Source organism: Methylomonas koyamae (assembly GCF_019669905.1).
GTDB lineage: Bacteria > Pseudomonadota > Gammaproteobacteria > Methylococcales > Methylomonadaceae > Methylomonas > Methylomonas koyamae.
Map to the genome: position 1 here is coordinate 4,758,745 of NZ_AP019777.1, position 57,074 is coordinate 4,815,818.

The 57,074-nt window shown below is 56.2% G+C and carries 53 protein-coding genes (1 of these 53 running past the window's edge); 18 read left to right on the top strand and 35 right to left on the bottom strand.

The features are described from left to right. From MKFW12EY_RS21420 to MKFW12EY_RS21430, 3 genes are all read right to left on the bottom strand, one after another. Positions 1–615, bottom strand: the 5' portion of a protein-coding gene (locus MKFW12EY_RS21420) for an efflux RND transporter periplasmic adaptor subunit (RefSeq protein ID WP_245006385.1). 477 nt of this gene lie to the left of the window's left edge; 615 of the gene's 1,092 nt are visible here — the first part of the coding sequence; the start codon lies at positions 613–615; its stop codon lies beyond the left edge, outside the window. Next, positions 612–1,919 carry a TolC family protein gene (locus MKFW12EY_RS21425; protein WP_054760739.1) on the bottom strand — a complete coding sequence of 436 codons (1,308 nt, stop codon included), beginning with the start codon at positions 1,917–1,919 and terminating at the stop codon, positions 612–614. The genes MKFW12EY_RS21420 and MKFW12EY_RS21425 overlap by 4 nt, the downstream gene beginning before the upstream one ends. 102 nt (positions 1,920–2,021) lie before the next feature. After that, positions 2,022–2,414: a hypothetical protein gene (locus tag MKFW12EY_RS21430; RefSeq protein WP_054760693.1), complete on the bottom strand. Its 393-nt coding sequence runs from the start codon at positions 2,412–2,414 to the stop codon at positions 2,022–2,024. A gap of 140 nt (positions 2,415–2,554) precedes the next feature. Here MKFW12EY_RS21430 and MKFW12EY_RS21435 point away from each other — a divergent pair, with 140 nt between their 5' ends. The 5 genes from MKFW12EY_RS21435 (at position 2,555) to MKFW12EY_RS21455 (ending at position 8,831) form a co-directional block, all read left to right on the top strand. Next, positions 2,555–3,508 carry a Tim44 domain-containing protein gene (locus tag MKFW12EY_RS21435; RefSeq protein WP_221053737.1) on the top strand — a complete coding sequence of 318 codons (954 nt, stop codon included), beginning with the start codon at positions 2,555–2,557 and terminating at the stop codon, positions 3,506–3,508. Between the two features lie 2 nt (positions 3,509–3,510). Continuing rightward, positions 3,511–4,131: a class I SAM-dependent methyltransferase gene (locus tag MKFW12EY_RS21440; RefSeq protein ID WP_064023198.1), complete on the top strand. Its 621-nt coding sequence runs from the start codon at positions 3,511–3,513 to the stop codon at positions 4,129–4,131. Positions 4,132–4,788: 657 nt separating this feature from the next. After that, the gene (locus tag MKFW12EY_RS21445; RefSeq protein WP_221053738.1) at positions 4,789–6,720 is read left to right on the top strand and encodes a TOL_0244 family TonB-dependent receptor; all 1,932 of its coding nucleotides are present in this window, start codon (positions 4,789–4,791) and stop codon (positions 6,718–6,720) included. Between the two features lie 42 nt (positions 6,721–6,762). Further along, positions 6,763–7,296: a YfiR family protein gene (locus MKFW12EY_RS21450; protein ID WP_172680280.1), complete on the top strand. Its 534-nt coding sequence runs from the start codon at positions 6,763–6,765 to the stop codon at positions 7,294–7,296. 2 nt (positions 7,297–7,298) lie between these two features. Beyond that, positions 7,299–8,831: an ATP-binding protein gene (locus MKFW12EY_RS21455; RefSeq protein WP_054761321.1), complete on the top strand. Its 1,533-nt coding sequence runs from the start codon at positions 7,299–7,301 to the stop codon at positions 8,829–8,831. 91 nt (positions 8,832–8,922) lie between these two features. On the opposite strand, the gene phoU is transcribed toward MKFW12EY_RS21455, so the two are convergent. The 6 genes from phoU to MKFW12EY_RS21485 form a co-directional block, all read right to left on the bottom strand. Further along, the gene (phoU, locus tag MKFW12EY_RS21460) at positions 8,923–9,642 is read right to left on the bottom strand and encodes a phosphate signaling complex protein PhoU (RefSeq protein ID WP_064041086.1); all 720 of its coding nucleotides are present in this window, start codon (positions 9,640–9,642) and stop codon (positions 8,923–8,925) included. Positions 9,643–9,652: 10 nt separating this feature from the next. Next, entirely contained in the window at positions 9,653–10,486 is an 834-nt protein-coding gene (pstB, locus tag MKFW12EY_RS21465; protein WP_054761323.1) for a phosphate ABC transporter ATP-binding protein PstB, read from the bottom strand. Between the two features lie 26 nt (positions 10,487–10,512). Then, positions 10,513–12,165 (bottom strand): phosphate ABC transporter permease PstA, encoded by a 1,653-nt coding sequence (pstA, locus tag MKFW12EY_RS21470; RefSeq protein ID WP_221053739.1) that lies wholly within the window; start codon positions 12,163–12,165, stop codon positions 10,513–10,515. Further along, positions 12,162–14,444 (bottom strand): ABC transporter permease subunit, encoded by a 2,283-nt coding sequence (locus MKFW12EY_RS21475; RefSeq protein ID WP_221053740.1) that lies wholly within the window; start codon positions 14,442–14,444, stop codon positions 12,162–12,164. The genes pstA and MKFW12EY_RS21475 overlap by 4 nt, the downstream gene beginning before the upstream one ends. A 214-nt stretch (positions 14,445–14,658) precedes the next feature. Then, positions 14,659–15,648, bottom strand: coding sequence for a PstS family phosphate ABC transporter substrate-binding protein (locus MKFW12EY_RS21480; RefSeq protein ID WP_064023206.1), 990 nt, complete (start codon positions 15,646–15,648; stop codon positions 14,659–14,661). 119 nt (positions 15,649–15,767) lie between these two features. Beyond that, positions 15,768–16,283: a dihydrofolate reductase gene (locus MKFW12EY_RS21485; RefSeq protein ID WP_221053741.1), complete on the bottom strand. Its 516-nt coding sequence runs from the start codon at positions 16,281–16,283 to the stop codon at positions 15,768–15,770. Positions 16,284–16,343: 60 nt separating this feature from the next. Between MKFW12EY_RS21485 and MKFW12EY_RS21490 the strand changes: the two genes are divergently transcribed. Then, entirely contained in the window at positions 16,344–17,396 is a 1,053-nt protein-coding gene (locus tag MKFW12EY_RS21490; RefSeq protein WP_221053742.1) for an asparaginase domain-containing protein, read from the top strand. A 19-nt stretch (positions 17,397–17,415) separates the two neighbouring features. On the opposite strand, the gene MKFW12EY_RS21495 is transcribed toward MKFW12EY_RS21490, so the two are convergent. The 9 genes from MKFW12EY_RS21495 to MKFW12EY_RS21535 form a co-directional block, all read right to left on the bottom strand. Then, positions 17,416–17,967 carry a FlgO family outer membrane protein gene (locus MKFW12EY_RS21495; protein WP_054761326.1) on the bottom strand — a complete coding sequence of 184 codons (552 nt, stop codon included), beginning with the start codon at positions 17,965–17,967 and terminating at the stop codon, positions 17,416–17,418. A gap of 119 nt (positions 17,968–18,086) precedes the next feature. After that, the gene (locus tag MKFW12EY_RS21500) at positions 18,087–18,716 is read right to left on the bottom strand and encodes an SPOR domain-containing protein (protein ID WP_054761327.1); all 630 of its coding nucleotides are present in this window, start codon (positions 18,714–18,716) and stop codon (positions 18,087–18,089) included. Next, entirely contained in the window at positions 18,717–20,477 is a 1,761-nt protein-coding gene (gene argS / locus MKFW12EY_RS21505) for an arginine--tRNA ligase (protein ID WP_054761329.1), read from the bottom strand. A 57-nt stretch (positions 20,478–20,534) separates the two neighbouring features. Then, entirely contained in the window at positions 20,535–21,218 is a 684-nt protein-coding gene (locus MKFW12EY_RS21510) for a YggS family pyridoxal phosphate-dependent enzyme (protein ID WP_054761331.1), read from the bottom strand. Further along, positions 21,211–21,966, bottom strand: a complete 756-nt coding sequence (gene tatC / locus MKFW12EY_RS21515) for a twin-arginine translocase subunit TatC (RefSeq protein ID WP_221053743.1) — start codon at positions 21,964–21,966, stop codon at positions 21,211–21,213. The genes MKFW12EY_RS21510 and tatC overlap by 8 nt, the downstream gene beginning before the upstream one ends. Further along, positions 21,941–22,261: a Sec-independent protein translocase protein TatB gene (gene tatB / locus MKFW12EY_RS21520; protein ID WP_054761332.1), complete on the bottom strand. Its 321-nt coding sequence runs from the start codon at positions 22,259–22,261 to the stop codon at positions 21,941–21,943. The genes tatC and tatB overlap by 26 nt, the downstream gene beginning before the upstream one ends. 7 nt (positions 22,262–22,268) lie before the next feature. Next, complete coding sequence (gene tatA, locus MKFW12EY_RS21525; RefSeq protein ID WP_054761334.1) at positions 22,269–22,490, bottom strand: Sec-independent protein translocase subunit TatA; 222 nt, start codon at positions 22,488–22,490, stop codon at positions 22,269–22,271. Positions 22,491–22,510: 20 nt separating this feature from the next. Continuing rightward, positions 22,511–22,831, bottom strand: coding sequence for a phosphoribosyl-ATP diphosphatase (locus MKFW12EY_RS21530; RefSeq protein ID WP_054761335.1), 321 nt, complete (start codon positions 22,829–22,831; stop codon positions 22,511–22,513). A gap of 184 nt (positions 22,832–23,015) precedes the next feature. Next, the gene (locus MKFW12EY_RS21535; protein WP_197485008.1) at positions 23,016–23,168 is read right to left on the bottom strand and encodes a hypothetical protein; all 153 of its coding nucleotides are present in this window, start codon (positions 23,166–23,168) and stop codon (positions 23,016–23,018) included. A 187-nt stretch (positions 23,169–23,355) separates the two neighbouring features. On the opposite strand from MKFW12EY_RS21535, the gene MKFW12EY_RS21540 reads away from it, so the two are divergent. The 4 genes from MKFW12EY_RS21540 to typA all read left to right on the top strand — a co-directional run bounded on the left by MKFW12EY_RS21540 (position 23,356) and on the right by typA (position 27,144). Continuing rightward, entirely contained in the window at positions 23,356–24,258 is a 903-nt protein-coding gene (locus MKFW12EY_RS21540; RefSeq protein WP_054761337.1) for a LysR family transcriptional regulator, read from the top strand. Next, positions 24,255–24,833, top strand: a complete 579-nt coding sequence (locus MKFW12EY_RS21545; protein ID WP_054761340.1) for a class I SAM-dependent methyltransferase — start codon at positions 24,255–24,257, stop codon at positions 24,831–24,833. Before MKFW12EY_RS21540 ends, MKFW12EY_RS21545 begins: the two co-directional genes overlap by 4 nt. A gap of 3 nt (positions 24,834–24,836) precedes the next feature. Beyond that, positions 24,837–25,229 (top strand): rhodanese-like domain-containing protein, encoded by a 393-nt coding sequence (locus MKFW12EY_RS21550; protein WP_054761342.1) that lies wholly within the window; start codon positions 24,837–24,839, stop codon positions 25,227–25,229. 97 nt (positions 25,230–25,326) lie between these two features. After that, complete coding sequence (gene typA / locus MKFW12EY_RS21555) at positions 25,327–27,144, top strand: translational GTPase TypA (RefSeq protein ID WP_064027242.1); 1,818 nt, start codon at positions 25,327–25,329, stop codon at positions 27,142–27,144. Between the two features lie 23 nt (positions 27,145–27,167). Here typA and MKFW12EY_RS21560 read toward each other — a convergent pair whose 3' ends face one another. From MKFW12EY_RS21560 to MKFW12EY_RS21570, 3 genes are read right to left on the bottom strand one after another with little or no spacing between them, the layout of a single operon-like run. Then, complete coding sequence (locus tag MKFW12EY_RS21560) at positions 27,168–28,859, bottom strand: NAD+ synthase (RefSeq protein WP_054761344.1); 1,692 nt, start codon at positions 28,857–28,859, stop codon at positions 27,168–27,170. A gap of 14 nt (positions 28,860–28,873) precedes the next feature. Beyond that, positions 28,874–30,061, bottom strand: coding sequence for a nicotinate phosphoribosyltransferase (pncB, locus tag MKFW12EY_RS21565; protein WP_054761346.1), 1,188 nt, complete (start codon positions 30,059–30,061; stop codon positions 28,874–28,876). A gap of 12 nt (positions 30,062–30,073) precedes the next feature. Continuing rightward, positions 30,074–30,904 (bottom strand): cysteine hydrolase family protein, encoded by an 831-nt coding sequence (locus MKFW12EY_RS21570; protein ID WP_221053744.1) that lies wholly within the window; start codon positions 30,902–30,904, stop codon positions 30,074–30,076. A 153-nt stretch (positions 30,905–31,057) separates the two neighbouring features. Between MKFW12EY_RS21570 and MKFW12EY_RS21575 the strand changes: the two genes are divergently transcribed. After that, positions 31,058–31,726, top strand: coding sequence for an NUDIX hydrolase (locus tag MKFW12EY_RS21575; RefSeq protein ID WP_054761354.1), 669 nt, complete (start codon positions 31,058–31,060; stop codon positions 31,724–31,726). 57 nt (positions 31,727–31,783) lie between these two features. Here the strand turns inward: MKFW12EY_RS21575 and MKFW12EY_RS21580 are convergent, their stop codons facing one another. From MKFW12EY_RS21580 to MKFW12EY_RS21610, 7 genes are all read right to left on the bottom strand, one after another. Beyond that, positions 31,784–32,593, bottom strand: coding sequence for a sulfite exporter TauE/SafE family protein (locus MKFW12EY_RS21580; protein WP_054761356.1), 810 nt, complete (start codon positions 32,591–32,593; stop codon positions 31,784–31,786). Positions 32,594–32,768: 175 nt separating this feature from the next. Beyond that, on the bottom strand, positions 32,769–35,897 hold the full coding sequence (locus MKFW12EY_RS21585) for an efflux RND transporter permease subunit (RefSeq protein WP_221053745.1): 3,129 nt from the start codon (positions 35,895–35,897) through the stop codon (positions 32,769–32,771). Continuing rightward, positions 35,894–36,958 (bottom strand): efflux RND transporter periplasmic adaptor subunit, encoded by a 1,065-nt coding sequence (locus MKFW12EY_RS21590; protein ID WP_245006386.1) that lies wholly within the window; start codon positions 36,956–36,958, stop codon positions 35,894–35,896. The genes MKFW12EY_RS21585 and MKFW12EY_RS21590 overlap by 4 nt, the downstream gene beginning before the upstream one ends. A gap of 39 nt (positions 36,959–36,997) precedes the next feature. After that, positions 36,998–37,927 (bottom strand): hypothetical protein, encoded by a 930-nt coding sequence (locus MKFW12EY_RS21595; protein ID WP_054759682.1) that lies wholly within the window; start codon positions 37,925–37,927, stop codon positions 36,998–37,000. Between the two features lie 104 nt (positions 37,928–38,031). After that, a complete protein-coding gene (locus MKFW12EY_RS21600; protein WP_054759684.1) occupies positions 38,032–39,225 on the bottom strand; it encodes a Wadjet anti-phage system protein JetD domain-containing protein in 1,194 nt (397 codons plus the stop codon). Further along, positions 39,222–42,599 carry an ATP-binding protein gene (locus MKFW12EY_RS21605; RefSeq protein WP_221053746.1) on the bottom strand — a complete coding sequence of 1,126 codons (3,378 nt, stop codon included), beginning with the start codon at positions 42,597–42,599 and terminating at the stop codon, positions 39,222–39,224. Before MKFW12EY_RS21605 ends, MKFW12EY_RS21600 begins: the two co-directional genes overlap by 4 nt. A gap of 229 nt (positions 42,600–42,828) precedes the next feature. Continuing rightward, positions 42,829–43,461 (bottom strand): DUF4194 domain-containing protein, encoded by a 633-nt coding sequence (locus tag MKFW12EY_RS21610; RefSeq protein WP_054759688.1) that lies wholly within the window; start codon positions 43,459–43,461, stop codon positions 42,829–42,831. Positions 43,462–43,613: 152 nt separating this feature from the next. On the opposite strand from MKFW12EY_RS21610, the gene MKFW12EY_RS21615 reads away from it, so the two are divergent. From MKFW12EY_RS21615 to MKFW12EY_RS23355, 4 genes are all read left to right on the top strand, one after another. Then, positions 43,614–43,844: a nucleotidyltransferase family protein gene (locus tag MKFW12EY_RS21615; protein ID WP_054759690.1), complete on the top strand. Its 231-nt coding sequence runs from the start codon at positions 43,614–43,616 to the stop codon at positions 43,842–43,844. After that, complete coding sequence (locus tag MKFW12EY_RS21620; protein WP_221053747.1) at positions 43,837–44,052, top strand: HepT-like ribonuclease domain-containing protein; 216 nt, start codon at positions 43,837–43,839, stop codon at positions 44,050–44,052. Before MKFW12EY_RS21615 ends, MKFW12EY_RS21620 begins: the two co-directional genes overlap by 8 nt. 214 nt (positions 44,053–44,266) lie before the next feature. After that, positions 44,267–44,527 (top strand): type II toxin-antitoxin system ParD family antitoxin, encoded by a 261-nt coding sequence (locus MKFW12EY_RS21625; RefSeq protein WP_221053748.1) that lies wholly within the window; start codon positions 44,267–44,269, stop codon positions 44,525–44,527. 69 nt (positions 44,528–44,596) lie between these two features. Further along, positions 44,597–44,821, top strand: coding sequence for a type II toxin-antitoxin system RelE/ParE family toxin (locus tag MKFW12EY_RS23355; protein WP_373280567.1), 225 nt, complete (start codon positions 44,597–44,599; stop codon positions 44,819–44,821). 106 nt (positions 44,822–44,927) lie between these two features. On the opposite strand, the gene MKFW12EY_RS21635 is transcribed toward MKFW12EY_RS23355, so the two are convergent. Beyond that, complete coding sequence (locus tag MKFW12EY_RS21635; protein ID WP_221053750.1) at positions 44,928–46,502, bottom strand: DUF262 domain-containing protein; 1,575 nt, start codon at positions 46,500–46,502, stop codon at positions 44,928–44,930. 555 nt (positions 46,503–47,057) lie between these two features. Between MKFW12EY_RS21635 and MKFW12EY_RS21640 the strand changes: the two genes are divergently transcribed. Together MKFW12EY_RS21640 and MKFW12EY_RS21645 are read left to right on the top strand one after the other, a co-directional pair. After that, a complete protein-coding gene (locus tag MKFW12EY_RS21640; protein WP_221053751.1) occupies positions 47,058–47,468 on the top strand; it encodes a nucleotidyltransferase substrate binding protein in 411 nt (136 codons plus the stop codon). Next, positions 47,455–47,784, top strand: a complete 330-nt coding sequence (locus MKFW12EY_RS21645) for a nucleotidyltransferase domain-containing protein (RefSeq protein ID WP_054759694.1) — start codon at positions 47,455–47,457, stop codon at positions 47,782–47,784. The genes MKFW12EY_RS21640 and MKFW12EY_RS21645 overlap by 14 nt, the downstream gene beginning before the upstream one ends. Positions 47,785–47,796: 12 nt before the next feature. Here the strand turns inward: MKFW12EY_RS21645 and MKFW12EY_RS21650 are convergent, their stop codons facing one another. The 4 genes from MKFW12EY_RS21650 to MKFW12EY_RS21665 all read right to left on the bottom strand — a co-directional run bounded on the left by MKFW12EY_RS21650 (position 47,797) and on the right by MKFW12EY_RS21665 (position 53,112). After that, positions 47,797–49,251 (bottom strand): DUF3375 domain-containing protein, encoded by a 1,455-nt coding sequence (locus MKFW12EY_RS21650; RefSeq protein ID WP_221053752.1) that lies wholly within the window; start codon positions 49,249–49,251, stop codon positions 47,797–47,799. Beyond that, positions 49,248–50,597: a DNA recombination protein RmuC gene (locus MKFW12EY_RS21655; RefSeq protein ID WP_245006387.1), complete on the bottom strand. Its 1,350-nt coding sequence runs from the start codon at positions 50,595–50,597 to the stop codon at positions 49,248–49,250. Before MKFW12EY_RS21655 ends, MKFW12EY_RS21650 begins: the two co-directional genes overlap by 4 nt. Before the next feature lie 123 nt (positions 50,598–50,720). Next, positions 50,721–51,245: a hypothetical protein gene (locus MKFW12EY_RS21660; RefSeq protein WP_221053753.1), complete on the bottom strand. Its 525-nt coding sequence runs from the start codon at positions 51,243–51,245 to the stop codon at positions 50,721–50,723. A 619-nt stretch (positions 51,246–51,864) separates the two neighbouring features. Further along, positions 51,865–53,112, bottom strand: coding sequence for a pectin acetylesterase-family hydrolase (locus tag MKFW12EY_RS21665; RefSeq protein ID WP_054759698.1), 1,248 nt, complete (start codon positions 53,110–53,112; stop codon positions 51,865–51,867). A 371-nt stretch (positions 53,113–53,483) separates the two neighbouring features. Between MKFW12EY_RS21665 and MKFW12EY_RS21670 the strand changes: the two genes are divergently transcribed. Continuing rightward, positions 53,484–54,188 carry a phosphatase PAP2 family protein gene (locus tag MKFW12EY_RS21670; protein ID WP_221053754.1) on the top strand — a complete coding sequence of 235 codons (705 nt, stop codon included), beginning with the start codon at positions 53,484–53,486 and terminating at the stop codon, positions 54,186–54,188. 25 nt (positions 54,189–54,213) lie between these two features. Here the strand turns inward: MKFW12EY_RS21670 and MKFW12EY_RS21675 are convergent, their stop codons facing one another. Next, entirely contained in the window at positions 54,214–55,593 is a 1,380-nt protein-coding gene (locus tag MKFW12EY_RS21675; RefSeq protein WP_054759700.1) for an L-serine ammonia-lyase, read from the bottom strand. A 163-nt stretch (positions 55,594–55,756) separates the two neighbouring features. Further along, positions 55,757–56,497 carry a polyphosphate--glucose phosphotransferase gene (gene ppgK, locus MKFW12EY_RS21680; protein ID WP_221053755.1) on the bottom strand — a complete coding sequence of 247 codons (741 nt, stop codon included), beginning with the start codon at positions 56,495–56,497 and terminating at the stop codon, positions 55,757–55,759. Between the last annotated feature and the right edge of the window lie 577 nt (positions 56,498–57,074).

Sequence of the window (57,074 nt, forward strand, 5' to 3'; positions counted from 1 at the left end):
CGCCTGGATATCCAGCCGCGCTCCCAGATTGGCCATCCGCTCCAACACCACACCGTCGATCGGCGCCCGGATCTGCAAGCTATCGCCGAGTTTACGGCTTTGCGCCAGCGTTTGAATCTCGGCGGCGGACATGCCTGCCAACAACAACAATTGCCTGGCCTCGTCGGCTTGCGCCGCCTTGGCGCTATGCTGGGTCTGGGTCTCCTGCCAGCGGCGTTCGGCGATGACGCCTTCCTGCAGCAGCTTTTGATCCCGACTGCGTTCCAGCCCGGATAAGTGCAGTTCGCTGGTGGCGGTAAGAAAAGCTTGTTGCAAACCCACCAATTCCGGACTGCGCAATTGGGCCAGCACCTGACCCTTATGCACCGTATCGCCGACATTGGCCGCCAGCCGCGTCACTAGACCCGGCTGACTACTGCTGACCAAGACTTCACGGTCGGCCGGCGTTACCACTTTGCCCGGCGCGTAGAATAGCGGCACGGTCGAACTGGGGACCAATGCGGCAGTTTTGATGTCCAGATTCTCGATCTGCTGCTGGCTGATTCGAATTTGCGCGTCCTGAGCCGAAACAGCGGCAGCCACAACCATTAACACTAGTGTGGCGGGCGTTCTCACGGCTGCACTCCAAGCGCTTGGTTGTAAAAGGCGATATTGCGTTGCAGTTTCACTTCCTGCAATTTGGCGTTGCGTACGGCTTCCAGACTGCGCGCCTGGATTTTGATCAGATCCAGCAGGTTGATTTCGCCGGCCGAAAAACTGACTTCGGTCATTTTCAAATGGGTCTCGGCGATTTGTTTCAATTCGTTGGCAATCGCCAGTTCGGCCCGGGTTACTTCCAACGCATGTTCCGCCTCGTGCAGGTTTTTTTCCAACTGGCGGTATAAATGTTCGCGTTGCGCCATGGCATTATTCAGTTCCAAATTGGCTTTGGCGATTTCCGGCGCGTTATAGGCATCGCCGCCGAACAACATGACCACGCCGACGCCGGCACTCTCGATATTCTGGCCGTCGCGACCGTCGCGGGTACTTTTGGCGCCGATATTCAATTTCGGCTGGTTGATCGGATCCGTGGTTTTGATCCATTCCACCTCCGCCCGTCTACGTTCGATCACGGCGTTCACGGCTTCCAGTACCGGATGGTTAGTGGTAATGCTTTGCAGCTCGCTCTGCCGTTCCTGATAATTGGCCGGCACCCGCGCCAGCGTAGTCAGGCTGGAATAGGCCTTACGGCTGTGCATGACTTCGGCTTCGGCCTGGGTCACCAACGCCCGGTTTTGCAAATATTCGCCCTTGGCCAGCAACAAATCGGCGCGCGGCAAATCGCCGAGCTCGACTCGCCGCTCGACCTTCTTCATCAACTGCTCCGACACCGACAGCGCATTCTGCGCCTGTTGCAAGCCGATATTGGCGATCTCCATATTCCACAAGGCTTCCCGCACCAACCGCGTCACTTCCAATTTAACTGCCGCCGACTGCTTTTGCGCCGACAAACCGGCCCGCTCCGCCACGGCTTGGCCGGCGTCGCGTTGGCCCCAGCTCCAGGTCGTGACTTCCACCGTCGCCGACATCTCGCGCGCGCCGCGATTATTCGCCACCCGATCGTCGAAATAATCCAAAGCCAAGGCGGTCGATCCTGCCACCCAGGCATCGCTGCGTTCGGCCAGCGCATCGGCTTCTTGGGCCAAGGCTTCGCTAACTAGGCGGTCGGGGTATTTTTCCAAAGTCAGTTCGACCAATCCGGACAGGCTCAGCGCCGGATCGGTTTCGATCGGGTCCAGATGTGCGACGATCAGGTTGTCCGCTACCATAGCGGTCTGCGGCGGCTGCCGGTTTTCGTCCTCGTTGGTTTGCGCCGCGCAAGGCAAGGCGGCTAACAGCAGCGCAGGTAATCCGTATTGAATATGACGGTATCCGGTCATATCTCGCTCCAAAAAATTGATCGATGGCATGGCCCGCGGGCGCTAACGGCCGCGGCTGGGAAGGCGGTAACGGGCGGCGAGGCGCGCACGCCGGCCCCTCTCTCAGTAAATCGGAGGGGCGCGGGAGGCGTTATCGGCGGGAATGGGTGCCGTAGGCGGCGGCGATGTCCGGGAAGGGAGGTACGCGCTGCCGACGGCGGACTGGAGTCGCGGCGCGGCGCTGGCCGGCAACAAGAAGGGAGCCGGATTGAACCGCTCGCGATCCAATGAGAGTTTGATCGCGGAGCCGACATTGACGACCGCCGCTTGATGTTGCATATCGTGCCGGAGGCTTTGCAATTGAGAATGGTCGGGATCGTTCTGCAAGCCTTCCAATCCGTGCAGATGGATGCCGCAGCCGCCGGTATCGCCGCCGACGTGGGCATGCACCAACGGCGCCGCAGCTTGCAGCAGCACCAGCAGCACAACCAGAAATTGACGCAGATATGCAACCATTTACGTTTTAGGAATGTCTGTGAACTCGCGTATCCGGCCAAACCCGCGGTTGTACCGGGCGGTACGAAACGCTATTCTACTTGAAAACCGCGATTCTACCCTGAATATTAGGAATCATTACTCGACTTAGGCGAAAAGCTATGAACAGAAAAATCGGCATTTTGGCAACATTATTCATTGCGCTGGCCTTGACGCTAGGCGGCATGCAGGAAGCCCAAGCCAAACGCATGGGCGGAGGTAAATCCTTCGGTAGCCGGCCCAGTTACAGCGCCCCCTACCAACGCTCGACTACACCTAACGACCTCGGCAACCAAGCCACGCGCTCCGCCAGCCAGCAGCAGGCCGCCGCGCAAAACCAGGCTGCGCGCCAGAATTGGGCCGGCCGCGGCGGCCTGATGGGCATGCTGGGCGGCTTGGCCTTGGGCGGTTTGTTAGGCTCGCTGTTTTTCGGCGGCGCTTTCGAAGGCCTCAATCTGATGGATATGCTGCTATTCGCCGGTATCGCTTATCTGGTATACCGCTTGTTTGCGGCCAAAGCCGGCCAGCAGCCGGCAGCCAACGGCGTTTTCGGCCAAGCTGGCGGCCAGCCCGGGCCGCAGTATTATCGCGACAACCAAGGCGGTAATAACAATCCGACCGGTTTCGACACCGACGTATTGTTCGGCAAGAACAAAGCGGGCGCCGGCAACAGCTTCCAATCGGCGGCGGCGGCCACGGCTGTCCCGGCCGGTTTCGATCGGGCCGCGTTCCTGAACGGCGCCGAAAAAGCCTACCGCTACCTGCAAGCCGCCTGGGACAACCGCGATCTGGCCGAGATTCGCGGCCTGGCCACCGATAAAGTCTTCGCCGAAATCCAACAGCAATTGCAAGCATCCGACGAAACCAACCGTACTGAAATATTATCGTTGAAATCCGAATTGCTCGAAGTGAGCGAAGCCGGTGCCGAGCTGGAAGCAGCCGTGCTGTTCGAGAGCCTGGTCCGCGAAAACGGCGCCCAAGCCGAGATCGTGCGCGAGGTTTGGCATTTTGTTAAACCCAAACACAGCAGCCAAACCCGCTGGTTCCTGGACGGCATCCAACAGATCGAGGAGTAACCATGGCCGCCGCGGACAGCGAGCAGATCAGGCGGCGCTACGACCGGCTAGCGCCGTGGTTCGACAGCCTGGAAGGGATTCTGGAAGGCCTGCTGTTTCGCCGGCTACGCAAAAAACTGTGGTCCCAGGCCAGCGGCGGCCACATCTTGGAAGTGGGCGTCGGCACCGGTAAAAACTTTGCGTTTTATCCGGACGGCGCCCGAATTACCGGCATCGATTTCAGCCCGAAGATGTTGGAACAAGCACAACGCAAACGCCAACGCAAACAAATTGCCGTCGATCTGGCGCAGATGGACGTGCAGGCGCTGGATTACGCGGACAACAGCTTCGATACCGTGATCGCCAGCTTTGTGTTCTGTTCGGTGCCGAAACCGCGCCGGGGTTTGAAAGAACTTTACCGGGTCTGCAAACCCGGCGGCCAGGTCCTGTTGCTGGAACACGTACTCAGTTCCAACCGGTTCATGGCTTTTATGATGAATCTGCTGAATCCGCTGGTCGTCAAAACCCTGGGCGCCAATATCAACCGGGAAACGCTGAAAAACGTACAAGCCTGCCCGTTTCGAAACGTCTACACCGATCCGGCCAGTAGCGACATGATCAAACTGATCCGGGCCATCAAATAGTCTGCCGGATCAGGGCGGTTTCTAAGCCAGCGCTCACATCACGTTGGCTAGCCCCGCGCAGGTCCCGGGTGTTTCGATAAGACTAAGGTTTTCCTGCCTGACCCTGCGCGACGCGGCTGCATCCAATTGATCGACCCTGCCGCGAACCGGGACCGACCCGCGTAGTCCGCCATTCTTCAGCACCGTCAATCGCCGCAGCGGAATTCGATGTCAGCCAAACCTTCAGCGCCGACGCGCCGCTGGCGGAACATGCGCCAGCACCCGCATACCGGACCGCAGTTCCAAACCGGCACCGGCCGCCCGCCCCCCCTCCCAGAACCCGTTGGCGAGATAGTCGAAATGGTCCGCGCCGCATGCGGCAAAGCTGTTCACATCGCCGTTACGCCGTCCCCGTTACCTATAGCCGACGCCCCACGGTGCGGCAGTGCCCGGCTCGACAGCGGCGCAGTTAGTTCTATTAGGCAATAGGTTGCGGCTTACCCGCATGTTAATGTGGACGGTTTTGTATGCGGTCTGGCTGCAACCGGCCGGCTATCGGTTGCGCTTTAACCTCCGCCGTCTAAAATGCTTTTGAGCTTTTCATCACATTTACAGGCTATGCCGCGTCCCGCTAACACATTCGAATACATACGCTCGATACTGCTGTTATGCTCCGCCATGGCCGCACCGCTGCCGGGACAGGCCGACGCCGAATCGCTGGAACGGCTGAAAGCTTTATCCCTACAGGAACTCACGGCCACCACCGTATCGCTCGCGGTGAAAAACCAGCAAAATTTACAAGAAGCCGCGGCGGCGGCCTACGTGATCAGCAACGAGGAAATCCGGCGTTCCGGCATGCAATCGATACCGGAATTGCTGCGCAAGGTGCCGGGTCTGGAAGTGGCAAGGGTAGATGCCAACCAGTGGGCCATCAGTAGCCGCGGTTTCAACGGCGCATTCGCCAACAAGCTATTGGTCATGGTCGACGGCCGCACAGTTTACGATCCGTTCAATTCCGGCGTGTATTGGAACGAGCAGGACTATCCGTTGGAAGACGTCGACCGCATCGAAGTCATCCGCGGCCCCGGCGCGACGATGTGGGGCTCGAATGCGGTGAACGGCGTGATCAATATCGTCACCCGCACCGCGCAGGAATCGCGTGGCGCACTGGCGTCGGCAGGCAGCTCGCAGGAAGAGCCCGGGTTCGGCACGTTGCGTTACGGCGGCCAAATCAATCCGAATCTGCATTACCGGGTTTACGGCAAATACAACCACCGCGACGACTTTCACTTCAGCGACGGCAGCAAGGCCGCGGACAACCTGGATTTGGGCCGCGCCGGTTTCAGGAGCGACTGGACCCCGGACGCGCGCGAAACCCTGACGCTGCAAGGCGACTATTTCAACGGCACCATGCAACAAACCTTGACCGGGGCCGACGCCGCAATGCCGTTAATGTCTGACCGCACCCAGAAGCAGGGCGGCAATTTGCTGTTGCGCTGGCAACGAACATTGGCGGACGGCAGCCGTTTGCAGATTCGCAGTTATTTCGACCACGCCAGCCGGCAGCAAATACGGCTGGACCATCGCCGCAACACCTTCGACTTCGACGTGCAACATAGCTTTCGCTGGGGCAACCATTACCCGACCTGGGGCGGAGGCTACCGCTTCAACAGCGATCAGCTAACGCAGAAGTTGGCATTGCTCAGTTTCGAGCCGGACCGGCGCGACTTGCACCTGTTCAATATGTTCGCCCAAGACGAATGGCGGCTGTTCGGCGACGATGTCCGGCTGATTTACGGCGGCAAACTGGAACATAACGATTTCACCGGCTTCGAACTGCAACCGACCGCGCGCTTGTTATGGAACCTCGATCCGCAACACAGCCTGTGGGCCGCCGTTTCCCGTGCGGTGCGGGTGCCGTCCCGGGTCGAACACGACCTGAATTTGCTCTATAACTTCACCCCCGGCGTGACGGCCAATATTCGCGGCGGCGACAGTTTCAAGTCCGAGACGGCGCTCAGTTACGAACTGGGTTACCGCTTTTTCCCGAACCGCGCTTTCAATCTGGATACCGCGCTGTTTTACAGCGATTACGCCCGCTTGAGCACGACCGAACCGCAACCGGCGATTGCCGGCGGCGGCGGCCTGCTGGTGCCTTTTCAAATCGCCAACATGGCCCAAGGCGAAACCTATGGCTGGGAGACTTCGCTGAATTGGCGGGCCTCGGAATTCTGGCGCCTGCAAGGCAGCTATAGCTTGTTCGGCATGGCCATCCACAAAGATCCGCAAAGTTTGGACAGTGCCGCGGAAATCGCCGAAGGCAACAGCCCCCGCCACCGTTTCAATCTGAGCTCCTACCTCAATCTGCCTTACCGCTTGGAATTCGACAGCCATTGGTATTACACGGATCGGCTGGCCAACGGCGTGCCTGCTTACCATCGGCTGGATTTAAGGCTGGGCTGGCAAGCCAATCTGCACTTGGAATTGGCCGCCGGCGTGCAGAATCTGCTGGACAATCGCCATCTGGAGTTCATTCCGCCGCAGGATAACCCGGTGTTGAGCAGCGAATTCGAACGCAATTACTACCTCAAAGCCACGTTGCGGTTCTGAATGCGAGTGCTACCGATCGATCGGACATTGCCGACCCGCAGCTTGACCGCCCTCATCGGGCGCCGGCTGGCGCCATGGCTACTGAGCGTAATCGTGTCGGCGTTTTCCGCACCGGGTTCGGCACAACAATTCAACGAAACCGAACTAAAAGCGGCATACCTCTACAATTTTGCGTATTTCATCACTTGGCCCGAGCCGACGAGCCGCGACTTTTTGTTTTGCAGCTATGCCAATAGTCCGGTGACCGGCGTCCTGGCCCGCTTAATCGACGGCGAAAAGGTGCATGACCGGCCGATCCGCTTGTTGGTCGATCCGGTGCCGGAACAATTGCACGAATGCCACATCGTCTTCGTTCCGGGCCAACAGGAGCGAGTTCTGACGACGATATTGGAATACATCCGCGCGTTTCCGATATTAACCGTCAGCGATATTCCCGATTTCGAGCATCGGGGCGGTATGGTACGCCTGACGACCGAAGATCGGCGGATTCAGCCGGTGATCCATCTGCAAAATGTGACCCGCGCCAAGCTTGCGGTTAGTTCCAAACTTTTGCGCAGCTCGCGCATCGCCGAATAAACATGGCAATCGGCAGCTTCCCCAATTTCGGATCGATTCGCCGCAAGATCTTCGCCATCGCCGCATTCACCGCATTGTTGACTGCGCTGATTACGTTGCTGTTCTTTTTGAGCACCGATTACCATCACCAAAAGCTTAAGTTGCTGGAACAAAGCCGGGTGTTATCGAAAATGCTGGCCAGCAACGTCTCCGCTGCCATCGTTTACCGCGATCCGAATACCGCCGAGGAAATATTGGCAGCCTTGAAAGAAAAAGCCGACGTACTGGACGCCTATATCTTTACCGAAGAGCAACAATTGTTCGCGGCCTACCACAGCAAAAGCGCCGCCGATAACGGAGAACCCTGGCCGGATGCGAAATTGCAGGACGGCTTCCGCCGCCTGTTCGGCGGCTACTTGCAGCAGGGCAATGACCACGTGTTCAGCACCGATGCGCTGGATTTGGCCGTGCCGATTCAGGTCGACCAACGCCGGATCGGCTTCGTCGCGCTGCACTTGTCGCTTGCCGAATTGAAGCAAAGTTTCCGCTACACCGTATTGGAGGCGCTGGGCGCGATGTTGCTGGCCATCTCGATAGCGGTATTGCAAGCCCGCTGGCTGGGCGCCAAGATCAGCCGGCCTTTACTGCAGTTGACCGCGAACATCGAACAAATCAGCCGCGACAACAATTTCGACGTTCGTTTACAAGTGGACAGCCAGGACGAAACCGGCGTCCTGATCAATACCTTCAATTCGATGCTGGATAAGTTGGAGCAACACGAGCACAACAAAAACGCGTTGATCGTCAACCTGTCGCATGCAAAATGGGAAGCGGAACGCGCCAGCCGCGCCAAAACCGAGTTTCTGTCGCGGATGAGCCACGAATTCCGCACCCCGTTGAACGCGGTGATCGGATTCAGCCAATTGCTGGCGGCGGATACCGAACACCCGTTGAACGCCGAGCAACAAGAATCGGCCCGACATATTCTCGATGCCGGGTTACACCTGTTGGATCTGATCAGCGAGCTGTTGGATTTGTCGGCGGTGGAAAGCGGCAAGTTGACGCTCAATATCGCCAGCGTGGATTGCCGGCCGGTAATTTCCGAGTCTTTGGAATTGATCCGCCGCCAAGCCGAACAGCGCGGGATTCGCATCTCCGGCGATGTGCCGCAATGCGAGGTGTGGGTCGCGGCCGACCGGATGCGTTTGAAGCAATGCCTGTTGAACCTGCTCTCGAACGCGGTGAAATACAATCGGCCGCACGGCGACATCGCCTTGGGCGTGGAAGTTAAAGAACAGTCGGTACGGATTTGGGTGGAGGACAGCGGGGCCGGCATTGCCCCCGAACAATTCGATCTGCTGTTTCAACCGTTCAGCCGTTTCCACCACGACCAGGATTTAATCGAAGGTACCGGCATCGGCCTGCTATTGACCAAGCATATGGCCGAATCGATGGGCGGCGCTCTGGACGTGAAGAGCGAGCTAGGCCTAGGCAGCAAATTCACGCTGGTCTTGAACCGCGTGATAAAGCCGGCCGCCTCCGAGCCGACGCCTTAGCGCAATCTCGCCCCGCCAAAAGCCGGAACCGGAAAACATTAGCCGTCTGGGCGCCGCTATTTTTCGGGACAGCGCTTCCAGCCGGCGAAAATCAGCGCACGGCGTTGACGGTACGCTCCAAATCTTCCCGGCTCATATGCCGCACATCCTTGCCTTTAACCATGTAAATCACTTGTTCGCAAACGTTACAAGCGTGGTCGCCGATGCGTTCCAACGCCCGGGCCGCCCATAACATATCCAAGGCACGGGTGATATTGCGCGGATTTTCCATCATTTGCGTGATCAACTGGCGGGTGATGCTAGTGTATTCGCGGTCGACCTTCGCGTCCTGCTCGGTAATCGCAATCACCTCTTCGACGTCGTTTCTGGCGTAAGCGTCCAGCGCGCCGTTCAACATATCCTTGACCAGATTCAGCAAATGCTCGATTTCGTAGTATTTGTCCTGGTAATAATCGGCGCCTTCCAGTCGCATCGTCATTTTGGCGATCCGGGCCGCTTCGTCGCCGATCCGCTCCAAGTCGGTGATGATCTTGATCGTCGCGATCAACATCCGCAAATCGAAGGCCGCCGGCTGGCGCTTGGCCATGATTTCGGTACATTCGTGGTCGATGTCCTTTTCCATTTCGTTGACTTGGTGGTCCTGCTGCACCACCTTTTCGGCATTTTCCATGTCGTAGCCCATGAAGGCCTTGGTCGCCAAATCGACTTGTTGCTCGACTAATCCGCCCATCGACAAGACTTTGTTGCGGATATCTTCCATCTCCTCGTTGAATTGGCGGGAGATGTGTTGTTTGATTTTGCTGTTGTCCATTGTTTACCTCCTAACCGTACCTACCGGTAATGTAATCTTCAGTTTGTTTTTTCGCCGGGTTGGTAAACAACTCGCTGGTTTCGCCAAATTCGATCAATTCGCCCATGTACATGAATGCGGTGTAATCGGACACCCGCGCCGCCTGTTGCATGTTATGGGTAACGATGACGATGGTGTATTTTTCTTTCAATTCGTTGATCAATTCCTCGATCTTCAGCGTGGATATCGGGTCCAACGCCGATGCCGGCTCGTCGAGCAGAATCACTTCCGGTTCGATCGCGATGGCGCGGGCAATTACCAGCCGCTGCTGCTGGCCGCCGGACATGCCCAAGGCGTTGTCGTTCAAACGGTTTTTCACTTCGTCCCACAACGCCGCGCCGCGCAGCGACTTTTCGACCACTTCGTCGAGGATGTGGCGGTCGTTGATGCCCTGTATCCGTAAACCGTAGGCCACGTTTTCGTATATCGTCTTCGGAAACGGATTCGGCTTTTGAAACACCATGCCGACCCGGCGCCGTAACGCGGCGACGTTGACCGATTTGTCGTAGATATCTTCGCCGTCCAACAGGATTTTGCCCTGGATGCTGACGCCGTCCACCAGGTCGTTCATCCGGTTGATGCAGCGCAACAGCGTCGATTTGCCGCAACCGCTGGGACCGATATAGGCCGTGACCTTTCGCCGCGGCATTTCCATGTTGACGTTGTGCAACGCCTGCTTATGGCCGTAAAACAGATTCAGATCTTCCACCTTGATGCAGGTTTCGATCTTTTCCGCCGGGTTACGGTCGTCTCGATTCAACGCGCTGATATCGATGGCGTGAGTTTTGGTTTGGGCAGTGGTCATGGTCCAAGTCCGGTTAAGAGGCGAGATTAGTTTTCCAGTGCGCGGTATTTTTCGCGCAAATTGTTGCGGATGGTGATGGCGAACATGTTCAGGCCGACGATCACCATCACCAGCAGCAGAGAAGTGGCGTACACCAATGGCCGTGCCGCTTCGACGTTCGGGCTTTGGAAGCCGACGTCGTAGATGTGGAAGCCCAAATGCATGAACTTACGATCCAAGTGCAGATACGGGAAATTGCCGTCCAGCGGCAGCGTCGGCGCCAGTTTGACGACGCCGACCAGCATCAACGGCGCCACTTCGCCGGCGGCACGGGCCACGGCCAAGATCAAGCCGGTCATGATCGCCGGACTCGCCATCGGCAATACGGTGCGCCACAAGGTCTCAGCCTTGGTCGCGCCCAACGCCAGACTGCCTTCGCGGATCGATTTCGGAATCCGCGACAAACCTTCTTCGGTCGCGACGATGACGACCGGTAAAGTCATCAGTGCCAGAGTCAACGAGGCCCACAATAAGCCGGGAGTACCGAATACCGGGGCCGGCGCGGCTTCCGGAAAAAACAGGCGGTCGATATTGCCGCCGATGATATAAACGAAAAAGCCGAGGCCGAAAACGCCGTATACGATGGACGGCACGCCGGCCAAATTGTTGACGGCGATGCGGATAATCTGGGTCACGAAACCCTGTTTGGCATATTCGCGCAAATAAACCGCGGCGATGACGCCGAACGGCGTCACTACCACCGCCATCAACAGCACCATCAATACGGTACCGAAAATCGCCGGAAATATGCCGCCTTCGGTGTTGGCTTCGCGCGGCTCGTCGCTAACGAAGGTGGCGAAATTGCGGACGTACTCGACCATTTTATCCAGGCCGCTCATCGCATTGGGTTGAGTCAGTTTGACGATACGGTGCAGCGGCAGATTGATTTCCCGGCCGCCGGCCTCGACTACGACCAAACTGGCGCGCTTCATTTCCTGGTTCAGCTTGGCCAAGCGTACCTGAATTTCCTGGTACTGTTGTTGGTAAGCCTGTTTCTGGGCGGCGAACTCGCGGGCGTGGCCGTCATTCCATTCGCCTTTCAATTCCAAGGCGCGTTGTTTCAAGCGCAAGCGCTCCAAGCCATAATTGATCGCGCCGACGTCTTTGTTTTGCAGCTCGTCGATTTGTTCGTGCAAATCCAATGCCGCCGCCAACTTTTCCTGGGCGACGGCCAAAGCCGGTTCGCCTTGGGCAACGATGTTACCGTCTGCCTTGACCGCCTTCAGCCGGCCGTAGAAATTGCCCCATTCGCGGCGTTCTACACTAATCAAATCCGCGGGTTCGGCTTTCTGCTTGATGTACTGCTGCTGAATCCAGCGAAAATCGCTCCCCAAAATATCGCGGTTACCGGTTTTTACCAAAAATTGCACCAGATACTCGGCGCCGTTCAGTACCTGATGGCCGGCCGCTTTGGCCTGCGCGGCCGGCAGCAACGAGGTATCGACCTCTTCGCCGATGATGGTCGAGCGGCCGCTTTGGTCCTCGTATTGGTACTCGACGATGTCGGCCGGCCAAAAATGGCCCAGGCCGCGTAGCGCAATCAGTAACAACAGGCCCGCAACCAACACCAGGTTGATCGTCACCGCACCGGCGGTCAACCAAATCCACGGCGAACCGCTTTTAAACCATTCTTTGATCATAGTGAACTGTATTTCTGTCTGAGATTTTGCCGGACCAATTCGGCCAGCGTATTAACGACGAAGGTAAACACGAACAATACCAGCGCCGCTAAAAACAGCACCCGGTAATGGGTACTGTTGACTTCCGACTCCGGCATTTCCACCGCAATATTGGCGGACAAAGTGCGCAATCCCTGAAAAATACTCAAATCCATCACCGGCGTATTGCCGGTCGCCATCAGCACGATCATGGTTTCGCCCACCGCCCGGCCGAAGCCGATCATCACCGCGGAGAAAATACCGGGGCTGGCGGTCAGCAGCACGACTTTGGTCATCGTTTGCCACGGCGTCGCCCCCAAAGCCAGCGAACCGGTGGTCAAATGTTTCGGTACGCTGAAAATAGCGTCTTCGGCAATCGAAAAAATCATCGGGATCACAGCAAAACCCATCGCCAACCCGACCACCAAAGTATTACGCTGGTCGTAACCGATGCCGAATTCCTCGCGCATCCAAACCCGCAAATCGCCGCGGAAAAACCAGGCTTCAAAACTCGGCGCCAGTTGAAACGCCAACCAGGCGCCGAACACCACGACCGGCACCAAAACAATGGCATCCCAACCGTCGGGTATTTTGTGGCGGGTGGTTTCCGGAACCTGTTGCCAGAGGTAGGCAAACACCATGACCGAGAGCGGCACCACCATCAACACCGCGAAAATGCCGGCCAGATGGGATTCGACGAACGGCGCCAGCCATAGGCCGGCCAGAAAACCCAGAATCACGGTCGGTAACGCGCCCATGATCTCGATGCCGGGCTTGACGTACTGCCGCACCCGCGGCGCCATGAAATAACCGGTGTAGATCGCGCCGAACAAGGCCAGCGGTATCCCCATCAGCATGGCGTAAAACGAGGCTTTCAAGGTACCGAACACCAGTGGCGTCAAGCTCATTTTCGGTTCGAAATCGTTGCTGGCAGACGACGATTGCCAGATGTAATCGGGCTTCGGATAACTCTCGTACCAAACTTTGCGCCACAGCGATTTCATCGAAATCTCAGGGTGTTCGTTTTCCAAACGCCAACTTTGTACTTTGCCCGCGGCGTCTTCCACCAGAAAGAAATCGGCTTTCGGCGACAAGGCCAACACGTGGGGTGCGGCCTGCAATAATTTGGTATTGATCAGCTCGCGCTCGGCGGTGGAGTTGTAAACCGCCAACTGCCCGCCGCTGTCGATCGCCAGCATGCCGCGCCGGCGCTGTTCCGCGCTAACCGCTACGATCGGGCTATCGGCCAACTTGAAGCTGCGTAATTTCTGCATGTTGACGTAGTTTTGGTCGTTGCGCACCAGTGACCACTGTGCCAACTCGCCCTTGGCATCGCCGACCAGCAACGAATTTTCGCCGTTCAGAAATTCGACACTGGTGATTTGCTGGCCGTTCTCGACCAGGTTCAACTTGTGTTTGACGGCCGGCGCCGATGCATCGCCGACATCCACAACCGTGATACTTTGCCGGCTGGCCAAATACAGATTGCGTTGCTCCTTATCGAGCAACATGAATTCGACATCGTCGCCGGCCACGTCCAATACGGTATCGGTCGCTTCCCAGGACGCTTCGTCGTCGAACATCGATTCTTTTTTACTAAGCCGGCTCAACAACACGCGATTGTCGGCAGTCTTTGCTACCACCGTGCTGCGGCCGTCGGCGATAGCCAGAGCGATTTTCACCAAGGCCTGGCCGGTGTTATCGACCACTAAAGGCTGATTGCCGAGCGGATAAGCGACCGACGGCGTAATCAGGCGCTTGCCGTCCGGATAACTCAATTTGTATTCGTGCTTGGCGACCACCACCTTACCGTCCGTCAAGCCGAAGGCGACCACGCCTTTATCGATGCTGCCGTGGTTAAAGCTGGCAATTTGGCTGGTCTCCGGCAGGGCGATCGATACGTTGGCGACGATCTCGCCGCCGGCCACATTGAAAAACACCGCTTTGCCGGTATCGGTAAATCTGACCGCAATCTGGTTTTGTTCCTCAATGGCGGCGAACAGGGTTTTGCCCATTTCGGCTGCCGGGACAGCGTAGCCGCCGTTAGCGCTAGCCTCGAGCTTGGCCGGCAACAGCAGCGGGAAAACCACGTACAGCAGATAAAAGAAAATCAGCACCACCGCGACGATGATGCTCAAACCGCCGATTACCACGCCCCGCGCCGCCAATTTGTCTTTAACCAGGCGCCAACGTTGGTAACTGTCGCTGGTAGCCGTTTGAAACAGCGTTGGTTTGCTTTTAATGGTTCGGGATTCAGTCATAACTGGGCATCACAAAATTAGCGGGGAAACTCATCGGAATGCTTACAAAAACAAAAAAGCCGATAATTTTCGTGCAATTATCGGCTTCGTCATTATACAAGATCAACCGCAGTTAATTGGCGGCCGGGAAAAAGGGCGGCGATTTTTCTCGCCAGTCCATTGATGCATCCCTGCATAAATTGTCCCTGCTCAGGCCGGTCCCTGGCTTGATAAATCACTGAATCAGCGTCAGCGCTTTTTCCACCGCTTTGGCCGGCAACGGAATGTAGCCGTCTTTGATCACGACCTGCTGGCCGGTTTTGGATAACACCATTTTGATGAACTCTTTCTCCAGCGGCGCCAACGGCTCGTTCGGTTTTTTGTTGACGTAAACATATAAAAAGCGCGACAGCGGATAAGCGCCGGAAGTCGCATTTTCCGGAGTGGCTTCGATAAAGGCTTCGCCGTCTTTACGCGCCAACGCGACGGCTTTTACGCCGGAAGTGGAGTAGCCGATACCGGAGTAACCGATACCGTTTGCGGACGTGGTAACGGACTGAACCACCGATGCCGAACCGGGTTGTTCGTTGACGTTGTTTTTGAAATCGCCTTTGCACAGCGCTTCGTCTTTGAAGAAACCGTAAGTACCGGAAACCGAGTTACGGCCGTACAACTGAATCGGCCGGCTGGCCCAGGCGCCGGTTAAGCCGGCCTGGCCCCAGTTGGTAATATCGTTGGCGCCGCCGCATTTGCGGGTTGACGACATGATCGCATCGACTTGCGGAATGCTCAGGCCTTTAACCGGGTTGTCCTTGTTAACGAATACGGCCAATGCGTCAATCGCAACCGGAATCGCGGTCGGTTTATAGCCGTATTTGCTTTCGAAATCGTCGATTTCGTTGTCTTTCATTTTCCGGCTCATCGGACCGAGGTTGGAAGTGCCTTCGGTCAGGGCCGGCGGCGCGGTCGAGGACCCGGCGGCTTGAATCTGGATGTTGACGTTGGGGTAAATTTTGCCGAACTCTTCGGCCCACAAAGTCATCAGGTTCGCCAAAGTATCAGAGCCGACGCTGGACAGGTTGCCGGAAATCCCACTCGCAGCCGAGTATTCCGGGAGAGCCGCATCCAAATTTGCGGGAGCCGCGGCGGCTTCGCCGGCCAACAACGCGGCGGATGCGAAACCCAATCCCATAACCAGCGATTTCAGCTTGAATGTTGTATTCATATAATTTCTCGAAAATTTTTAAAACCAAGATCAGTGTGCCAAAGTGACGTGACAATACTATGAAGCAAATATGACAGTTTTGTGACAAAACTTAAGGAATTGTATGCGCAACCGGCGTTTTAACCAAAAATCCGCTCGGCAGTGCCGCTACCGACGCGCTGCAACTTTAGAAATCGATAGCTGAAATCCACGCTGGCGTCGTCTGCGATCTCCTCGCGGCTCAGTTCCTGCCATTGCCGCCGATCGAACTCGGGAAAGAAAGTATCGCCGGTAAAGCTGCGCTCGATCTCGGTTAAGTAAAGGTAATCGGCAACCGGCAACAAGGCTTGGTACAACGTGGCACCGCCGATCACGAACACCTCGTCGCGGTCGGCCACGGCTCGTAGCGCCGTCTCGATATCGGTAAAAACCTTGCATGCGGGCGCGTCGTATTCGGCGGCGCGGCTGATTACGATATTTTCCCGGCCAGGCAAGGCCTTGCCGATGGCTTCGAAGGTCTTCCGCCCCATCAACACCGGCGAACCCATCGTGATTTGTCTGAAGCGTTTCAAGTCGGCGGACAGGTGCCAAGGCATCCGGCCGTTCAGACCAATGGCGTTGTTGCTGGCCATTGCCACAATCAGTGATATTTTCATGCGAAAAATTTAAGATGCGGATTTAATCCGTAACCCGACATGATACAAGAAACGCCGAAAATGAATAAAAACATCCTGCTGGTGTTTACCGGCGGCACCATAGGCTCGCAGTTGGCGGGCGGCACCGTCGACACTTCGGCTAGCGCCGGCTTCAAACTGTTGGCATTGTTTGCAGAGCGCGGCCGCGCTGCCGACTCGGTAACGTTCAAGACCGTGCAACCTTTGCAAATCCTCAGCGAAAATCTGCACACCCGGCATTGGCAACAGATCGTCGCCGCTATCGAAGGAGAGGATTTAAGCCGCTTCGACGGCGTCATCGTTACCCACGGCACCGACAGCCTGGCGTTCAGCGCCGCGGCATTGGGCCTGTATTTCCATAAATTACCGATACCGTTACTGCTGGTCTCGAGCGATTTGCCGCTGGATGATCCGCGCGCCAACGGCGTGGATAATTTTTGCTGCGCGGTGGAGTTCATCCGGCTTTGCGGGCTGGGCGGGGTGTACGTACCCTACCGCAATCCGGGCCGGGATTTGTTGGTCCACTTGGGCACCCGGCTGTGCTCCTGCCTGCCGTTAGGTAGCGATTTTATCAGCGCCCAATCGCGGCCGTTTATGCGCTACCGCGGCGGGCAGTTCGAAACGTTAACGGCCGCCGATGGCTGGAACCGCCAACCGGCCGAGTTGAAACCCGACTTTTCGGCACGGATTTTATTAATCAGACCCTACCCCGGCCTCGATTACAGCGCATTTTGTTTGGACGGATTCGACGCGGTCTTGCACGACCTGTACCATTCCGGCACGGCCTGCGCCTCGGATACGGCCGGCAGCGAATATAGCCTGGCCGCTTTCGCGCGCAAATGTCGGCAACAGGGTCTGAATATTTATCTGGCTCCGGCTCTGCACTCGGACAGCGCATACGCCTCGACCAGGGAATTGATGGTTGCCGGGGCGGAGATGGTTTGGAATATGACGTTGGAAGCGGCTTACGCCAAACTTTTGTTGGCGCTCGGTAATTTTGCCGATGCGCAGCAAATATCGGAGTTTTTACGGCAGGATCTGGCGTACGAGCATGTACAGCCTGGATTGGCTGTTGCGGAAGCGGCTGCCGTCTGAGCGGCCGCTTCCTGAGCGATTATTGTTTAGGCTGGGGTTTGGTCGTCAATACTTTGGTGTCCGGACCCATCGCCACCGAATAGTCGGTAGACGAAATCACGTTTTGGCTGGCGATATCGACCACCCGCAACGAGACGTAAACATTATCGCGGCCTGGGGCATAAGAGCCGATCACGATGGCTTTGGCGCCGACGTTATTCAGCGCTTCCTTGGTTTTTTCCGGCAATTCCAGAATGCCGGTTTCGTTTTTGGCGAAAATCTCGGTCGGCAATTCCATGCCCATCACCCGATAACCGGAACGGTGCAGCGCTGAAGAAATCTGGTCGGAAATGATTCTGCCGAACGGCAGGGTTTGCCCCATGTCGTCGACGTTGACCAGGGAGTTGATCACGACCAGGCTACCTTGCGGCAGGGGCTGGCGTAAATCGGCCAACAACCAACCGACCGCGTCGTAACTGACCTCAACCAAGTCGTCGTCGTCGATGCTGGTGGAGTAGTAGTACAGCCGGCTACAACCGCTCAATACCGTCAAGCCTGCCAACATCAACACCATTATTTTTTTATTGAGCATGTAGCGTCTCCCCTGGAAATTGTGGGCTTTAATCAGAGCTTAAAACTATAGGCCAGTCAATCGATAAATGCCGGATCGGCTGCAAATTTTTGGCGGCTTGCCGGTCCGATTCCGGAAAATCACTGGCCGCTTTCGGTGACGATCACGCCGATACCGTTTTTCTGCAGCAACTCTTTGATCGTGGAAACGCTGGCCGGACTATCGTAGGGCCCCACTTTGACTCGATGCCAAATCACGTTGCCGACCTTGGCTTTTTCGACCCGCGATTCGATACCGAGCAAGGCCAATTTGGCTTTGTGGCGTTCGGCTTCGGCCGCTTCTCTGAACGAACCGGCCTGCATCACGTATTTGACGGCTTTGGTCTTACCGACCAACTGTTCGCGGACGCGGGTTTTGATTTCATAGTCCGGAACCACGACTTCCGCCTGCGGCAAAATCGTGTAAAAGTCGTAGCGCGGCTCTTCCGGTTCAACCGGCTCGGCCGGTTTTTCCGCTTCGGCAGCAGTTTGCGCTGGTAGCGGCAATTCCTGTTTTTTCGGTTCGGCAACCACCGGCTGCGTTTCCGGGTTGGGCTTGCCTGCGACCAATTCCGGCACCAGCTTACCGATCATGTTCAAAAACACCACGAAGGCCGCGATCAACATAATCACCAATAGCCAGCGCCATAACGCTACCGAAGACTGCTTCGGCTTCCGCCGACTAGCGCCGTAATTGGGGCTCTGTACGCGATGTTTGTAGTCTCTGGCCATTTACATCGCTTCGGGCGTATTGATTTTCAGCAGAGACATTGCGTTGGCCAACACCTGTCTGACGGCGCAAACCAAGTTGATGCGGGCATTGCACAGCTTGTCGTCGTCGACCAAAAATTGGTGGGCGTTATAGTAGCTATGAAACTGGTTGGCCAGTTCGCGCAGATATTGAATCAATTGGTGCGGTTCGTAATTCAACGCCGCTCGCTCCAAGGTTTCCGGATATCTGGACAGTGTCGTCAACAGCGCGCTCTCCTGTTCCTCGATCAGCAGATTCAGATGCTGCATACCCAGTAACGGGTCGCGTTGCCGGCCTTTTTCATCCAGTTGGCGCAATACGCTACATACGCGAGCGTGAGCATACTGCACGTAATAAACCGGATTCTCGTTGGTTCTGGAGGTCGCCAGCTTCAAGTCGAAATCCATGTGCTGCTCGGACTTGCGCATCACGTAGAAAAAACGGCAAGCGTCTTTGCCGACTTCGTTACGCAATTGGCGCAACGTGACGAATTCGCCGGAACGGGTAGACATCTGCACTTTTTCGTCGCCGCGGTACAGTACGGCAAATTGCACCAACAATACCTTCAGCTTGGAATCGTCGGCGCCCAGGGCCTGCATGGCGGCTTTGACCCGCGGAATATAACCGTGGTGGTCTGCGCCCCAGATGTTGACGATCTTATCGAAGCCCCGATCCAGCTTATTCATGTGGTAAGCGATATCGGACGCAAAATAGGTGGTTTGGCCGTTGTCGCGCACCACCACCCGGTCTTTCTCGTCGCCCAATCGGCTGGAAGCGAACCAGGTCGCACCTTCCTGCCGGTACAAAAACCCGGCTTCGTCCAACCGTTGCAGCGCCCGGTCGATGGATTGGTCGTCCATCAACGAACGCTCCGAGAACCAGTTCTGGTAGCCGACGCCAAACTCGGCAAGGTCGTCTTTGATATCCAGCAATATCTCGTCCAGGCCGGCTTGAAACACCTGGCCGTAGGCTTCCGGCCCCAACAAAGTTTTGGCACGCTCGATCAGTGCGTCGATATGCTTTTCCTTGTCGCCGCCTTGCGCCTCGTCGGCCGGCAAATCCGCCAAAACCTGCGCTGCAGACTTGCGATATTTGTCCCCTGCGCTTCTATGCAAATTGGCAGAAATATCTCTAACGTACTCGCCTCGGTAGCCATTACTCGGAAAAGGCAATACCTCGCCGCAGGCTTCCAAATAACGCAACCAGACGCTGGCCGCCAGGATGTCCATTTGCCGACCGGCATCGTTGACATAGTATTCGCGTTCTACGCTGAAACCGGCCGCTTCCAGCAGATCGGCCACGGCAGAACCGTAGGCCGCGCCGCGGCCATGGCCGACATGCAGCGGCCCGGTCGGATTGGCGGAAACAAACTCCACTTGCACCCGCTGTCCAGCGCCAACCCTGCTCAAGCCGAAGGCACTGCCTTCTTCCAACACTTGGCGCACGATCTGGAACTGGCTGTCGGGATTGATGAAAAAGTTGATGAAACCTGGACCGGCAATCTCGACTTTAACCACTGCCGGATCGGCCGGCAACGCGGCGACGATTTTTTCGGCGAGTTGCCGCGGGTTTTGTTTGGCCGGTTTGGCCAACATCATGGCCAGATTAGTTGCGAAATCGCCGTGTTGCGGGTCTTTGGTCCGTTCTAATTGAATTTGGGCAATGAAATCGCTTTCGAGAATACCTTGGGTTGTGATACCTGCAACTGCTTGTTGTAAAAGGAATTCCAGCTTTTGTTTCATCGCGTCGAAGAATGGGGATTTGTCGGAAAATTCCCCACATTATCCATGAAAAACAATTTATTGGCTAGGACGCGCGCCGAACAGCGCCGTGCCGATCCTGACCAGCGTGGCACCTTCGGTGACCGCGGCCAGCAGGTCGCCGCTCATGCCGAACGAAAACGTGTCCATCTGCGGCCTATTTAATGCCGTTGCCGCTTGGTAAAGGCGGCGGTACGGTAGGCGTTGCGTTTCGAATTCCGTTGCCGGTTCCGGTATCGCCATCACGCCGCGCAAACGCAGGCGCGGCAATTGGGCAACCTGCTCGACCAGAGCCGGCAACTCGGCCAAGCCGACACCGGACTTGGTCGTTTCGCCGCTGATATTGACTTGCAGACAAATATTCAGCGGCGGCAGATAGTCCGGGCGTTGCTCGTTGAGGCGCTGGGCGATTTTGAAGCGGTCGACGCTGTGCACCCAAGCGAAATGCGCTGCTATCGGCCGAGTTTTGTTGGACTGGATCGGGCCGATGAAATGCCAACTGATATCGAACGCCGCCAACTGTTGCTGTTTCTGCAACGCTTCCTGCAAATAATTTTCGCCGAAATGGCGCTGGCCTAATCGGTAGGCCGCAGCCAAGTCCGCTGCCGGCTTGGTTTTGCTGACGGCAAGCAGTTGCACGCTGCCCGGCGGGCGCCCGGCAGCGATTTCGGCATCGCGCAATTGGCCGCGAACCTCGGCAAAGCGTGCCGCGATACTAACCATCGTCATCTGCAGCGCGCTCGCGCCGGCTTATCAATCGGGAGAACAACAAGCCCGACTCGAACAACAACCACATCGGCACTGCCAGCAAGGTCTGGGACAAAGCGTCGGGCGGCGTCAGAAACATCGCCACGACAAATACGCCGACGATGACATAAGGCCGTTTTTCCGCCAAGGATTCGGGGCTGATGATACCGGTCCAAACCAGCACGATGGTCAGCACCGGAATTTCGAAGGCCAGACCGAACGCGAAAAACATGGCCAATACGAAATCCAAATAGGTGGTGATGTCGGTCATCACGGCGACACCGGCCGGGGCGGCTGCCGTCAGGTAGGAGAACACCAACGGGAACACCAGAAAATAAGCGAACGCCGCACCGCCATAGAACAATAGCGTGCTGGCCAGCAATAGCGGCGCGACCATCAGTCTTTCATGGCGGTACAAACCCGGCGCAACGAAGCCCCAGAACTGGTAAAGAATGAACGGGATACTGGCGAAAACGGCGACGACAAACGCCAGTTTAAACGGCGTAAAAAACGGCGAAGCGACGTCTATCGCGATCATCGAACTGTTTTTCGGCATATGCTGCAACAGCGGATCGGCCAAAAAAGCATAGATCTCGTTAGCGTAACTGGCGGTGCCGACAAACACCAACAGCACGCAAAGCACCATCTTCAGCAGACGGTCGCGCAGTTCGACAAGATGGCTGAAAAATGACTGTTCGTTATCCGGCTGAACTTGGTTTGTCATCGTTTCGATCGGTTTCGGTCGCGGCTTGAATATTGAAATTGATATCGTCTACGGCCGACCGGGTGTCGTCCAAGGCTTTTTGCACTTCGCCGGCGATATTTTGCTGCATCAACTGGCGCATCTCTTCGGCGGCCAATTCTTGCTTGATCTCCGCCTTGGCGACTGCCAGCACGCTACGCGCCTTGCCGACCCACAACCCGGCCAAGCGGGCGGCCCTGGGTAATTTTTCCGGCCCCAACACCAATAAAGCCACCAGGCCAACCATTAGCAATTCGGAAAAACCGACATCGAACATAGCCGCGCTACACCTTGTCTTTTTCTTTGCTGGAAACTTCGCCTTCCAGCACATCGGCTTCTTTGTCGGCCAGCGTTTTGCCTTCGCTTTCGCTGCCTTCCTTGACGGCATTGCGGAAGCCTTTGATAGCCTCGCCGAGGTCGGCGCCGACATTTTTCAAGCGTTTGGTGCCGAATACCAACACGACGATAACCAGCACCACCAATAAATGCGGAATACTAAAACCCATTACCCACTCCTGCTGTTTGATTATGAAGAGCTGCGTTGCGCTTTTTCCTGCAGACCGGACAAGCCGAAACGACGTTGCAGCTCATTGATCACCTGTTCCGGCCCTAGTTCCTGGTGCGCCAACAAGACCATGGAGTGAAACCACAGATCGGCCACTTCGTAAACGATCTTATCCTTGTCGCCGTCTTTCGCCGCCATTACCGTTTCCGTGGCTTCTTCACCGATTTTTTTCAAAATATGGTCCAAACCTTTTGCATACAAGCTGGCCACATAAGATTGATCGGCCGACTGTTGTTTGCGCTGCTCCAGCACCAGTGCCAATTGCTGTAAAACGTCGTTCATGACTATTAATCTCGATTTCGAACGGGCTGAATCATAGCATGACGCCCAAACTGCCGGAAAAACTGCGGGCAAAAAAAACCTCCCAATGCTCGCGCAGAGGGAGGCAAGAAAACCAGCGGAGTGCTTGGAAGGAGGTTACCGCTCGTTAATTACAACACCAGGAGGTAGTTACAAATTCTGGGGATCAGCGGCTCGCTTGGGTATTGAGCGAGATATTGCTGAACATCGAGGTCGCTGCGAACAGGACAGTGGAAATTACGAACAGGCCGGAAAGAAAATTCAAAATGCCGGCAATAAACAAAGTACCGACCAGTACATCTTTTTTAAATTCATTCATTGTGCTGAAATCCTCTGTTTAATCTTGCATTTGGCAAGATTTTCTGTGCTTTCTCGTTAAGTTGCCGCACACTATACCGGAGATAAAAAAGTTTACAATTAGGCGTTTATTAAATAAATTGTATGAGATTAAGAAACAATAAAAATGTCAACGTTTTTTAGCAACTTCCAACGCCACCGGAGGCAGAATGGACAAACTAACCAGCATGAACGTTTTTGTCCGCGTCGCCAAGGCCGGCAGCTTCGCCGGGGCCGCCAAGGATTTGGATATCTCCCGAGCTATGGCCACCAAGCACATCATGCAATTGGAGAGCGAGCTGAATACGCGCCTGTTCAACCGTACGACCCGCAGCTTAAGCCTGACTGAAGCCGGCGAGGCTTATCTGGAACGCTGCCAGCAGGTGTTGCTGGACGTCGCGGAAATGGAATCGGCCATCACCCATCTGCAAACCGAACCGCGCGGCACTTTAAAAATTCTGGCGCCACCGGTAATCGGCGCCAGCCACATCTCGCCCGGCCTGACCGAGTATCTGAAAAACTACCCGGATCTTTCGGTGGAGATGGTGCTGAAAGGCGGCCAGGTGGATTTGATCGACGAAGGCGTCGACTTGGCGATTTATCTCGGTCAGCTCAACGACACCAGCCTGGTCGCCCGCAAACTGGCCAGTTCCTCGCTGGTAGTCTGCGCGTCGCCGGAATACCTGAAAAACCACGGCATCCCGCAAGACCCGGAAGATCTGGAAGACCATAGCTGCCTGATCAACTGGGCCATCCCGCCGCGCAACAAGTGGCGCTTCAAAGGCATCCTCGGCGAGCGCACCGTCACCGTGACCGGGCGCATGCAAGCCAACATGGCCGACCCGATCCGCAATGCCGCCGTTAACGGCCTAGGCTTGATTATGCTGCCGCGCTACATCGTCGGCCGCGACATCGAACAAGGCCGTCTGCAAGTGGTGATGGAACAATACGGCATCGCCCCGTTGGAGATTTACGCGGTTTACCCACACCGCAAGTATTTGTCGGCCAAAGTGCGTTCGTTTCTGGAATTCATCCAAGCCTGGCTACCGCACCGGATCGGCATGAACCCATGAGCGAACTGCAACGCAAGTGGGACGCGATTTACCGCAACGCGGCTGAGGCACCGACCGCATCGGAACTGCTCGCCAACCACTGCTATCTGTTGCCCGAACGCGGCAGCGCTCTGGATTTGGCCTGCGGCCTGGGCGGCAACGCGCTGCTGCTGGCAAAATCCGGCTTGAATGTCGCTGCCTGGGATGTATCGCCGGTAGCCCTGGAAAAACTCCGGCAAAATGCGCAACGGCAAAGCCTGAGCGTCAACACCCGCCACTGCCAAATCGGCGCCGAATCCCTGCCGACATGCGCTTACGATGTGATTGTCATCTGCCGTTTTCTTGACCGCACCCTGTGTAATGCGATAATGGCGGCCTTAAATCCGGGCGGCCTGCTGTTTTATCAAACATTTACCCGCGACAAGCTTGACCAACACGGCCCCAGCAATCCCGATTACCTATTGGCCCACAACGAGCTTCTCGAGCTGTTTAAGCCCCTGAGCGTGGTTTTTTACCAGGAGTACGCCAGGATCGGTGACACGCGGCTCGGCAACCGAAACGAAGCCTGTTTCATTGGGCAAAAACTTGAGCGGTAACCCATGATAGAAAATCTCGACCCCAAACAAGCCTGGGACTTGTTGCAAACCAATCCCAACGCCGTGCTGATCGACGTGCGCACCGCCATCGAACACAGCTTCGTCGGCCATCCGCCGAAGGCCATCCATGTGGCTTGGAAAGAATTTCCGGGGATGCAGTTAAACGCCAATTTCGTTGCCCAGGTCGAGCAGCATGCCTCCGATAAATCGGCACCGGTATTGCTGCTGTGCCGCAGCGGACAACGTTCTGTAGATGCCGCCAAAGCGCTGGAAGCCGCCGGCTACCGGCATTTGGTCAATATTCTGGAAGGCTTCGAAGGTCCGCTCGACGCCGACCGGCACCGCGGCAACCTCGGCGGCTGGCGCTTCCACGGCCTGCCCTGGAGCCAAAGCTAAGCCCGCGCCTTTTTAATACCGTTTCCAGCCCACTTCCGCGCCGGCCAAGAATTTTCAGGACCGGCACATTCATTCTGTAAAAAACCCAATAAATCCCGTGATAGAAAAACTCAGAAACATCGCCATCATCGCCCACGTCGACCATGGCAAAACCACCCTCGTCGATCAATTGTTGCAACAATCCGGCACCTTCGGCGACCACGAAAAAGTCGACGAGCGGGTGATGGACTCCAACGCGCTGGAAAAAGAACGCGGCATTACCATCTTGGCGAAGAATACCGCTATCGACTGGAACGGTTACCACATCAACATCGTCGACACCCCGGGCCACGCCGACTTCGGCGGCGAAGTCGAGCGGGTGTTATCGATGGTGGATTGCGTATTGCTGCTGGTCGATGCGGTCGACGGCCCGATGCCGCAAACCCGCTTCGTTACCCAAAAAGCCTTTGCATTGGGCCTGCACCCCATCGTCGTCATCAACAAAATCGACCGTCCCGGCGCCCGTCCGGATTGGGTCATCGACCAAACCTTCGACTTGTTCGACCGCCTCGGCGCCACCGACGAGCAATTGGATTTCCCCATCGTCTACGCTTCGGCGCTGAAAGGCTATGCCGGCCTGGACAGTAGCGTCGAAGGCGGCGACATGACGCCGTTGTTCGAAACCATCGTCGAAAAAGTGCATCCGCCCAAAGTCGATCTGGACGGCCCGTTCCAGATGCAGGTCATCAGTCTGGATTACAACAGCTATGTCGGCGTAATCGGCATCGGCCGCATCCAGCGCGGCACGGTGAAAACCAATCAACCGTTGACGCTAATCAACCGTGAAGGCGCCACCCGCAACGGCCGCATGCTGCAAATCTTCGGTTTCAAAGGTTTGGAGCGGATCGAAGTACCGCAAGCCCAGGCCGGCGACATCATTGCCTTTACCGGCATCGACAAACTGGAAATCTCCGACACGCTGTGCCAGCAAGATGCCGTCGAAGCCTTACCTCCATTGAAAGTGGACGAACCGACCGTCAGCATGACTTTCCAGGTCAACACCTCGCCTTTCGCCGGCAAGGAAGGCAAATTCGTCACCTCAAGGCAGATACGCGACCGCCTGAACAAGGAATTGCAACACAACGTGGCGTTGCGGGTCGAAGACACCGAAGACCCGGATAAATTCAAGGTCTCCGGCCGCGGCGAGCTGCATTTGTCGATTCTGATCGAAAACATGCGCCGCGAAGGCTACGAACTGGGCGTATCGCGGCCGGAAGTGATTTTGAAGGAAGTCGACGGCGAACTGCACGAACCGTTCGAAATGGTCACCATCGAACTGGAAGACGAGCACCAGGGTTCGATCATGGAAAAGCTCGGCGAACGCAAAGGCGACTTGTTGAACATGGTACCGGACGGCAAAGGCCGCACCCGCCTGGAATACATGGTACCGTCGCGCGGCTTGATCGGCTTCCAAACCGAGTTTCTGACCGCCACCTCCGGTTCCGGCTTGTTCTACCACGTCTACGACCACTACGGGCCGATGAAAAAAGGCAACGTCGGCGGCCGCATCAACGGCGTATTGGTGTCGATGGTGCAAGGCAAAGCGCTGGGCTATGCCCTGTTCAACCTGCAGGAACGCGGCCGCTTGTTCATCGAACACGCCACCGAGGTCTACGAAGGCATGGTGATCGGCATCCATTCGCGCGACAACGACCTGGTGGTCAACCCGACCAAAGCCAAGCAGTTAACCAACATCCGCGCCGCCGGCTCGGACGAGAACATCCTGCTGACGCCGCCGATCAAGATGAGTCTGGAGCAAGCGCTCGAATTCATCGCCGACGACGAACTGGTCGAAGTCACGCCGCAGTCGATCCGGTTGCGCAAAAAATTGCTGACCGAAAACGAGCGTAAACGCGCCTCGCGCGCCAGCGAATAAGGGCCAATCCGGTAGCGGTCCGACTAATATTTGGCCGCAATCGGCATCTGCCTCCCGGCGCCGAAGGCGCGGGGACGAACCCGAATAATCGGCGGCGCCTGGCGCCGCTTGTATTCGTTGCGCGCGACCAGCCGGCCGATGCGCTGGAATACCGCCTCGCCGTCGGCCGAACGGCGATATTCCGCTACGAAATCGCGCACCGCCCGATATTCCGCTTCCGGCAGCAAATCGCCTTCTATCAGTAACTTCAAAATTTCGTCCAGCACCGGATACGGCGGCAAACTGTCGGTATCTTTCTGGCCGAACGCCAATTCGGCAGACGGCTCCTTCACCAGAATCGCTTGCGGAATCAACGGCCGGCCGGCGCGTCGGTTCAGATATTCCGCCAAGCCGTAAACCTCGGTTTTATACAAATCGCCGATCAGCCCCAGGCCGCCATTGGTATCGCCGTACAAGGTGCAATAACCGACCGAGATTTCGCTCTTATTGCCGGTCGTCAGCACCAACGCGCCGAATTGGTTGGAATGGGCCATCAGCACGGTGCCGCGTATCCGCGCTTGCAAATTCTCCAGCGGCAGGCCTGCCAACGGCGCGGCGAAACTGGCTTGAAACTGGGCTTTGAAAGCATCGACCAGTTCCCGGATCGGATGCGTCAATAACCTTACCCCCAGCGCGTCGCACAACAACTGCGAGTCGGTAACGGAACCGGCGCTGGAATACTCGGACGGCATCGTCACCGCAACCACGTTGTCCGGACCGAGCGCTTCGGCCGCCAAGGCGATGGTCAACGCCGAATCGATCCCGCCCGACGACCCGACTACGACCTGACGGAAACCGCAGCGGCGGGCGTAATCGCGCAAACCCAGCAGGATATGCCTGACCACAAACTCCTGCTCCGGCAAAGGCTGGCAGCGACCGGTACCATGGAAAGCGCCGCCGCCGAATTCGACCGGCTCCACAACCGATACGAAAGCCGGCGACTCGTAGGCAATCTTTCCGTCCGGATTGACGGCGAAGGAGGCACCGTCGAACACGATGCTATCCTGGCCGCCGACTTGGTTCACGTACAGAATCGGCAAGCGGTGGCGTTGCGCGGCGCCGGCGATAATCCGATGCCGTTGCGCACTCTTGCCGATGTTGGACGGGCTGGCGTTGATACTGACCACCAAATCCGGCCCGATTGCGGCCAAGGCTTGGTAAGGATTGACCGGATAATCGGCGGCGGCGTCGTTCCAGCCGTCTTCGCAAATCATCAGCCCCACTCGGTAGCCGGCGACGTCGATACTGGCGGCAGTAGCCGGCCCCGGCTCGAAATGGCGGCGCTCGTCGAAAATATTGTAGGTCGGCAACAACTGCTTGTGGTAGGCGGCCAGCACTTGGCCGTTTGCCAGCGCAAGCAACGAGTTATGCAGCGGCTTGCCGGGGCCGGAACGGGTTTGCGGCAAACCGGCGATGGCGGTAATTCCCGGAAACTGGCGGGAGAACTCCGCCAATTCTGCCAGAGCCCGCTCGGCCCGGCGGATGAAGGCCGTGTCGTTCAGCAGATCTGCCGGGTAGTAGCCGCACAGCGACAATTCCGGAAATACCAGCAATTGCGCTTGCAGCCCTGCGGCGTCGCGGAACGCCTGCTTGGCAATCAACAGATTTCCGGCAAAATCGCCGACCGTCGGATTGGTTTGGGCGACGGCGATACGTAATGTGTTCTGTCCCGGCATAGCTGATTCCCGCTTCATACGTAGTGGTTGAAGATCTGGCGCAAATAGGCAACGAAGGTCGGATCGTCGCACAAGGTCTTGCCCGGCGCGTCGGACAACTTGGCGACCGGATCGCCGTTGCAGCGCATCAGCTTCATGACGATATTCAACGGTTTGGCGCCGAGGTCGTTGGTCAAATTCGTGCCGATGCCGAATCCCAATTGAATCCGGTCGGCGAATTGGCGATACAGCGCGATGGCTTTGGTTATGTCCAAACCGTCGGAGAACACTAGACGCTTAGTATGCGGATCGATTTTCAGAGATTGGTAGTGGGCGATGGCTTTTTCGCCCCACAGCGCCGGATCGCCGGAATCGTGGCGCAAACCGTCGAACAATTTGGCGAAATACAGATCGAAATCGCGCAAAAAAGCATCCATGCCGATGGTGTCGGTCAAAGCGATACCCAGATTGCCGCGAAATTCCTGCGCCCAATCCTCCAGCGCCGTGCGTTGGAACTCGCGCAAACGCACGATATGCGCTTGGTAAGACTGCAGATACTCGTGCGCCATCGTGCCGATTGGTTTCAGGCCGTATTTTTTCGCCAGATAAACGTTCGACGTGCCTTTGAACAAATTCGGCACCTCGGTCGACAAGGTCCGCACCACTTCTTCCTGCCAACTACCCCAGGCCCGGCGACGCAAGCCGAAATCGAAAAACTCGAACGGATGGGTTGCGGCCGGCTGTGCAGCGAAAGCTTTCAGTAAGGCTACTTTTTCCTGCAAACGGCAGCGGCCTTCGGCCAGCAAAGCGGCTTGATCGAAGCGGCGGAAATACAGCTCCGAGACGATGTATAAAACAAAAATCTCGAAATTCATCACGTGGACTTGCGGGCCGGCGGCATCGATTCTAAGCCGCTCGCCCTCGGCATAGACCTTAAGATATTTCGGTTTGAAGCGGAACAGCGATAAAAACTCGATGAAGTCGGGCTTCAAGTAACTGAGCCCACTCAAAAACTCGAGTTCGTCCTCGCCGAATTGCAGTTCGCACAACTGCTCCAATTCGAATTTGACATCGGCAACCAGTTCGGCCAACGGATATTCCGGGGTATTGCGGCAGACAAAACCGTATTCCGCCGTGGCTTCCGGGCGTTTATGCAGCATGGTTTGCCACATCGGAAATTTATACAAGTCGTTTTCCAACAGGCTTTTGACGATAGGGGCCATAGTTTTTCTCCGTTACGGCCGGACGAGGCCGATTTCGCTGCTGGCGGCCAAACGGACGCCCCGTTGCCGCACATCGTTAAAAAATTGCTCGGCCAAGAATTCGCAACCCGGAACCGGGCTCATGCAATCGGTCAGCAACGTCAAGCGCTCGGCGATATCGGCCGGGCCGTATTGCAACAAATCCAAGATGGTTTGCCTGACGCAATGGCTACTGGCCTGGCCGGCCACCCAAACCGAATCCGAACCGGCTAACAGATCGAGCAAGTGCCGGTTCAAATCGGTATCGGCATCGCCGGGGTAGGGAATTACCGCTTTCAGCGCCGAAAAGTTCTCGGTCCAGATGTTCAAGCCCTTTTCGATAACATCGATAGGCGTTAAGCGCCTGGTCTCCCAGCGTTGCAGCGCGCCGGCAAGTTCGGCATTCAAATTCGCGCCCGGCGAACCGACCAGGCAATGCGGCGGCCATAACGTCAACGCCAAGCCCTGTTGCTCCAGATTTTGCAGATATTGCAAAACGTAACGCTCGGCATCGGCGGATATTTGCGCCGTTAGCGCACGGTAACGGCCGCTGCGCAGGTCCGCCGCAGTGACCTGGGTAAACGGCGGCGGCACGGCACCGTTCGCGTCGCGCCACATCGTGTGATGCGCCAAGTCGATACTGTGGTGCAAATCGAGCGTGACGACAACCGCATCGATCGCGTCCGCCAGCCGATCTATCAGCCGGACCAGGCGCAAACAATCCTGGTAGGCTCCGGGAACCGGCAACGCCGGCAACAGACTGCCGAAGGGGCGGTCGCAAAAATCGTTCTGGGCGTCGATGACTAACAATTGGATCGTGTGCATAAACCTGCTCCGGCCAAAAATTCGAGACAGGCTTAGCCTATTCCTATTAGTTACAAAATGCAACTATTAAGATAGGTTAAAACATTTATAAAATATGGCTTATATATTTATAGTTCACATTTTGTTACTAAACGCCTGACGGAAAACTTCCCTATGTCCGAGCGGATGATTGCAACGATAGACGTGGTACTGCTGACGATTCAACAGCAGCAATTGAGCGTGGCCTTGGCGAAACGAGAACACGAGCCTTACGCCGGCCTGGATGCCTTGCCGGGCGGCTACATCCAGGCCGATGCCGACCGCGATAGCCTGGATGCGGCGCTACGCATCTTGCGCCGGAAAACCGGAGTCACTCCGCCTTACCTGGAACAATTGCGCACCTTCGACGGCTGCGCCCGCGACCCCAGGGGCTGGTCGATTTCGATCGCTTATTTTGCGTTGGTCGACGCCGAATTGCTGTTGCAGGCAAATCACCCAGGACTATCCATTTGCCCGGTCGATGCCTTGCGCCGCTTACCCTTCGACCACAACGACATTATCGATACCGCTGTGGAGCGGATCCGCAACAAATCGCAATATTCGTCGTTACCCTGCCACTTGGCCGGCGAACGCTTCACGTTGCCGAAGCTGCAAAGAATCTACGAAGCCTGTCTGGGCGAGAAGCTGAATAAAGTCAGCTTCCGCCGAAAAATGGAAGAACTGGGGGTGTTGGAGGAAATAGCGGGGCAAACCGAAGCCGGCGGCGCTCACCGGCCGGCTCAGGTCTACCGCCTTAAGGCCGAATTTGCCAATGCCTTGAAGTTATTGCAACGGGGTTTGTGACCGCCTCGCCTCAAGGCGCGCCCTGCGGCATGAAACCAGCGGCCCTGGCCGGCAACGTTACTGCATCACGAATTTGGTGCCGATCACCAGCAGCAAGGTCGCCAACACCGGCCGTAACACTTGCTCCGGAATTTTGGCGCTCAAATGGCTGCCGATCCAAATACCCGGCACCGATCCCAACAACAAGCTGATCAGCAAGTCCAGATCGAAATTGCCCAGGCTCAAATGGCCGAGGCCGGCCACCGCGGTCAGCGGTATCGCATGCGCCAGATCGGTACCGACGATTTTCAAGGTCGACATTTTCGGGTACAAAAACAGCAACGCCACGGTACCCAGAGCACCGGCGCCGACCGAGGATAGCGTCACCAACACGCCCAATACGGCACCGGTAGCTACGGTGGCGATTTTTTCCCAGCGCGGCGAAAACCGGCCGCTGTTATCCTGCGTACTATGGTCGTCGTCGATTTGCTGCTTGGCCGCTTTGCGCAGCAAAAAGCTGCGTATCAACAAGGCGCATGCCGTCAATAGCAGCGCCACGCCCAAAGTGAACGTGATCGCACCGGTGGTTTCCTTACCGACCGCCATCAGGTTTTTCAAGACATACAAGGTCGCGCAGGCAAACGGCAAACTGCCCAGCCCCAGCCAGCCGACGATTTTCCAATCCACCGAGCCGTGCTTGCCGTGATGGACGAACACGCCGGCGGTTTTGGTGATCGAGGCGTAGAGCAGGTCGGTACCGACTGCAACCGCCGGTTTGAAGCCGAACAAAAACACCAATAACGGCGTCATCAAAGAGCCGCCGCCGACGCCGGTAATGCCGACCAGCAAACCGACCCCGAAGCCGGACAAGGTATACATCAAATTCATTTTTTACCCGTTCAATTCGTAAAATTCGATAACGGCTGCATTATGCCAGCGCAAGCGATCAAACTATTAATGCTATATCGGCATATGGTTATCCGAAAATTAGATATTTGAACCGGTAAGACTAAGGGACCGTTCGTAGCCTTCGGCCACGAACGGTCGAAATGGAAAATACGAATCAAGATTCGGTTTGTGCACCAGGGACTGCGACCCGAAACCAGGCGGCATACAGCGCCGGCAGAAACAACAAGGTCAAAATGGTGGCAACGGTCAAACCGCCCATGATGGCGACGGCCATCGGCCCGAAAAACGCACTGCGCGTCAGCGGCACCATCGCCAGAATCGCCGCCGCCGCGGTCAACACGATAGGCCGGAACCGGCGTACGGTCGAATCGACGATGGCTTCGAAATCGGAACGCCCGGCGCGCTTGTCCTGCTCGATCTGATCGACCAGGATCACCGAATTGCGCATGATCATGCCCGATAACGCAATGGTGCCCAACATCGCCACAAAACCGAACGGCTGCCGGAACGCCAGCAGGAACAAGGTCACGCCGATCATGCCCAACGGTGCCGTCAGCAACACCAAAGCCACCCGCGAGAAACTTTGCAACTGGATAATCAATACCGTCAGCACGCTGAACAAAAACAGCGGCATGCCGGCAGCGACCGATGCGCCGCCCTTGGCCGATTCCTCCACCGCCCCGCCGACTTCCAAACGGTACCCGAGCGGCAACTGCCGCACGATATCGCCCAGTTGGCTTTCGACCTGGGCCGACACCACCGGCGCCTGAATCGTCCCATACAGATTGGCGCGCACCGTCACGGTCGGCAAGCGGTTGCGGCGCCAGATCACGCCCTCTTCAAAACCGTACTCCAGCTTGGCAATCTGCGACAGCGGCACGCTGTGACCGTCCGCCGACGGAATCATCAGGTTTTCCAGTCGCGACAAATGCTTGCGCTCGGCAGCGGTGCCGCGTACCAGCAAATCGATGCGTTCGATGCCTTCGCGAAACTCGCTAACGTATAAACCCTGCGAGGCGCCGTTGACTAGACTGGCGATGTCGGCGGAGCTTACCCCCAACAAACGGGCTTTGGATTGGTCGACATCGACTTTCACTACTTTGACCGGCTCTTCCCAATCGTGTTGCACATTCGATAAATGCGGATTGGCGCGCATCACGTCGGCGACCTGACGGGCGATCGCCTGCAAGGTCGGCAAATCCGGACCGGACACGCGAAACTGCACCGGAAAACCGACCGGCGGCCCGTTTTCCAAACGCAACACGCTGCCGCGCAAACTTGGAAAATCCTGCTCGAACAAGCGGATCAATTTAACGCGCAGCGCCTCGCGTTCGGCCGGACCTTTGCTCAGCACCACCAATTGCGCGAAACTGCGTTGCACCAGTTGCTGGTCCAGCGGCAGATAAAAACGCGGGCTGCCGTTACCGACATAGGCCACGTAGTTGTCGATGCCGTCCTGCCGTTCCAGCCAAGCTTCCAATTTCTTTACTTGGCTTTCGGTCGCAGCATAGGAAGCGCCCTCGGCCAACCGTAAATCGACGATCAGTTCCGGCCGGGTCGAATCGGGGAAGAACTGCTGCTGGACCAACTTGAAGCCGAAAAGCGCTGCGACAAAAATCGCCGCGGTCAACAAAATGACCCAGCCGCGGTAAATCACACAGGTTTCCACCAAACTGCGGAAGCGCCGGTAAAACGCGGTTTGGTATAAGTCATGGTGTTGCGGCGCCGAATGCGGCGTTTTCTTCCATTGCGCCCGGATTCGGCTCAAAGCCGATTGCGGACGTTTGCCGTCGCGCATTTCCGGCAACAAATGGAAGCCCAGATAAGGCACAAACACCACGGCAGCCAACCAGGACACCAGCAACGCAATCACCACCACCTGGAACATGGAACGGGTGTATTCGCCGGTCGACGAAGCGGCGGTGGCTATCGGCAGAAAGCCGGCCGCCGTGACCAGGGTACCGCTCAACATCGGCATTGCCGTCGAGGTATAAGTAAAAGCCGCGGCGCGGGTCCGTTCCCAGCCCTGTTCCAGTTTCGACGCCATCATCTCCACCGCGATAATGGCGTCGTCCACCAACAGGCCCAGCGCCAGAATCAGCGCCCCCAGCGAAATCTTGTGCAAACCGACGCCGAACAAATGCATCAGCCAAAACGTCGCCGCCAGTACTACCGGAATGCTGATCGCGACGACGACGCCGGTCCGCAAACCCAGCGACATCAAACTGACCCCGAGCACGATGACCAAGGCTTCGGCCAGCGATTTGACGAATTCGTTGACCGAGCGCTGTACCGCCTGCGGTTGCGACGATACCGGATGCAACTCCAGCCCGACCGGCAATTGGCCTTGCACCGTACCGATTGCGGCATCCAGGTTACGGCCCAACTGAATGATATCGCCGCCGTCGCGCATCGATACGCCGATCAACAAGGCGTCGCGGCCGCGGTAACGCACCCGGTCGTGCGGCGGGTCTTCGAAACCGCGGCTGACGCCGGCCACGTCGCCCAATCTGAATTCGTGGTTATTGGCGCGCAATCTAAGGTCGCGCAACTGGTCAAGGTTATCGTAGCGGCCGCTGACCGAGACCCGGATATGCTCGTCGTGAAAATCGAAACTGCCGCTGCCGGCCACCAAATTCTGGGTCTGCAAGGTGCGAATCAAGGTCGCGGTGTCGATGCCGATGGTCGCCAATTTGGCGTTGGATAAATCGATGTAGACCCGTTGCTTCTGCTCGCCGAAGAAATCGACTTTGGCCACATCGGCCACGCGCAGCAATTCGGCGCGCACCGAATCGGCGTAACGTTTCAGTGCGGCATAATCGTAACCGTCGCCGACCAAGGCGTAGAGGTTGCCGTAAACGTCGCCGAATTCGTCGTTGAAGGTCGGCCCCTCGATGCCGTCGGGTAGGGTATGGCGAATGTCGAAAATTTTTTTCCTGACCTGGTAAAAAATATCCGGCACTTCCGCCGGCGGCGTCGAATCCTTGGCCAATACGAAAATCAACGATTCGCCGGGCCGCGAATAACTGCGCAGATTGTCCAGCCACGGCACTTCCTGCAGTTTTTTTTCCAGTTTGTCGGTAACTTGCTGCTCGACTTCGCGGGCACTGGCGCCCGGCCAGCCGGTACGCACCACCATCAGCTTGAAGGTAAACGGCGGATCCTCGGATTGGCCGAGCCGGCTGTAGGAAACGGCGCCGATCAAGGTCAACGCCAACAAGGCATATAACACCAAAACCGGGTGGCGTAACGACCACTCGGACAGGTTGAAGCGTCCGTTCATGGCTGTTCCCTTCGGGCTGGCTGTACGATTTGGCCCGGCACCAGCGTCTGAGCACCGACGGCAACCACCAACTCGCCGCTCTGTAAGCCCTGGTTGACAACGGTGCCGTCCTCGCGGAACGGGCCGGTTTGCACCGGACGCGGCGTCACGGCGCCGGTCGCCGGATCGACCACCCAGACTACGCTGCGGCCGTCGCGCTGGGTCACGGCGGTGGACGGCAACAACCAGGCCTGCTCGGCGGCGGCGTCGAAACGGACGCCGGCCGTCATGCCCAGATGCACGTCGGCATCGGCGGCGGGCAAGGCTACCCGCAACTGAAAGGTCCGCGTCACGCTATCGGCCGCCGGCGCCACTTCCCGCACCGAGCCGCGGTAAATTTTATTCGGTAAAGCCCACAGCCTGACCTCGGCCGCAGCGCCGACGGCGACGCCGCCGATATGCGACTCCGGCGCGGAAATCGCTACTTCCAGGCTGTCGGTCGCGGCAATCGTCGCCACGACCTCGCCGGCCTCGACCACCTGGCCCGGTTCGGCGCGGATTTCGGTGACCACGCCGTCGCGATCGGCCTGCAATTGGGTATAGCGGGATTGGTTGCCGCTGACGGCGGCTTCGGCGGCGCTTTGTTTGACGCGGGCTTGGGCGGATTTGAATTTGGCGTCCTGAATATCCAAGGCTTGGCCGGAAACGAATTTACGTTCGAATAAGCGGCGCTGCCGGTCCAATTCCGCCTGCGCCAGCGCCAAATCGGCCTCGGCCACGCGCAGCTCGGCCTGTGCGGCCTGCGCGGATAGCTTGGTGTCGGTATCGTCCAACCTGGCTAGTACCTGTCCTTTGCGGACCAGGGCTCCGCGTTCGACCAAGCGTTGGACGATTTTGCCGGCGATGCGGAAACCTTGCCCGCTTTCGTAACGGGAACGCACTTCGCCGACCAATACGGTCGGCGCCGCTCGGGTGCGTTCGCCGACTTCAACCACCTCCGCCGGACGCGGTTTCGGCGACGTCGCAACTTCTTGTTGGCAGGCGCAGAGCAACAAGAGCGACATCGTCAAAAACACTTTCATTGATTCTCCTTGAAAAAATTTCCACGGAATTGCCCACCGTCATTTGTGCATCGCTTTAGTGATCAATTCCAAAGGCGTTAACGAAATCAAGGCGCGGAACAACACCAGGTTGCCCGAGCCGAACAATCCGTAACATTCGTAATCCAGCGGAGTCGCCTTCAGATCGCCGAAATCGTGGGCGGCAGCGTCCTGCGCGGGCTTGATCAGAATATGCAACGCGTCGTTACTTCGCAGTTGCGCCAGCAAGCGCCGATCGATACTGATTTTGTGGGAAGTATAGACCATCGGATTGCGCTCGAAATCGTGCAGCCATTTCAGGGCTTTTTCCAATAGCGCGCTGGACAGCAAGGCACAGGGGAACATTTCCGGAAACTCGACTTTATCCTGCAACTCGTCGAAATACTCGGTTTGGTCGCGCAGCGACGCACACAGAAAATTCTTGGCGTTACTGGTCATCATGAATTTGCGCTTCAGGAAAAAGCCGTTCGGCAAAAAGCAGCGGTCGGGCTGGATTTTCAATTCGCCTATCCTTGCCAGATTCGGATTCGGCAAAAACAGCGGCTCGGCCGTTTCTTTTTTATAGCCCATCAACGCCAGGTTACCGTCGGCCTTGACCACGATACGGTTGCTTAATACCGGCTCGGGTTCGGTTTTGAACTGGCTGTCTTTGATCTCGACCTGCAAAATCTGGCCGGGTTTGACCGCGTTGGCGAAGGAAAATTGGTAGTTGCTGAAATGCAGCGCATGCTGCCCGATTAAACCGGCCTCTTCCCGGCCGGCGCGGAACCGGGCGATTCTGCCTTCGATCAGAGACTCCAACTGAAACCCCAGCGAAATCGGCCCGCCGAACGGATTGTCTTTGATCCGCTGCCATTTGTGCGGATCGTGAAACAAATTGAAATCGTCCGTGGAATTGCGGGCGATGTCGATGTGAAGCTGGGTGAAAACGTCCTGAATGTCCGAATGCATGTAGGGCCTCCGCGGCAATGTGGTCCGAGATTATTGTCTCGAAATGCTAGCATCGGATCGATACTCCCACAAATTACCCGGCCCGGTTTTGCCCCTTGCACTCGCTATGTCGGCCCCCGGCGCAATCCTTCGAGCCGCGACTGCAAACGGTCGAAACCGACATACTCCTGCTCCAACCTCAGGTTTTGGCCGAAACGGTTATCGCGCAGTGCGTCGTACAGTGCACTTTCCGCGGAGGTTAAACCGGATAAATCGGCGCGGCTCGGAGTGGTTTCCGCAACCCAAGACGCGCGGTGCGCCAGCAAGGTTGCCTCGTCCATCAATAACGAGCGCGTTTGCGGAAAGTATTGGCGAAACTGGCTCAGAATCGCAAAGCCGTGGGTATCGATGTCGCCCCAATAATGAATTTCCTTATCCTTCAACCATTCGGCTTGCGCCAAGGCATCGAAACCGTAGCCTCGGCCGAAGATCACCATGCTATTGGCAAACGGCGGAAACACCAGGCCGTTGATGTCGTTTTCGGTGACGAATACCCGCCGTACAGGCAAATTCAGCGTCGCGAATTCGCCGGCGGTCACCGTCAGATCGCTCAAGCCGGCGATGCGCAGTCGGCTATCCAGCAAGCGAAAGCGAATCGTCGCCGGCTTCGCCAAAAAACCGTAGCGCGCCTCGAAGCCGGCGACGCCGGTTTGTGTGGAATCGATCGCCGCTGCTGGCAACAGCAAATCCAGCCATTCGCCGAGCAACTTTTTGCGGCTTTCGATGAATTTGCTGTCGATGCCGGGCAAGCTGATTTGGCGTAGATAAATGCCTGGCCGCGGATGCTCGACGACCCAGCCGACCACGCTCAACAATTTCCGCCATTCATCGGCGTGCTCCAAGGCACGTAACGGATATTTCAATAACCAAGGCCGCAAAGCAGCGAAATCGTCAAGCAGCGATGCCGCCAACTGTCCGAAAATCGCCAATTCCTTGGCATTTTTCAAATACGCCGCCGCGTCGTCCGGCTTGTCGAAAACCACCGCCGCCGGCAAACGGTTACGCCCCGACAGCCGATGATTGATGTCCCGCCATTCGATGGCAAAATGCTTGGCCTCAACGGCCAACCAATGTTCGACCCAAACCTGCGCGGCGGCAAAATCGGCGGCCAATTGCGCCGGGCTGGGTGACTTTAACGGAATACGCAGCGGAAACAATCCGCTCGGCGCCAGGCTTTCCGCCAGGATTTGCCCGCGCTGCCAGCGTTTGTCCAGTTCGGCGCGCAACTCGGCCGGCAAGGTCCAGACCGGCTTGCTCATCCGCCGCGCGCCGCGCGTTCGGCGCGGTACTCTTCGATACTCAGATTGCGCAATTTGGACGCCCGTCCTTCCTCGTTATGCACGAAGCCGACCGCCGCGACATAGGGCTCGATGATATGGATTTTCTGCAGCGGCGTGACGATCAGCAATTGCAGGTTGAGCTTTTCGAACAGCCGCAAACCGTATTGCGCCGATTCGTCCGAGCCGCGGCCGAAGGCCTCGTCGATCACTACGAAGCGGAACGAGCGCGAACGCACCGCGCCCCATTCCAAACCGAATTGATAAGCCAGGCTGGCGGCCAGGATCGTGTAGGCCAGTTTTTCCTTTTGGCCGCCGGATTTGCCGCCGGAGTCGGAATAGTGCTCGTGCTCGCTACCGTCTTCCCGCCAGCGCTCGCTGGCGCCAAAATTGAACCAATTGCGCACGTCGGTAACCTTGGCGGTCCAGCGCCTATCTTGCTCGGCCTGACCCTCGCGGCCGCGAAAGCGCTCGATGATTTTTTTGACTTCCAGAAACTTGTTTTCCGAATACTGCTCGTCGTCGGAGCCGGTCAGCGCGCCCTCGGTGCAGGCGCGCAACTCGCTTTGAAAGTCGCGCACGTCGGCGTCCGGCGTCGGTTGCGCTTCCAGCACGATGAAGCGGTTGGTGTTGTAGTCGATCTGGGTCAAGGATTCGTTGATCAGCGCGATGCGTTCCTTGATGGTTTCCCGCTCGCGGGCCAGTTGCGACTGGAAGTTGGCGACCTCGCGGATAGTATTTTCGTTGAGCAATTCCTTGAAACGGGCCTCGAAGCGCGGCAGGTCGTCGCCTTGCAAAGCTTCCAACATGGTTTGATATTCGTGGGCGCCGCCGATGCCGACATCGACTTCCTGGGTTTCCAACGGAAAGGCCGCGCAATAGCCACGCATCGCGTCGATGATCTTGTCGCGCAAATAATTGAGCCGTTTGGTCTCGTTTTCGATTTTGGTCTGCAACCAATCGCGCATCTCGCGCTCGCGGTTGTCGCAGGATTCCACCGTGACTTGCCGCTCGGCCAGCACTTCGCTACGTAGCGCTTCCAAAGCAGGATATTGCGCGGCGTGCGCATCGCCGGCTTCGTTCAAGATGTCGGCGGTTTGCGCCAACAGCGCCTCGGCGGCCTGTTTGCGTTGTTCGGTGGCGCCGGTTTCCTTGATTTTGTCGCTCAAGGCCCGCTCAGTTTCCAGCAACGCGGCTTGCACCGCCGCTAGCTGTGCGCCGAGTTGCTGCAACAAATCGGAAGCCGCCTGTAGTTGCCGGCGTTCTTCGTCCAGCGCGGCGATGTCGGCGGCCAAGGGTTGCCAGTCCAGTTCGCGGAAATCGCGGTATTCGCCCAGCTTGGTTAAGGTTTCCAATTGCGCCTTGACCGTGGTTTGCGCTTTGGCGATGTCGGCCAGACGGCCGGCTAAATCGGCTAGCTGCTTTTCCAACAGCTTGGCCTTGTTCTCCAACGCGGCGATCTTGGCGGCGTTGCTCCAGCCCAACACATAGCGGCTGCGGTCGTCGAGGCGGTGGCGGTCGTCTTTTTCGTGGCGTTCGCCGGGCGCCTTGATCTGGCCGGCGCGGGTGATGGCTTTTTGCTCGCGGCGAAATTGCTCCTGGGTCGCGCAGCAGGCCACGTCGAAGCGGTGGCCGATCTCGCGCTCCAGCCAATCGTAAAACGCCGAATCGGGTTTGATCGCCAGTTTGCGTGCCAACGAATCGCGGTGCAGCTCCGGCAAGTCGCCGCGCAGGCCCGGCCTGACCCGGAAGTAAACCAGGCGGCCGCGCAAATGGGTTTGCTCCACCCAATCGGCCACCGCCGCGTAATGCGCATCCGGCACCAGCAGCGACAAACCGAAATTGCGCAACAGCCGTTCGGCGGCGCCTTCCCAATCCTTGTCTTCGTCGCGCACCTGGATCAATTCGCCGGCAAACGGCATCTCGTCCTCGGCCAGATTCAGCGCCCGACACAGCGCCTGGCGCATTTTGATTTGCGTATCTTCGATGTTGCTGCGCCGCGCCTTCAGGCTGGCCAGCTCGTTTTGCAAGTCCTGGTGCTCGCTACGGCCTTGGGCGAAGGCCACGCCGATTTCGTTGGCCTGATTTTGCAGATCGGCTTCGCGCACCTCCGCGCTTTCCCGCAGCTCAGTGAAACGCATTTGCTGCGCCAGAAAGGCTTCGGCGTCTGCCGGTGCCGGCAAATCCAGGCTTTGCAGCAATTGTTGGTAACGGCCGGACTTGTCGCGGCGGCGCGCCAGCTCGTCTTGCAGGCGCTCAATTTCCAGGCCCAATTGCGCGATACGGTCGCCGCCATTGGCGGCAATATTGCGCTGCAATTCGCGCTCGTCGAGTTGCTGTTGCCGCTTGCGCTGGTTCAGCCGCTCGAGTTGGGTATTCTGTCTGGCCAATTCCTCGTCCAAGCCGGCCAGCCGCTTTTCCAGCAAGCCCCGCTTCAGGCCTGCAAAAAACGGCCGCAAGGCTTCGCGGCAGGCGCGCAGGGTTTCGGTTTGCTCGTTGAGTTGGGTGTGGCGCTGGCAATCGGCGACCAGCGGCGTCAACAGGCTCATCTGCCGCTTGGCCTTCAAAACCGCGTCGTGGGCGCGGTTCAGGTCGTCGAAATGATTGATCAGCGCAGTGATGCGCGGCTCCACTTCGGAGGGTTCCAGCATGTGGCTGCGCACGAAGTCGGTCAGATTGCCGACCGATTTCATCGATACGGTTTGATGGAACAATTCCAGCGCTTGCTCGTTGTCGATGCCGAAGCGGCGGCGAAACCAGGCGCCGTAGGGCGGAAAGCTGTCGTGCAACTCGGCGCCCAGACCGCGCAGCTTCTTGCGCAATTGGCCGATGTCGCTGCCAAAATCGGCGAAGTCGGCGGCGATGCTCAAGTCCCGTTCGGCACCGACGAACAGCCGCGCCGGCTGGCCCTGACGGTCGCTGATCCAGAACACTTGGGCCAGCGTCACGGTCTGGTCGTAGCCGGCGTTATGGAACACGCCCAATATTACGGAATAACTGTTGTCGCCGCGCAAGGCCACCGGCTTGGCGCTGCCGCTGACTTCGTTGCGCTCGGATTTGTAATGGCCCAACACATAGGAACGCAGACTGCGCTCCTTGGCGTCGGCGCCGGCGGCCTTGTTGTAGGCGATGCGGTGGGCCGGCACCAATAAAGTGGTCACCGCATCGACCAGCGTCGATTTGCCGGAACCGATGTCGCCGGTCAACAGCGCGTTGCGGCCGTTCAAATGCAAGACCCAAACCCGGCCGTCGAAGGTGCCCCAGTTATAGACTTCCAGGCGTTGCAAGCGAAAGCCGGACAAGGCGTCGTCGTCGACGAAGTCCAGGGAAAATTGCAGGTCGTTAGTGGCGGTCATGGCGTGGCGGAATTTTGGTCGAGACGATGTAAAACGAAATGAACGTCCTCCCCCGCTGCCCGAATGCCATTTAGCTTAAGCTGCTTCCCCCTTTGCAAAAGGGTGATCGAGGGGGATTTATTCAGAAAATCTCCCCTAACCCCTCTTTGGAAAAGAGGGGGACAAACCACGATATACCTAATGGCATTGTCCCGGCGGGAAAGCGCGATGGGGATCAATCTACGCAGAATCACTCTCCGCCTTCCCGGCCGCCAAGCCATTGCGCTTGATACTCGGCCAATCGGGCGTCGAATTCCGACAGCCACTGCGCATCGACAAAAGCTTTCAATATCCGCCTGACTTCGTAATTGGCCGACTGCCCGGAAGCCGCCTTGAGTTTGCGCAAGAAACCCAGTTCGACCACCTTGTTGATATGAGTTTCGATCTGATCGATCAGCCGCGCCTCGTTGCTGCGTGGCGGCAAAAACACCCGGATCAACTCGACGATGTCCTCGCGCGACAAGACCAACCGAGTCTCGCCGCCGCCGCGGTCGAACTCGGCCAAACGCTTGCGCAGCAAGGCCAACAACAAGCTGACCGGTAACGACAACGGCCGGCGCGCGATCAAACGCGGCAACTTGGCCGCAGTGTCGTCCTCTTCGGCGTCGGCTTGGCGCGAACGCAAAAACGCATAACCCTCGGCCTCGTCCAGCACCAACTCCAAACCCAACACCGCCACGTAATCCCGCACCCTGGCTTGCAGATTCAGCAAGGCATTCCAAAGGCCGCCGTCGGTTTCCTGGTAGATCACGCCTTTCAAAAGCGGGATGATTACGGCCGACAGGTCGTACGTCTGCGAAATGTCGGGTTCGGCGTCGGTCATGGTGAAATCGTTTTAATTGAGCAGGCGTTGAATTGCGCGTATTTTAGGGTAAAACCATAGCCACCAGAGATAGCCTGCGTTATGACTTTCGATGCTACTATCCATTGCCAACTGGAAAAGCGGAGTTTTACGGACTTAACAAGCAAAGCCTTATGAATCGGAACCAGGCATTAGAACTGCTGAGAAAACTCAAACCCGTTGTCGCGCAACGGTTTGACGTAGACATTTTGGTCAGCTTCGATGGTCCGGCGACCTCGGCGCGGTATTTCGGCGTGCAGTTTTATCTGGAAGATCAATTGGGCCGCCCGGTGGATTTGGTCACCGATAAAGCCTTGCGCCCGGAATTGCGGCCGTTCATAGAAAAGGAAGCTATCGATGTCTGAAACCGCCGGGCGGGAATGGCGTTTCTATTTGGACGACATGCGGGCATTTGCTGAAAAAGTGCTCACTTATACCGATGGCTTCGATCAACAGGGCTTTACCGATAGTGGATTGAACTACGATGCCACGGTGCGCAACCTGGAATTGATCGGCGAAGCTGCGACCCACATTCCATGCGAAATTCGCGAAAACAATCCGCAAATTCCCTAGCGCATGATCATCGCCTCCCGGAATCGACAACGATACACTGTGGAGCATCATCCAGACCGATATAACCGCGTTGCTGCCTTTGCTTCACCATCTACGGCAAACCAGCATTCAAACAGAATAGGTTGAATCGGCGTGGACGCGAGACGGACATGACCAACTCAGACAGTTGACAGCCATATTAAAGACCCGTCAAATAACATTAGGAGATGCCATCATGCCCACCAGCGTCGCACTAAGCCCACATTTAGAAGCTTTCATCCGCGAACAAATTAGCAGCGGCCGTTATAACAATACCAGTGAAGTGGTGCGTGCGGCCTTGCGATTGATGGAAGAACAACAGCAACGCCAGGCTTTACAACTGGAAGCGCTGAAAGCGGAAATCGCTGCCGGCAAAGCCAGTGGGCCCGGCATCCCAGCCGATAGCGTTTTCGCGCGATTAGAGGCAAAGTACCAGCAACAAGCCGATAGCCAGTGAGCAAGCTGATTGTAACGCCTCTGGCTAAACGCGACATCGAAGCAATCGGCGATTAGATCGCCCAGGATAATCCCCGCCGCGCACTCGGATTTGTCAGAGAGTTATGCTCAGTGCAAAACCATCGCCGTAAATCAGCTAGGCTACCGTCTCCGTCCTGAGCTGGTGGATAACCTCCGCTCATGCGCCTATGGCAACTACTTGATTTTCTTTAGCGCCACCGAGCAAGAACTAACCATTATCAGGGTACTCCACGGCACCCGGGACATATCTGGCGAGTTCACCTCAGATCAGTAGCTATAAGGTAAACGGGATAACGAGCGCCGCCACAGATAGGTTGTGTAGGCGCTCCGGTCGCGACGATGCGCTTAACGGCAACATCTTATGCCGCAGGTTATCGGGTTTATGGATTGATTCCACAGAGTTCGCGAGCCTTGTGTGCAAGTGCCTCCGCACGTAGGGCTAAAAAGGCCTCATAGTTGTCATCGAAAAGCGCATTCGGACAAAGATGTGACTGAAGAATTGCGTCGATATTTGCTGCCATCTTTCCCCGATAAATGCTCGGGCGATCACCACCAAGCGCACGATTGTCAGACCGAGCGATGAAGCAAAAGTTGGCCAAAAGATTTTCGCTCTTAGCGGTTTGACCAGATGTTGCCAAGAAAGCTTTTGGCATGAGGTGATGAAATTCCTTTCTATTGTATAGCTGGAGTTTCTGGCGCAGATTGATAGGAGTCCCGCTAATAAAGTTCATGGGGCTATTTTGTGCCAATAGAGCTATAAACGTCTTCGTGTTTACGGAACCGATCAAGAACCTATTGGTAGTAAAGAAATCGGAGGACACGCTGACTACTATCTCCGCTAAGCGTGAAGTATTTCCCTCTCGAAGTTTTTTTGCTTCAACTATATCTATATCTAGGTGGCGCAATACACCGGCACTGTATCGTCCTGAGAAAGCTGATCGCCAAAACCAATTCGACAAAATATGTCTTTGCTGGTCGCTAACTGCGACCTCTGTGTTTGTTGGCGCAGCAAAGAAAACCGCAAGGGGAATGAGCGCATTTTCAAAAGGTAAGGCCGATATAGAGGGTAGATGGAACGTGTTTTCCAAGAAGTCCAGCGCACCTCGAATACCATTTATCACCTCACCAAACCGCTCACGAACTGCTGCTCCATTTAGCTTAACAAGACTTTCTGGGCGAGAAGACCCCGTAAGAATTGCTGCAGTACATCTGAGCAAAAGGCTTATATCATTAGAAAGCTCTGTAAACCCGTAGTCGCTAAGCTCAGAAATTAGATCTTCAAATTCCGCCTGTAGTTGAAAGTCTTCACTCCAAGTCCAAGCCGATAGAAGCTGGAGCGTATCCAAGGGAACGCCTTGTCGATTAATTCGTTCGAAAATTATCGCAACTTTTTCCTTTTCATCAGTACGAAAGGTTTGAACCGGAATTCGTGCCTCCCTAAAAACTGTTTGCATCGCATCAATCTTTAAAGCTAGCTCGTCATTCATGGAGCGAGTAAGCCTTCGATATTCGGTTGTATTGAATATGGCGCGTAACGGGAAGTGCCGATCAGAATTAACTTCTTCAGGCGATAGAGCAAAAAACTGCGTTTCCTGAACATCCGCCACCTGTTGGTAATCGAAGAAGACGTCTTTCCATGTTTCGGAGTTGCCTTTAAGCTCCGTTTGAAAAACGCCAAATATCGAGGTAACTCGCTGCTGTCCATCTAGTACATAGTCGATTGGAAAATCGGCTTGTGGGTCAGGTAGATTAAACGGCCCCAGCTTTTTTTCTGTTCTCAGGCGTTCGCTTGTTCTCCAGAACAGAAGAGAGCCGAAAGGATAGCCTTTGTAGATACTGTCTACGAGAAAAGCCACACGATCCGGTTCCCACACAAACCCTCTTTGGAATGCGGGGATACGGATTTGCCCTCGATAGACCGAATCGAGTATTTCACGAATAGTTAAATTATCCATGATTTTCCATTACTATGTTATTGATATCAAATAATAAATTAAGACAGTAAGGCATAGACATATTGCGCTGCATGTCGGCCTTTAATTATGTGGCTCATTATCGGTAACCAGAGCTTGACCTTTCATGACGCCGAATCGGCGTTGCGGGTAATTTTCCACTAACTCTCGAATTTGGGCATCGATTTCAGCGTCGGATAATTTCAGTCGGTTTGCTTCGAGTGCGGCCATTGACGCTGATGCGCTAACTTTTGACGGCGGTGCGGGAAAGGACGGCTCAACGAAAGTCACCAAAACTTTTACCAGCCGGTAACGTTCACGGCCGCCTTGAAAGCCAAGCCTTGTTTGGGATCGTAAATCACTTCAGCGGTTTGCAACATGACATGCCTCTGTTTTGATAATCCTCTCAAGATACAAGTATCCCACGATTCGAACGAAAATCCTCCGGTAATCCAGAGGATTTACTTGTCATGAATAATCCTCGCGCGTTAAGCTGACTTTCTCTTAAAAACGCCATATCAAATACGAAAGGCCTTTAAAATCAAGGATTCACCCTTTATGCATCAAGACACCCGCTGGAAACAGCGCTTCGCCAATTATCAAAACGCTTTGGCGCAGTTAACCAAGTTCATCGACAAAGGCGAGCTCAATGAATTGGAAGAACAAGGCTTGATTCAGGCCTTCGCATATACCCACGAACTGGCCTGGAACGTGTTGCGCGAATATTTGCTGGAAAAAGGCCATCAGGACATCCTCGGCTCGCGGGACGCAACGCGGATGGCATTCAAATTGGGTTTGATCGACGACGGCGACAGTTGGATGGATATGATTCGCGACCGGAATCGCACCAGCCATAGTTACAATCAGGACACCGCCCAAGCGATCGCCGCAAATATCAAGCAACGCTTTCTCGGCTTGTTCGTCCAGTTGCAAATCAAGCTACGGAATTTGCCGGATGACAGCGATTAGCCCCGAAGTCTGTGACCGGTTTGGTTTAAAGCCGCACACCATTAGCGCGATTCAACGCGTATTTGCCAAATATCCGCAAGTCGAACGCGCGATTTTGTACGGTTCGCGCGCCAAGGGTAATTATCGGCCCGGTTCCGACATCGATTTGACGCTGTTCGGCGACAACTTAACCTACGCCGACCTATGCCGGATCGAAACCGAGATCGACGACTTACTGCTACCGTACACGCTGGATTTATCGCTTTACGATCAGATCGATAACACCGACTTGCGCGAACACATCCAGCGCGTCGGTCTGGTGTTTTACCCGCCCTGATCCGCTTTTGGCTTATCTGACAAATATCACCCTAGGCAAGCGCGCCTGCTTGCTCACTTCCCGCCCCGCCTCATCCAAGGCCTGCCAAAAGATGATGTCTTCGGCGTTTTCATCGACGGTGGTTTTGAAGCTGTCGCCGCCGAGTTGCAGATAGGCGACGAGTTCCGCCAAGCCGTGTTGCAGCGGGCGGCTGCGGCAGAGTTCAGCCAGGGTGATTTGCGGTTTGTCTTGCAGGGCGTGGCGGATATGGCGGGCCAGTTGAGTTTTGTCGATGACGATTTGCGAGAATAGCGCGGTGGCGTCCAGGTCGTCGTCGCCGGTTTCCGGGATCAGGCTGGCGATGCGCGGCTTGACGGTCGGCGTGTGCAGCGGCCGTTCCATTGGCAGTTCGATGTCGGCAGCAGCTTCGGCGATGCTCATCACTTCGCCGGACGGTTGATTGTCGCGCAAAGCCAAGGCCTTGGCTTCGATGCCGTGCAGGATTTCCATGATGCGGCGGTTTTCCAACCAGGCCTGGTCGTCGAGGAAGCGGCGCAGTTGCTTGCTGAGTTCGGCGACGGTGCGCTGGGTGTGTTCGCCGGCTTCCAGCCAGTCGTAATGCACCCGGCGCAAGCGGGCCTCGGGGCGCAGTTCAGCCACCGGCTGCAAGGCCAGCACTTTTTCCAGCAAGGCCGATAATTCTTCCTGGCGGCGGCTGGACATCAGGAAATCCCGGAAGGCGCGGAAGCTGCGGCCCTGGTCGGAGTCGGCGATGGCGTCGCGCTCGCCCATGATGTCTTGCAGCAATTCGCCCTTGCCGCCTTCCCACAAGGCGATGCGCTCGCGCACGCGACGGTCCAGGCCGCGAAAGTTATGCTCGACTTCGCGAAAGTCGCCGAGCAGTTCGCGGGCCAGCGCGGTGAATTGCAGAAAGCGGTCTTTCAAGGCGGTGTCGTCCAGCAAGGCAAGGTCCCCGGCCTCGGCTCTGGCTATTTCGGCGTCGATGTCGGCGCGGCGCTTGCGCAGTTCGGCGATACGGGTTTCCGGGTCGGTTTCGCTGCCTGCGCTGATTTGTTTGAGCAGTTCGAACAACGTTAATAAGCGCGACTCGGTGCCGACGAAGGCGCGCTCGGTCAGGCTGCCTAACCAGGCGATGGCTTTTTCGGTAGCCGGCGTCAGATCGAAATAGGGTTCGTCGGAGCCTTGGCGGTAAAATTTGCGCAGCCAACCCTTGTCGTTGGCGGCCCAATCGTTCAGATAATCCAAAGCCGATTTGGGGAAGGCGTCGCCGCCCAGGCGCTCGCGCAGGCCGAACAACTCGTCCTCCAATGCTTCAGCCAAATCGGCCTGGGCGAGCAAACGCTGGTTGGGCGCGACGAAGGCCCGGTGCAGAAAGCCGGCGATCAGCGGCGCGTGGTCGGAGCGCAACAAGCGCCAGGCCGGATGGTTTTGTTTCAGCAATTCCAGCGTGGTGTAATCCAGGCTCATGCCTCGTCACCTGCGTCCATTTGCTCAGTTAGGCTCTTGGGTAGTTTCTTTTTCACTTTGACGCCTAACTCTTCCAGGCTGCTGGCTTGCCTTAATAAATTGCCCTGGCCGCTGCTAAGTTTGTTGACGATGCCGTCATAGGTTTTTTGCACGGTGCCGAGTTGGTTGCCCAGTTTTTCGATGTCTTCGACGAAACCGCGGATTTTGTCGTACAGCGTGCCGGCCTTGTCGGCGATCTGGCGGGCGTTTTCGTTTTGTTGCTCGTAGCGCCAGATGTTTTGGATCGTACGCAGCGTCGCCAACAGCGTGGTCGGCGTAACCACGACTATTTTGTGTTCGAAAGCGTCGTTGAACAGTTTTTCGTCGCCTTGGAACGCGGCCATGAAGGCGGCTTCGATCGGCATGAACAGCAGCACAAAATCCAGCGAACGCAGGCCTTTTAGGCTGGAGTAATCCTTGCCGCTGAGGCCTTTGATGTGGGCGCGCACCGCTTCCACGTGCTGTTTCAAGGCCTCCGCGCGTTCGGCATCGTCTTCGCTGGAACAATACCGTTCGTAAGCAATCAACGAAACTTTGGAATCGATCACCACGTCCTTGTTGTCCGGCAGGCGGACGATCACGTCGGGTTTGAACAGGCGTTTGTCCTCATCGCGGTACGCGCCTTGGGTTTCGTATTCGATGCCCTTGCGCAGACCGGATTGTTCCAGCACTTTTTCCAGAATCATCTCGCCCCAGTTGCCTTGCGCTTTGTGGTCGCCTTTCAACGCGCGGGTCAGATTCAGCGCTTCCTGATTCATCTTGGCGGTATCGCGGCGTAGCGAGACGATTTCCTCGCGCAGCGAGATACGATCCTTGGTTTCGTTGTCGTAAACGCTTTCCACCCGCTGTTTGAACTCGCCGAGCTGTTGCTTCAGCGGTGCCACCAGGGTTTCGATGCTGGTTTTGTTATGCTCGACGAACTGCTTGCCGCGCTCTTCGAAAATCCGATGCGCCAGGCTTTCGAATTGGGCCTTGAGTTGATTTTCGGCGTCCTGCAGCAAACGGATTTTTTCTTCGTTATGCTTGTGCTGCTCCTGCTGGCGGGTATTGAGTTCGGCGTTTTCGGTTTTCAATGCCAGCAATTGTTGTTGCAGGGCTTGCAACTCGGACTCGCGTTGATTCAGCAAAGCCAGGCGTTCCTCGGCCACCGCCAGTTTTACGCTTTGCTGCTGCAATTGCTGTTGCTGCCGCTCGATTTGGCCAAGCAAGTCCCGCTGGCGTTTGTTAGCCAGCCAAGCACAAACTAAATAACCCAACAACATCGCCAACGGTAATGCGGCCAATACCATGCCTATGTTCATTTCCATTTTGAGTTCTCGTGCAATCAAACCAGCGGCTGACAAACGGCTGGCGTCCGCGCTACAGCGGAACCTGCCTGACGGTATTGCCGCGCTCGCTGAAATGGCGTTAATTGGTTGGTTCCCATCGTTTTATCGGGGGTTGATCGACAAATCGCCGATTGTAAAACCGATATCGAAACCCTCACCTTTGCCGATTAATACCAACGAGATTTCGCCACGGGTCAAGACCTGGCGGTCGATGGAGTTGTTGAATCCGAAATGGCTGCCCAACGAGATATAGTCGCCGAATATTTCGCTAAGGTATTTGACGTCGGTGAAATAACCTTCGCCTTCGATCGAGGAATAGCCGATGGTAAAACCGATGCTTTTGGAAGACAGTGCGACCAGTGCCTTTTCGCCGTTGCGGCAGGTTATTTCGCCGCTGCCGTCGTATTGTTTATAAGCCAGAGCAAATCCCTCCAGCTTGTATTTCATGGTACAGGTGCCCAATTTTTTTTCGCCAAACTGGACATTGATATCGGCGTGGCCGGTCTGATCCGCCGTCGGCGTTTGCGGCGCTGCCGGAGTTGGTGCCGGCTGGGCTGGCGGTGCCTGGTCGAGCGGATGGGTAATGAATTCGGCATAACCGATACCCGGAAAGGCAACCGCCAACACAGCAGCGTGAATCCAACCGGGAATCGTAGACCTGCTAACGCTCGAACATTCGGCCGCGGTTTTGAAAAAGGAACCGTTGTTCGAGACCAGCTTGGCGGAGTCTGGTAGCGACCGCCCCACAACCGATTGCTGCCGAAGGTTATTGATACTCCGGCTAAACAGTTCGGCGCCGCGAATCAGTGCAGGGCTCGAATAAAGCTTGGATATGGGTAAATCAGATAAGCGTCGGCCGCCTCCAATTTGCAGTATGTCCATCATGACGCTCCGATCAATATGGTAGGAAAATGCCGGCCGCTATCGACAAACTGCGAGCTTCGCCCGGCCGACAGTCGGCTGTTTAAAATTGCCGGGTACTTTACTCGAAAGGACGTAAAAAAGTGACAACGCACCGTTTATCGAAGGGTTGATCGGCCATTAGAGCCTAGCCGATTGCGTAGGCAAATCGAGTGTGAAAGCCAACCGTTGCATCAGGTTGCGACCAAGACAAAAGCGGGTGGCGGCGGCATTTGCTGCCGCCGCCTAGCCTACCCAGGCAAATTGATAGCATCTTCGCCAACGAGTTACCGCGCCGAATAAGTTTATCTGACAGAGCCCAGACTCTCGCCCCGGTAACCGGCCATTACGGTGTGCCGAAGCTTCTGGCCAAACAGGCCAATACCCCTTCCTGGGTTAAATTTTGTTCGCCGCAATCCACGCCCGGCGTACAACTCAGATTTTGCCAATCGGCATTGTCGTTGGTGACGATAGCCTTGGCCCAATCCACGAAGCGGATGCCGTTCAGCGCCGATGTATAAAACTCGTCGAACCGGAATATCGTATGGTTGCAACCGGGGTCGATGTAAGCCCGGTAGTTTTTCGGCAATGCGGCTTTTAATCCGCCGGCGATTGTATTCATTCTGGTACTCCAGCTGCCGAAACCGGAGAGTTGATCGGCTGGGACACCGTCGTTTTGTTCCATGATATTCAAGAACAATTTTTGCACCACATCGTAAGCCGTCGTGTATTGCGCAAAACGTTCTTTGGGGTATTGCGCTGCCAGGGTTCTGTAGGCTCTCGGCAAGAAATCGGTTGCCGGAGCGGACGGCAAGGTTTTGAATATCGGATGCAAGTTGGTGTTGATGTTCCATCCCGAGTTAGGGCCGAATACGCCGGCCGCCAGAAAGCCGTCGGTAATAACCCCCATGCCGCCGTCGCTGAGTAACGAGACCTTGGCGTCCTTGCCCAACAACTTTTGGACCCAGGGATAATTCAATGCCGCGCCGTAAGAACCGGCACTGGAACCGGCCACCAAGATCTTGTCGATTTCTATGCGGCCGGCGTGCAACGGGCTGAATTTGTTTTTCCGCTCGCGTTTAAAGTAATCCACCACATAAAGAAAGTTGTCGAAGCCGCGGTGTTTAATGGCTACCGCGTCGGTCGGATCGGGATTGAACGGATTTTGGTAAACCGTATCCTTGGAACCTAAAAATACGTCGCCGGTACAATACGATACAAACACCATGGTCCAATTTTTATATGGATTATCCGGATCTTCGGCGTTTAATAATCCAGCCATTTTATTAGGATTATTGGCATCCACATCGGCATCTGGCACATAGGTAGACTGCATGGAACAGGTACCGTAGTTCCAACAGGCGCCTCCACCGTTGAAATACAGCAACACCTTGTCGGCCTTACCCGGCTTTACGTAAAAAGAGTAAGGTTGGCCGAATGCGCAACTGGGTGTGACCAGCTTTTGCGAATCGCCGACTTTTACCGGATATTGACCCGGAGTTACTTCGACTTTTTGCCAGAGGTCCGTCGCCTGAGTGGCGGCGGCAAAACCCAGCAAAACGGCAAGTGCCGCGTTTGATACAAATGGCTTCATAGTTTCTTCCTATATTTTCTGGAATTGAGCGGAAATTCGCCTTGCGGCCTATTCGGCGTCCGGCTAACGTTCAAGTGTAGTCCGCTATACCGCGAGCTAAGGGATGAAACTGGGAACTACTGATTTTCATTACCAGAACCGGCGTGGGCGCCGTTCAAGGCATCGCCGCGTTTTCGGCGAAGTTAGCCGGGAACTGCTCGACATTGGTGCAAATTGGCCGCTGGCATTGGTTGAGATAAACCTATACGGTTTAATCCAAAACCGCCGGACCGCGAATGGTTGTTAATTTTCAAAGCCTTGTAAACGGAATGAAAATTTGGCGCAGTTTTGGCTTGGCTGTAGTGGATTCGAACCGACTATCTGGATACCCAATGGCAACATCGAAACGCCATCACTGCGAATTAACCGTTCTGGCCGCACTTGCCGCGGCTACCACCCTCGTATTTTGGTTTACCAATTTGGACCGGTGGGCGGCCGGTTTATTTTTTTATCCGGGCAACGCCAGCGGCGTTTGGCCCAAACAGGACTGGTGGTTTTGGCGAGTTCTGTACGATTACGCATTTCCGTTCACGATCACGGCCGGTGCATTTGCCCTGCTGGCTTACCTATTCAGTCATTTGCACGACGACTTCCGCAGTTTTCGCCGCCAAGCCATGTATATCTTGCTGGTCATTGCGATAGGCCCAGGGCTGGTCGTCAATCTGATCGTCAAAGACCATTGGGGGCGGCCGCGGCCGGTGCATACCAAGGAATTCGGCGGGGAATACAACTACGTGCCGCCGGCAAAATTAGGCCATAGCCCGGATAAGTCTTTCGTCTGCGGCCATTGTTCGGTCGGATATGCGTTTTTTGCCCTGTATTTTTTAACGCAAAATTACAAAACGTTTTATTTGCTGCTGACGTTGGGCTTGGCGTGGACCATGGGTTTTACCCGGATGACAGCCGGCGGCCATTACCTGTCCGACATTCTCTGGTCCGGCTATCTGGTGTTTTTGGTGGCTTATGCTTTGTATTACGGCTGGTATCTGCGCGACAAACCGGTAACGGTACTCGAACGGAAAACCGCCACCGGTTAACACTCCGGCTTAACCGGACTGCGGCTCAACATTCGATCAAGTTCACCGCCAAACCGCCGCGCGAGGTTTCCTTGTATTTGGTTTTCATATCGGCGCCGGTTTCGCGCATGGTCTTGATCACCTTGTCCAGCGACACGAAGTGTTTGCCGTCGCCGCGTAGTGCAATCCGCGCCGCGTTGATCGCTTTGACCGAGCCCATCGCATTGCGCTCGATGCAAGGCACTTGCACCAAGCCGCCGACCGGATCGCAGGTCAAACCCAAGTTGTGCTCCATGCCGATTTCGGCGGCGTTTTCGACTTGCTCCGGCGTGCCGCCCAACACTTCGGCCAAGGCGCCGGCCGCCATCGAACAGGCCACGCCGATTTCGCCCTGGCAACCCACTTCGGCTCCGGACAGCGAGGCGTTTTCTTTATATAAAATCGCGATGGCCGCCGCGGTTAATAAAAAGCGGATCACTCCGTCCTCGTTCGCGCCTTCGCAAAACTTCCAGTAATAATGCAGCACGGCCGGAATGATGCCGGCGGCACCGTTGGTCGGCGCCGTGACGACGCGGCCGCCGGCGGCGTTTTCTTCGCTGACCGCCAGCGCAAACAAATTGACCCATTCCATCGTGCCGACCGGCATGCTCGGGGTTTGCCGCGGAATTTCGCCGGTCAGTTGCCGATACAGGTTGGCGGCCCGGCGCCTGACTTTCATGCCGCCGGGCATGATGCCTTCCTGGTGCAGACCGCGTTCGACGCAGGCCTGCATCACCTGCCAAATATTCAATAGCCGCTCGCGGATTTGCGCTTCGTTCAGCCAGGCCTTCTCGTTGCTCATCATTAAGTCGCTGATCGACTTGCGGTGAGTGGCGCATAATTTGAGTAAGCCGTCGCCGGTGTTGAACGGATAAGGCAAACAAGTATCGTCGTTGCTCAAGCGGTCGACCGCCGCTTCCGGTCCGGTTACGACGAAGCCGCCGCCGACCGAATAATAATCGGCCTGCACCAATTCGGCGCCGGATGCATCGAACACGGTCAGCCGCATGCCGTTGGAATGGTAAGGCAATACTTTGCGTTGAAACAGCAGATCGGATTTTTCGTTGAACGCCACCGGATATTGGCCCAGCAGCCGCACCGCACCGGTCTCGCGGATCTGCGCCAGGCGTTGCGGAATCTGGTCTGGATCGACCGCATCCGGCATTTCGCCTTCCAAACCCAGCATGACTGCCTTGTCGGTGCCGTGGCCTTTGCCGGTGGCGCCGAGGGAACCGTATAGTTCGACCTGAATCCGACGGACTGCGCCGAGTAAGCCTTGTTGTTCCAAATTGCGGGCAAAGGCCATTGCCGCCCGCATCGGTCCCACCGTGTGCGAGCTGGAAGGGCCTATACCGATTTTGAAGATATCGAAAACGCTGATTGCCATGGTGATCGCCTGGGTTGGATAGAGCGGAAATTTGGGAAAAACTGGCTACTAAGACACGCCGGCAGTAACAAGCTTCCTCAACCGAGGTAACACCAAGCAATCATCGTACCGCGTACAGCAGCGAGAAACCGCAACGCCAAAGCCGGCTGGGCCAAACCTTAAATTAAAGTTTCGACTTGGCAAACAGTGCGGCACCGACGATGCCGGCTTGGTTTAAAAATACGGCAGGTTTGACCGGCGTGTTCAATGCGAGTTGATCCTGGAATTTGTCGAACTTTTTACTGGCGCCGCCGCCGAGGATGATCAAGTCGGGCCAGAACAAGCGTTCCATCGCAGTCAAATAAGTATTGAAGCGCTTACCCCAGGTTTTCCAACCCAAATCCTCGATCTTGCGCGCCGCATCGGAGGCATAGCGTTCGGCTTTGATGCCGTTCTCCAAAAAAATATGCCCCAACTCGGTATTGGGCAATAAATTGCCGTCGGTAAACAGCGCAGTTCCCAGGCCGGTACCCACGGTAACCAACAACACCACACCGGATTGACCCACGCCGTGGCCGAAATGCATTTCGGCAAGCCCGGCGGCATCGGCGTCGTTGACGTTGAAACAAGCACAGGTTGTCGCTTCCGAAAATAATTTATCGATATCGGTTTGGATAAACTCCTTGGAGATGTTGGAGGCCGTCAAGGCGACGCCGTGTTGCACCGCAGCCGGAAAACCGCAACCGACCGGCCCGTTCCAGTGAAAATGCACCACCAACTGCGCCAGTACCGCCGCAACCGCTTCCGGAGTAGCCGGCTGCGGCGTGTCGATACGATGCCGTTCCGATACTAATTCTCCGGTTTCGGTGTTGACTATCGCACCTTTGATACCGGAACCGCCAATATCCACGCCAAGTACCAGCATAAGTTCTCCTTGTAAAAATGATCCGATACCATTTTAGGCCAATCGGCGGGCTTACCGCTGGTTTATCAGTTCAAGATCCAAATCTGGCGGATGCCGACTTATAAACATTGTTGATAAGCGTGTTGGCAAAATTCGTCGAATCTTGTGGAAAAATTGCGGATTAATCCGGCTTTGGCAGTTATCCACATTGTGTGGACAAGCATCAACGGCTGGGATTTACAGACTTAGTGTTAATTCATCTGTTTGAAAAAAATATAAAAAACACACTTATCCACAGTTTTTTATGGACGTAATAGTAATAACAAAAAATAAAGATCTAATAATCTATTTATGATTAGCTGTTGAGATCGGCCGGCAAATCGGACTTGCGGGGACGGAAATTTGCCGCTTTGCCAGCGCCAAGGCAACCGGTTGCTACCGAAACGAACTTTATGAAGACCGATCTATTCCAGCAACCAATTCGTTAGCACGGTAGATAGTCGGCAAACCACAATTCCGCTAAGCGGACTCGCCAGTTTCCTCCATAATAGGGAAAGCAAACTTGTTGAAAAGAATGTTGGATAATATCGGCAAAAGA

Bases quoted from the DNA above. Each gene is read 5' to 3' on its own strand.
- MKFW12EY_RS21620 (WP_221053747.1), top strand. From the start codon at position 43,837: ATGTCTGAAACCGCCGGGCGGGAATGGCGTTTCTATTTGGACGACATG.
- MKFW12EY_RS21645 (WP_054759694.1), top strand. From the start codon at position 47,455: ATGACAGCGATTAGCCCCGAAGTCTGTGACCGGTTTGGTTTAAAGCCG.
- tatB (WP_054761332.1), bottom strand. From the start codon at position 22,261: ATGTTCGATGTCGGTTTTTCCGAATTGCTAATGGTTGGCCTGGTGGCT.
- MKFW12EY_RS21550 (WP_054761342.1), top strand. From the start codon at position 24,837: ATGATAGAAAATCTCGACCCCAAACAAGCCTGGGACTTGTTGCAAACC.
- MKFW12EY_RS21500 (WP_054761327.1), bottom strand. From the start codon at position 18,716: ATGGCCAGAGACTACAAACATCGCGTACAGAGCCCCAATTACGGCGCT.
- MKFW12EY_RS21545 (WP_054761340.1), top strand. From the start codon at position 24,255: ATGAGCGAACTGCAACGCAAGTGGGACGCGATTTACCGCAACGCGGCT.
- MKFW12EY_RS21430 (WP_054760693.1), bottom strand. From the start codon at position 2,414: ATGGTTGCATATCTGCGTCAATTTCTGGTTGTGCTGCTGGTGCTGCTG.
- MKFW12EY_RS21425 (WP_054760739.1), bottom strand. From the start codon at position 1,919: ATGACCGGATACCGTCATATTCAATACGGATTACCTGCGCTGCTGTTA.
- MKFW12EY_RS21575 (WP_054761354.1), top strand. From the start codon at position 31,058: ATGTCCGAGCGGATGATTGCAACGATAGACGTGGTACTGCTGACGATT.
- MKFW12EY_RS21675 (WP_054759700.1), bottom strand. From the start codon at position 55,593: ATGGCAATCAGCGTTTTCGATATCTTCAAAATCGGTATAGGCCCTTCC.
- MKFW12EY_RS21625 (WP_221053748.1), top strand. From the start codon at position 44,267: ATGCCCACCAGCGTCGCACTAAGCCCACATTTAGAAGCTTTCATCCGC.
- MKFW12EY_RS21595 (WP_054759682.1), bottom strand. From the start codon at position 37,927: ATGCATTCGGACATTCAGGACGTTTTCACCCAGCTTCACATCGACATC.
- MKFW12EY_RS21590 (WP_245006386.1), bottom strand. From the start codon at position 36,958: ATGAAAGTGTTTTTGACGATGTCGCTCTTGTTGCTCTGCGCCTGCCAA.
- ppgK (WP_221053755.1), bottom strand. From the start codon at position 56,497: ATGCTGGTACTTGGCGTGGATATTGGCGGTTCCGGTATCAAAGGTGCG.
- tatC (WP_221053743.1), bottom strand. From the start codon at position 21,966: ATGACAAACCAAGTTCAGCCGGATAACGAACAGTCATTTTTCAGCCAT.
- pstA (WP_221053739.1), bottom strand. From the start codon at position 12,165: ATGATCAAAGAATGGTTTAAAAGCGGTTCGCCGTGGATTTGGTTGACC.
- MKFW12EY_RS21510 (WP_054761331.1), bottom strand. From the start codon at position 21,218: ATGGTTAGTATCGCGGCACGCTTTGCCGAGGTTCGCGGCCAATTGCGC.
- MKFW12EY_RS21580 (WP_054761356.1), bottom strand. From the start codon at position 32,593: ATGAATTTGATGTATACCTTGTCCGGCTTCGGGGTCGGTTTGCTGGTC.
- MKFW12EY_RS21445 (WP_221053738.1), top strand. From the start codon at position 4,789: ATGGCCGCACCGCTGCCGGGACAGGCCGACGCCGAATCGCTGGAACGG.
- MKFW12EY_RS21670 (WP_221053754.1), top strand. From the start codon at position 53,484: ATGGCAACATCGAAACGCCATCACTGCGAATTAACCGTTCTGGCCGCA.
- phoU (WP_064041086.1), bottom strand. From the start codon at position 9,642: ATGGACAACAGCAAAATCAAACAACACATCTCCCGCCAATTCAACGAG.
- MKFW12EY_RS21605 (WP_221053746.1), bottom strand. From the start codon at position 42,599: ATGACCGCCACTAACGACCTGCAATTTTCCCTGGACTTCGTCGACGAC.
- MKFW12EY_RS21435 (WP_221053737.1), top strand. From the start codon at position 2,555: ATGAACAGAAAAATCGGCATTTTGGCAACATTATTCATTGCGCTGGCC.
- MKFW12EY_RS21650 (WP_221053752.1), bottom strand. From the start codon at position 49,251: ATGAGCCTGGATTACACCACGCTGGAATTGCTGAAACAAAACCATCCG.
- MKFW12EY_RS21480 (WP_064023206.1), bottom strand. From the start codon at position 15,648: ATGAATACAACATTCAAGCTGAAATCGCTGGTTATGGGATTGGGTTTC.
- argS (WP_054761329.1), bottom strand. From the start codon at position 20,477: ATGAAACAAAAGCTGGAATTCCTTTTACAACAAGCAGTTGCAGGTATC.
- MKFW12EY_RS21615 (WP_054759690.1), top strand. From the start codon at position 43,614: ATGAATCGGAACCAGGCATTAGAACTGCTGAGAAAACTCAAACCCGTT.
- pncB (WP_054761346.1), bottom strand. From the start codon at position 30,061: ATGGCCCCTATCGTCAAAAGCCTGTTGGAAAACGACTTGTATAAATTT.
- MKFW12EY_RS21600 (WP_054759684.1), bottom strand. From the start codon at position 39,225: ATGAGCAAGCCGGTCTGGACCTTGCCGGCCGAGTTGCGCGCCGAACTG.
- MKFW12EY_RS21440 (WP_064023198.1), top strand. From the start codon at position 3,511: ATGGCCGCCGCGGACAGCGAGCAGATCAGGCGGCGCTACGACCGGCTA.
- MKFW12EY_RS21610 (WP_054759688.1), bottom strand. From the start codon at position 43,461: ATGACCGACGCCGAACCCGACATTTCGCAGACGTACGACCTGTCGGCC.
- MKFW12EY_RS21665 (WP_054759698.1), bottom strand. From the start codon at position 53,112: ATGAAGCCATTTGTATCAAACGCGGCACTTGCCGTTTTGCTGGGTTTT.
- MKFW12EY_RS21655 (WP_245006387.1), bottom strand. From the start codon at position 50,597: ATGGAAATGAACATAGGCATGGTATTGGCCGCATTACCGTTGGCGATG.
- pstB (WP_054761323.1), bottom strand. From the start codon at position 10,486: ATGACCACTGCCCAAACCAAAACTCACGCCATCGATATCAGCGCGTTG.
- MKFW12EY_RS21570 (WP_221053744.1), bottom strand. From the start codon at position 30,904: ATGCACACGATCCAATTGTTAGTCATCGACGCCCAGAACGATTTTTGC.
- MKFW12EY_RS21475 (WP_221053740.1), bottom strand. From the start codon at position 14,444: ATGACTGAATCCCGAACCATTAAAAGCAAACCAACGCTGTTTCAAACG.
- MKFW12EY_RS21585 (WP_221053745.1), bottom strand. From the start codon at position 35,897: ATGAACGGACGCTTCAACCTGTCCGAGTGGTCGTTACGCCACCCGGTT.
- tatA (WP_054761334.1), bottom strand. From the start codon at position 22,490: ATGGGTTTTAGTATTCCGCATTTATTGGTGGTGCTGGTTATCGTCGTG.
- MKFW12EY_RS21455 (WP_054761321.1), top strand. From the start codon at position 7,299: ATGGCAATCGGCAGCTTCCCCAATTTCGGATCGATTCGCCGCAAGATC.
- MKFW12EY_RS21560 (WP_054761344.1), bottom strand. From the start codon at position 28,859: ATGCCGGGACAGAACACATTACGTATCGCCGTCGCCCAAACCAATCCG.
- MKFW12EY_RS21495 (WP_054761326.1), bottom strand. From the start codon at position 17,967: ATGCTCAATAAAAAAATAATGGTGTTGATGTTGGCAGGCTTGACGGTA.
- MKFW12EY_RS21490 (WP_221053742.1), top strand. From the start codon at position 16,344: ATGAATAAAAACATCCTGCTGGTGTTTACCGGCGGCACCATAGGCTCG.
- MKFW12EY_RS21485 (WP_221053741.1), bottom strand. From the start codon at position 16,283: ATGAAAATATCACTGATTGTGGCAATGGCCAGCAACAACGCCATTGGT.
- MKFW12EY_RS21535 (WP_197485008.1), bottom strand. From the start codon at position 23,168: ATGAATGAATTTAAAAAAGATGTACTGGTCGGTACTTTGTTTATTGCC.
- MKFW12EY_RS21540 (WP_054761337.1), top strand. From the start codon at position 23,356: ATGGACAAACTAACCAGCATGAACGTTTTTGTCCGCGTCGCCAAGGCC.
- MKFW12EY_RS21640 (WP_221053751.1), top strand. From the start codon at position 47,058: ATGCATCAAGACACCCGCTGGAAACAGCGCTTCGCCAATTATCAAAAC.
- MKFW12EY_RS21530 (WP_054761335.1), bottom strand. From the start codon at position 22,831: ATGAACGACGTTTTACAGCAATTGGCACTGGTGCTGGAGCAGCGCAAA.
- MKFW12EY_RS21635 (WP_221053750.1), bottom strand. From the start codon at position 46,502: ATGGATAATTTAACTATTCGTGAAATACTCGATTCGGTCTATCGAGGG.